Genomic DNA, 56071 nt, shown 5'->3' on the forward strand with positions numbered 1-56071 from the left:
CCCGAGTTGCTTGAGCAGGCGCGTCACGTCGAAGCTGCCGCTTTGGATGTGCAGCCCGAGATAATTGGAATGGATCTGCTCGCGCACGCGCAGCCAGGTGCCCATCAGCGCCACGCCGATCTCGGCGCCGCCGAGCCGCATGATCTGGATATAGGCGGCGAATGACGTCGCGCGGGTCGGGTCGGAATTGGACAGCGCGAGGATGATGATCGGCAACAGCATGAGTGCCTGCCCGATCGACTGCAGGATCACGATGCCGACGAAATCGCCGCGTGCCCAGTCATGGGTCAGTTGCGTTCCCCACAGATTGGCGGCAGCGAACGCCGAAAAACCGAGGACCACAACGGCGCGCGCATCGAAATGCCGAAGCAGGAAGATCGAGAATGGCACCAGCACCACCATGGGCAAGGCGCCGAAGGTCAAGAGCAGAACGCCGCTTTGTTCGGGCCGCATCAGGCCCACAACGCTGAGAAAATTCGGTACAAGCGACGAGTTGGAGAGGCTGGTCAAGGTATACAGCAGGATGACGACCAGCGAGAGCCCGACATTGCGCGAGAACAGCACGTTGACGTGCGCCCAGGGTCGGCGAACCAGCATCTCGTTGATCAGAAAGGCGATGAACAGCGCAGCCCCGGCGAGCAACAGCGCCATCACCGTGCCCGATTCCAGCCAGTCCAGACGATTGCCCTGATCGAGACCGGCATAGATCATCGAGACGGAGGTGCCGAGCAGCAGCATCCCGCCCCAATCAGCGTGCCTCAGCAGGTCGCGGTTAACAGGTTCGCTGGGCGTGCCGAGATAGATCATCAGGCCCATCAGTGGCGCTATCACCACGCCCTGCCAGTACAGCCACTGCCATCCCAGATGGTCGACATAGAAGCCGACCAGCGAGGTGGAGGTGTCGAGCGCGAACCCGACCCTGATCGAATAGATCGAGATCGCCGGCAGCCACCATTTGATCGGCAAATTGCGCAAGATGATCATCAGCGTCGCCGGCACGAAGGTGCCGAGCAGCATGCCATGCACGATGCTGAGCGCGATCAGCGTGAGGTAATCGTGCACGAACGGGATCACCAGCGAGATCAGGGCATAGACCAGGCTCGGAATGCCGAGCACGCGGCGCATCCCGAACACGGTCGCAAGCCACGCCACCGCCGGCGCGACGAATATCTGCGAGCCGATGCCAGCGGTAGAGAGCCAGGCGCCCTCGTCGAAGCCGAGCGAGAACGCGCCGCGCAGATCAGGCAGGCCTACCGACGTCAGCCGGCTGTCGAAGTTCGCCAGAAACGCGCCGAGCAGCACCGCACCGACCGCGAACAGCGGCCGCGGCGCGATCCCGCCGCGCGAAACCGGTCCGCGGTCGAGGTCATTTTCCGCCATCCGTGCCCGCCTGGCCGGTATTGATATGGGTGACGACGGACATCCCGGGCAGCAGGCGCTCCAGCAGCGGCTGGTTCTTGTCCAACTGAATCCGGACCGGGACGCGCTGAACCACCTTGGTGAAATTGCCGGTGGCATTGTCCGGCGGCAGCAACGCGAATTGCGAACCGCTCGCCGGCGCAATCCGCTCGACGCGACCGCGCAGTTTTTCGTTCGGGAAACTGTCGACGCTGATCTCGACGGGCTGACCGGGTTCGACCTGGGTCAACTGCGTTTCCTTGTAATTGGCGATCACATAGACGTTCGGCAGCGGCACGACGTTGATGAGGTTGGTGCCGATATTGACGTAATCGCCCGGCTGCACCTGCCGCTCGCCGGTGACGCCATCGAACGGCGCCACGATTTTGGTGTAGCCGAGCTTGAGTTTGGCCGCGGCCAGCGTCGCCTTGGCGCCCTCGAGGTCGGCGGCACGCTGCTTCTTGGTGCCCGACAATACTTCGAGCTGATGACGTTGCGCGGCGATGACGGCGCGGCTCGCACGCACCTCGGCCTGCGCCTTGGCAAACGCCGCAGTCGCCTGTTCGAGCTTTTGCCGCGTTCCGGATTCGGTCTGCGACAACGACTGCTGGCGCTCCTGTTCCTGACGCGCCTCGACCTCCTGGGCGGCCGCGGATACGAGCTGAGCTTCGGCCTGTGCAATTGTCGCGTATTGCAGTTCGACCTGATTGCTCAGATTGTCGAGGGCTGCCTGCGCGGCGGCGACGCTGGCCTCGGCCTGTGCGACCTGAGCCGCGTAATCGGCCGGATCGATCTGCACCAGCAAATCGCCAGCCTTGACGCGCTGGAAATCCTTCACTGCGACCGTAATCACCTCGCCGGCGACCCGGCTGCTCAACCGCGTGAGCTCGGCACGAACATAGGCATCGTTGGTGGTCTGGATCGTGGCGCTGCCAACCCAGGCATCCCAGCGCACCGTCGCCAGCGCGATAAAGACCAACGCCGTCAGCACCGCAAACAATGGAATCGTGAAGCGGCCCCAGAAGCCGCTTACCGCCGGCGACGGCTTCGGAGCTAGCGCGAGCGGCGGAGATGGGGTCCGATTTGCGGGTGGCGGACTCGTTTGATCCTGCTGACTCACAGCGACGCCCTCAATTACGTTCCCGAGAGCCGGATTAAGACCCTCAGGACATGACAACGATCATGCCTCAGACCGTCTTCTCCGGCCACCGGCAAAGATCGTTGATCAGGCATACCTCGCAGCGCGGCTTGCGGGCGAGACATGTGTAGCGCCCGTGCAGGATCAGCCAGTGATGGGCGTGCAGCATGAATTCCGACGGGATCACCTTCTCCAGCCCGAGCTCGACCTCAAGCACGTTGTTGCCGGGCGCCAGCCCGGTGCGGTTGCCGACGCGGAACACATGCGTATCCACTGCCATGGTGTGCTCGCCATAGGCCATGTTGAGCACGACATTGGCGGTCTTGCGCCCGGCGCCGGGCAGCGTCTCGATCTCGGCCCGGGTGCGCGGCACCTCACCGCCGAATTCGGCGATCAGTTTTTCCGAGAGCGCGATGACGTTCTTCGCCTTGTTGCGATAGAGCCCGATGGTCTTGATGTACTCGCGCACTTTCTCTTCTCCGAGCTCTAGCATCCGCTCGGGCGTATCGGCCACCGCAAACAGCGCGCGCGTCGCCTTGTTGACGCCGGCGTCGGTAGCCTGCGCCGACAGCACGACCGCCACCAGCAGCGTATAGGGATTGAGATGTTCGAGTTCGCCCTTCGGCTCCGGATTGGCTTTGCGAAATCGGCTGAAGGCCTCGTGGATCTCGGCCGGCGTCCAGGGTTTCGGCTTGGCTGACTGCTTCGCCACACGCTTCGGCACCGCCTTGGCGGCCTTCTTTGCCACTTTCTTCGGCACCGACGGAACGCTCGATTTTTTTGCGCTGATAGAGCGGGTGATTTTGGCCATGATCGGGATATACTGATACGCGATGACCGCAGGCAACGACTTTGATCCCCCGCTTGACCCGCCGACGCTGTTTTCGGCGCGGGTGACGCCGCATCGCTCGCTCAACCGCACCGGCTTTTTGGTGCTGATGACGTTCATCGGCATCGTCAGCTTTGTCGCCGGCGTCGCGTTCTGCCTGATGGGCGCGTGGCCGGTGTTGGGGTTTTTCGGCCTCGATGTACTGGTGATCTACTGGGCGTTCCGGATCAATTTCCGCAGCGCTGACGCCACCGAGGATATCGTGGTGACGCCATCGGAATTACGCGTGCGACGGGTCAGCCATCGCGGCCGTCTGATCGAATGGTCGTTCAATCCGCTCTGGGTCCAGCTCGAACAGACCGGCGACCCCGAATTCGGCATCGAGCGGCTTTATCTGGTCTCCCGCGGCCGCCGGGTTTCGGTCGGCTATTTCCTCGGACCAGACGAAAAAGCTAGCTTTGCCAAAGCCTTACTGGCTGCGTTGCAGACCGCCAAGCGCGGTATCACATACAATCCGGTCGCGTAGGTAGTTGTCAGAAATCGGGTGGTTTGAGCCGCGCATGAGCCCTAAATCAGACCCCATGATGATATCAGCCATACATGACCAACGCTTGGCCAGGCCAGGCCACCAGAGCGCCGCGCTCCGCGACTACGACTCCGTGCGCCGCGCCATCGCCTTCATCTCCGAGCACTGGCGCACGCAGCCGACCATCGAGCTGATGGCGGACGCTGCCGCCGTGACGCCGGATGAGCTGCACCATCTGTTCCGCCGCTGGGCCGGGCTGACGCCAAAGGCATTTATGCAGGCGCTCACCCTGGACCATGCGAAGGGCTTGCTGCGCGATTCCGCCAGCGTGCTCGATGCTGCGCTCGATTCAGGGCTCTCGGGCCCGGGCCGGCTGCATGACCTCTTCGTCACCCATGAAGCGATGTCGCCGGGCGAATGGAAGAATGGCGGCGCCGGCATGACGCTGCGCTACGGATTCCACGCTTGCCCATTCGGCACCGCGATCGTGATCGCGAGCGACCGCGGACTGGCGGGGCTTGCCTTCGCCGATCCCGGCGAGGAACCGACGGCGTTTGCCGATATGAAGCGGCGCTGGCCCAACGCGACCTATGTCGAGGACCACGACGGCACCACTGACCTCGCGCAACGCATCTTCGATACGCGGCTGTGGCGGCCGGACCAGCCGCTCCGCGTGGTCCTGATCGGCACCGATTTCGAGGTGCGGGTGTGGGAGACGCTGCTGAAAATTCCGATGGGCCGCGCGGTCTGCTATTCCGACATCGCGAACAAGATCAAGAACCCGAAAGCCTCGCGCGCCGTCGGCGCCGCGGTCGGAAGAAATCCGGTGTCGTTCGTGGTGCCCTGCCACCGCGCGCTCGGCAAGGGCGGCGCGCTGACCGGCTATCACTGGGGCATCACGCGCAAGCAGGCGATGCTGGGCTGGGAAGCGGGACAGGTGGGATTGCATTGACTTCGTAGAGTGGGCAAAGCGAAGCGTGCCCACCATTCAGTCGTCGTCGGGATAGATGGTGGGCACGGCGCTAACGCGCCTTTGCCCACCCTACACGCCCGAACTCAAGCCGCCAGATCGACCTTCGTCGCCACCGTCGAATCCGCATTGAGCCGGTAGATCACCGGCACGCCGGTTGCGAGTTCGCGTTTCAAAATCTGCTCGGGCGTGAGCTTCTCCAGCACCATGATCAGCGCGCGCAGCGAATTGCCGTGGGCGGCGATCAGCGTGCGCTGTCCGCGCAGCACGCCGGGCAAAATCTCCTGCACGTAATACGGCAGCGCGCGCGCCAGCGTGTCCTTCAGGCTTTCGCCACCGGGCGGCGGCACGTCGTAGGAGCGGCGCCAGACCAGCACCTGGTCCTCGCCCCATTTCTTGCGGGCGTCATCCTTGTTGAGCCCGGAGAGGTCGCCGTAATCGCGTTCGTTGAGCGCGAGGTCCTTCGTCGTCGGCAGTCCGGTCTGCCCGATCTCGGCGAGCATCAGTTTCAGCGTATGCTGGGCGCGCGTCAGGTCCGAGGTAAAGGCAACGTCGAACGTCAACCCTTGCGCCTTCAGTTTGCGGCCGGCCTCCTTGGCCTCAGTAATGCCCTGTTCGGTGAGGTCAGGGTCCTTCCAGCCGGTGAACAGGTTTTTCAGATTCCATTCGCTCTGCCCGTGACGCACGAGCACAAGAAGACGTTCGCTCATTGGGTGGATTTTCCGTTGTTCGATTTCTAGAAGTCGGCAAGCCCGAGCACGTCGGTCATCGTATAGAAGCCCGGCTTCCTGCCGTGCGCCCACAGCGCGGCTTTCACCGCACCTTGCGCGAACATCGTCCGGTCTTCCGCACGATGGGTCAGTTCGATGCGCTCCATGGAGCCGGCGAAGATCACGCTGTGATCGCCAACGACGGTACCGCCGCGCAACGCGGCAAAGCCGATATCGCCCGGCCGGCGCGCGCCGGTATGTCCGTCGCGGCCTCGTGCGGAACGCGCGTGCAGGTCGACGCCGCGGCCGGCGGCAGCGGCCTCGCCGAGCAGGAAGGCGGTGCCCGACGGTGCGTCGATCTTGGCCTTGTGGTGCATTTCGACGATTTCGATGTCGAAGCTTTCGTCCAGCGACTGCGCGACGCGCTTGACCAGCGCAGCGAGCAGATTGATGCCGAGGCTCATATTGCCTGACTGCACCACCACCGCGCGCTCGGTAACACTCTTGATCACGGCCATGTCTGATGCCGACAGGCCCGTGGTTCCGACGATGTGCACGAGCCCGCGCTGGGCGGCAATCGCAACATTGGCAATGGTCGCCGCAGGGACGGTGAAATCCAGAATGCCATCGGCATGGGCCGACAGCGTCCACAGGTCGGCCGAGAGTTTGACGCCGTTCTCCGGCAGGCCGGCGAGCACGCCGGCATCCTTGCCCAAAAGTTCCGAGCCCGGCGCTTCCAGCGCGCCGGTCAACACCGCGCCCGGCGTCTCCGAAATGACGCGCACCAGCGCGCGGCCCATCCGGCCGCCGGCCCCCGCAACGATCAATCGCATATCGGCCATGGTTTCACCTCTTTACGCCCTATAGCGGGACGAGGCCGTTCCGGCAACCAATCAGGCGGCCATCTGAGGCTTCCGAGCGGCCATGCGGACCGGGCCCCGGACGAGCGAGGGGGCAAGCAGGACAGCGATCCTGTCCCGGACATTTCGATCCGACGATGATCCTATTGTCGGCGCCCTGCCCGCCGGATCGAACGAGATGCCCCGGAGACCGGCCGCCCCTCGCTGCTAGAGGGTGAGTTCCATGTCTTTCTTCAGGACGACCCGGCCGTCGCGCTCGACAATATACGTGGCCTTGTAGGTGCCACGATCCCAGCCGGTCGCCGGACGCTTTCTGCCGGTAAACAGCATGAACTGCGCCTTGTTCGTCTGAAGTTGTGGGCCTCGATTTTCGGCGATGACGTTCCCGAGCGGGTCCTTGATCGCAAGTTGTTGTGCGTCGCCCGTCTTCAGGCCGATAACACGAATAAATGCGACAATCGCCGCTGCGCCGGCGGACGGCACTTCCTTGTCCGCGCTTCCATCCTCGATGGATTCCATTGTCACCGGGCCGCTCGCGAAGCCGGCGTTTAGAACGGCTCGCTCCTGATAGGCGAGTTGCGCGTGAAGCGCGGGGTGCCATAGCGGTTCGCCACTACCGCATGAGCCGGCGGCAGCGCCATAGGCGAAAGGATCGACGACCGCCCCATTGTGCCTGACCGTGAAATGCAGATGAGGATATTCGGTCAGTCCTGAAAGACCTACGCGGCCAAGCGGCTGCCCGCCCTTGACCACGTCGCCGGGCTTCACCGCCAAGCTGCCGCTGGCCATATGGCAATACTGGGTTTCCCAGTGCTCCGCATGTTCGATCACAACGCCATTGCCGCATTCAACATCGCGAACGGCTTCGCGCGCCGATTTGCCAAAGGCGCCGTCCGGCGCATCGCCTCGTGTGCGAAGAACACGGCCACTCGCGGAAGCGAGCACTTCCACGCCTGCTCTTTGCGACGCCAGTGACGGCAAGCGAAAGTCAGTCCCGTTATGGCCGTCATACGTCAGGGTGCCGCACTTGAAGTCTCGCGCTGACGCTGACGGATCGGCATCAATATAATTCTGGATGTAGCAGGTGCGGCCAGGTTCGCAGGCGATTGGCATCCCCAATTGAATGCTCTGGGCGATCACCTCGGAAGAAAGGCCAGAGGAAAGGCCAAGTGTCGCCGCCAAGGCAAAAGTCCGAGAAAAAGCCGCTCGGCGCATAGATTCCCGAGCCATCGTAAGTGGCTTGAGCATCAGTCCAGCGGCCGCCTGCCGGCCGTGCAAAGGTCAACCTCACTGTCGCCGTTCAACCGGCAATCCGAGGACGCTGCGCCGACGGCCTTGTCGCGTGTCCCGGCGCCGAACGGCGATTGCGTGAGATGATAGAGCAGAAAGAACTCTGCCTGCCGATTGATCCCCAGTTTAAGCATGATGCGCTTGGTGTAGGTTCTGACAGTTGCCTCGGTCAACCGCAGGTCGGCACCGATGTCCCGTGGACTTTGGAACTGAAGAATCCGGGCAATGATCCGCTCTTCGGCCCAGTTCAGGCCGAAGGCCGAGGCAATACGGTGCGCCCCCAGCACTTCATCGAATTGCGGCACGATGACCAACGCTTTTTGCGCGTCGCAATGCGTTGGTGCGGCGCCGATCTTGGCGAAGGCAAACTGCTGGCGTTCCGTCGAGAGAGGCACCGTTGTGTTCAGCCAGACCTGACCGGGCCGCGGGGCCAACGCCTCCCGGATTGCCTCCTTCAAATTCTCGGTTACCAGTCCGCTGGACCCTGCGAGCCTGCCGCCATCCACCCTGATAAGGTCGCCCTTTGCCAGCAGCGCCCGTCCACCCTGATTGACCTCATGAACATGCAGGTCTTCGTCAACAACGAGGGCGGGAAAAGCCAGCTTTTCCAGCCATGTTTCTGCGTCTGGATGCCGATCCGGTGACCGCTGAGCAAGGGAATGCGCGGTTTCCCAAACCGTGCGCACCGCGCGCGCGAGACAGGGGATTTCGGCCCGAGCGAGCGCGGTCTGCCGCCATCCCGCGACAAACACTATGGTTGACCTGTCGCGAGAGGAAAACCTCCCTATGACGGAATGACTATTTGTTCCTGGCTCGGAGCCGATCAACTTCCGCACAAAAGCGGTGCGCGCGTTGACGGGTTCGAGAAGAGAGCAATCGGCGCCAGCGCCCTTGCGGGCAATTCGCGCGACGGTCGTGGAGCATGACGGATCGATTGTGGCGTGTCCGATCCGGAACTCTTCAATCTCCGACCCGCCCGCGCACGACATGACCGCGACGTAGCAACTCTTGCAATCGAAAAGCTCGGCAACAGCCTTGCCAAAGTATTCCATCGCACTTTGGTTTCGACCTTGCTCCGCAGCCTGTCCTATATACGGCTCGTCGGCGTCCTGAAAAGGCTCGCCGCGCTCAGCGTGATTGACGCGAAATCGACTCTGCCTGAAAGGTAATGCTTTGCTGCTCTCATGCATGGGCGCCTCCCGCAATACTGGTGCAGCCGGACTCATGCCGGCGGCCTAGTGCTCCCTAAACGCGCGGTCGATGCGTAGTTCCATCGGCTGCAGCAGATACTGCGCGAAAGTTCGTTCTCCCGTTTCAACAAATATTTCAACGGGCATTCCGGGCAGTAATGACGAAAGATACGAGGATGTCGGCGCGTTGATATCGAGTTCCACTTCCGCCATGTAAGAGGTAACGCCACTCTTGGCGTCGGTCAGCGCGTCTGCCGCCACGGCCACGACTTTTCCAGCGAGCATGGGCCGACGACGAATATTCAGCGCGTGAACACGCACGCGCGCGGTCTGTCCGGCATGAACTTCTTCCCGATCCATTGGCTTCAATGACGCTTCGATGACAAGTCGATCTTCCGTCGGAACTATTTCCAGGAGGGTTTCGCGGGGTGCAAGCACGGCGCTGAGATCCCTGCTGTTGAGGCCGACGATCTTCCCGCTCTCTGGGGCGCGCAATTCAGACCGGCCAAGCTGATCGCGCAACGCGGCAATTCGATGTCGAAGATCGCCAATGGCCTCGCTCGTCGCATGCTGCTGCTTGGCGGTTTCCTGATTCTGATTGAAGCCGAGCTGCCGACGCCTGTCCTCCAGCTCCGCCATTTTGCCTCTCATCTCCGCCACCGATGCCGAGTTGCGGGCAATCTGTCCGCTGGCCTCCGCTTCGGCTCGTTTCAAGGCCAGCACGCGTGGCTTTCGGGCGAGGCCCTTTGCCAGAAGGTAGCTCGTATCAGCTATCTCTTCTTGCAATAACTTGAGTTGTTGCTCGACACCTTTGGTGTTGCTTTCGAGGCCTCGGATCGAGTCCGTCAATTGCAGCATCTGCTGATCGATCATCTTACGCTCGTTCTCGATCGCGGCCAGCCGTGCTGCAAACTCGGCCTCCTGTGTCTGCATGGCAATTCGAGCCGACGCATGACTCACGTTCTGCTTCAGTTCGTCGGGGAACAAGATCGATTCGGCGCGGGTCTGTTCCGCCGCCAGCCGCGCCTCCATCGCGAGAGCCGCAAAATATTTAGTCTCGAGCGAGCCGAGGGTTGCTTCGATCTGCGTGGTGTCGAGCCGCGCGATGAGCTGGCCGGTCTCGACCTGATCGTTTTCCCTGATGTGAATTGACTTTATTATCCCTCCCTCGAGATGCTGGACTGCCTTGCGCTTCGAATGAACCTTTATGACGCCTGGCGCCACAACGGCGCCGCGAAGCGGAACCGTCGTGGCCCACACGCCGAAGCCGCAAAATTGCAGAATGAGCAGCACACATCCCCATCCGATGATCCGCCCTATATCGGATCGCGGTCGTTCCTTGCGGGAAACGACGGCTGGATAATCCGGCCCCTGAGTCATCGAGGAGTTCCCCTCACGGTCAGTTTCTGAGGTTCCGCTTGACGCCGGATTACGTGCGGCTTCGACACGGATGAAGTGACAGGCAGGCGAAGAACTTCAGCAGGCGGCCCGAAGGCGAGCTGCGCGCCATCCCTCAAGAGGAGCACTGCATCGGCGATGGTCAATAGTCGGGGCCGGTGGGTGACAATCACCAGCGTCGCGCCGCGCGCTTTCGCCAGCTCAATGGCGGAGCACAGTGCTTTCTCGCCGTCCGGGTCGAGATTGGAATTCGGCTCATCCAGCAGGATCAATTTGCGATTGCCAAAGAACGCGCGGGCAAGACCAATACGCTGGCGCTGACCACCAGAAAGCTTGTTACCGTCGCGTCCTATCTCGGTCTGGTAGCCGGCCGGCAGAGACAGGATCATCTCATGCGCCTGCGCGAGCGTGGCCGCGGCCACGATGTCCTCGTCCCGCGCTTGGTCGTCAAACCCGGCGATGGCTTCGGCCACGGTGCCGCCCAGCAGCTGCACTTCCTGAGGAAGATAGCCAACAAACTGCCCAAGCTGCTCGGGGTCCCAGTCATGCAGGGCTGCGCTGTCCAGCCGGATCGTGCCGCCGCTCGGTCGTTCCAGCCCAGCCATCAGACGCAGCAAGGTCGATTTTCCAGCGCCAGTCGGGCCGATGACGACAACAATCTCGGAAGGCTGGCACTCAAACGTGACGCCGGCGAGGATCGGACGCTGCGCCGTGGCCATCCGATAGGTCACCCGCTTCACTTCGATCCTCCCGGAGGGCGACGGCAGCAGCGTACGCCTCTCTCGAACAAGCATCGGGGCTGCGGCTGCCTGAACCTGCTTCCAGGCCTCGTGCGCGGATGCAAGAGCGCGCCATGCCGAGATCAGGCCCTCCATCGGTTGCAGTGTGCGGGCGATCAGGATCGAGCTCGCAATCAGACTGCCCGCCAGCACTTCGTTCTGAAGCACGAGCCAGGCACCTGCGGCGATTGCGGCAACCTGCAATATCGTTCTGACCATGCGCGCCACCGCGCCGATGGCATAGACCCGCTCGCTGGCTCGAACCACAGGCGACAAGGCCTGGTCGTTGAGGTCCATGAATTCGCGAATCGCACCTCTGGTCCAGCCCATCGCGCGCACCAGGGCGGAATGCCGGACAATTCCGTCAAGAGTAGCCTGGGTTTTCTGTGCGGCCTGGTACGCCTGTGCGATTTCGGCGCGGGCAATCCAGCGGCTCGCGATGCCCATGGCGAGCAGGATTGCCGTTCCGATCAGCGCGATCACGCCGTACCAGGGATGCAGAAAGAAGAGGATGAGAATGAATGCTGGAAGAAAGGGAGCGTCGAGCAGCGCTACAACCGTTGTGCTGGACAGGAACGTCCTCAACTCGCGCACCCTGGCAAGATCGTGCGTCCTGCCGTCGCCGCGGTTGGTGGCATCAACGATCGTGCTTTCGAGCACAATGGGAGCGAGATGCCGCTCGAATCTGACGGCGAAGCGACTGAGCAGCCGACTGCGCAGGGTGTCGAACGCCGCGCCGAAGACAAGGGCGGTTGCAGCGATGATAGTAAGGCCGACAAGCGTTTCGACGCTGCCGCTGCTGATCACTCGATCGAACACTTCAATGGAATAGAGGGGCAGGACCAGAAGCAGCACGTTGATGGACACGCTAAAGGCGGCGATCCACGCCAACGCGGATCGTCCCGGAATCAATCCAAGCAGCGACCTTTGAGCAGACGCTGAGGTTTCACAACGATTACGCGAATACATGAGTGGCCGGCACTATCACTAACTGAGTATTGCAGAAGGCCGGAGCGGGGCGGCCCGGCAGCCGCCCCGCTGAATTGGATGTTAGACGACCTCGATAGCCGCATAACCTGCGGCAGTGTTGATGTCGTCGATCGACGCGAATTCCGTTCCGGCGCCACCCGTAACGCCGTCGAGCGTGATGGTGCCGAAGCCGAAGTCGAGCGTCGTGTTGGCGCCGTCGTCGACCACCACGATGGTGGTCGGATCGAACGCCGGATCGGCATCGACGTTGACTTCATCGCCGTCAGCAAAGCTCAGGTCGGTGACTTCATCGTCGCCGAAGTTGGTGGCAGTGTTGTCGCCGAAATTGTGCGTGTCGGTGCCTGCACCGCCTGTCTGCATATCGTCGCCGAGACCGCCGTTAAGTACGTCGGCACCGTTGCCGCCGTCCAACTCATCGTCGCCCGCGTTACCGTTCAGGACGTCGTTGCCTGCGTCGCCGGCGAGGGTATCGTCTCCGTCCCCGCCATTGAGCAAATCGACACCGGCACCGCCCGCCAGCGTATCATCTCCGGCATCGCCTTCCAGCAGATCGTCGCCTGCGCCACCGCTAAGTTCGTCCGCACCGGCGCCGCCGGACATCGCGTCGTTGCCGTCACCACCGTCCATGGTGTCATCGCCGGCGTTGCCGAACATGATGTCGTCACCGACGCCGCCGTTCAGGATGTCGTCATCTGCGCCGCCATTGAGCGTGTCGTTGCCGGCTTCCCCGTTCAGCGTGTCGTTGCCGACACCGCCGTTCAGGATATCGTCATCCGCGCCGCCGTTGAGCGTGTCGTTGCCGAGACCGCCATTCAGCGTGTCGATTCCTGCATCGCCGTTCAGGGTATCATCGCCAACGTTGCCGTTGAGCGTGTCATCGCCGTCGCCGCCGTTCAATGTGTCATCGCCGGCATTCCCATTCAGCGTATCATTGCCGGCTTCACCAGAGAGGGTATCGACGCCCGCGCCGCCGTTTATGGTATCATCACCAGCTCCGCCGAGGATGGTGTCGTCACCGGCGTCACCATCGAGCACATCGTTATCGGCTCCGCCGTCGATACTGTCGTCGCCCGCGTTACCGTGGATCGTGTCGACGCCGGCGTTCCCTGACAGCAAATCATCTCCCGCGCCGCCGTTGATTTCGTCGTCGCCATCGCCGCCGGCGATCGTATCGATGCCGGCATTGCCGTTCAGGATGTCGTTGTCGGCGCCGCCATCGATATCGTCGTCACCTGCGCCGCCATTGACAAGGTCGGCACCAGCCAGACCGGTTATGGTGTCATCGCCTTGCAGACCGTTGATCTCGTCGGGATCTGGCGTGCCAACTAATACATCATTGCCTGCTGTTCCATCGATAAGTGCCATGAACCTACTCCTTTACGCATAGCCGTCCGCCAGGCGGGTCGGCTTGCGGCCCGTCATGCACGTCGGATTTGTGTTTGTACTTGACCCGATCCCGTCACGATCGATGTGGGCTCCACGATCGATGTTGGGGTACGATGGAAGCAACCTTGGATTAAGGCTATGCGGCATCGCAATCCCCATTTGGGGACAAAAGAAATGCGCGTTAGCAAACACATGGCCCGCAGGCCACGCGTTCACTGCGGAAATTGACGTCAGCTATTTGCTTTTTTCGATTAGCGCCAACTGGCAAGCACCGCCGGAAACATTCGCACATATTTCTTGATGCGATGAGATCTCCGTATGTCGGCTACCCGACAGCGAGGCTTCAACCAGCGCTCATGGCTGCGGGCTGTCATAGCCTTCGATGACGATGAGATCGGCGATTGAGTGCGGCTGGCGCACCTTGATGTTGGCCTGGTATTCCGGCGAATTGTAGCAGGCCAGCGCGGCCTCGTAGCTGTCGAATTCGATCACGACGTTGCGCGAGCGGCTTTGACCCTCTACCGCGGTGAACTTGCCGCCGCGCACGATGAAGCGGCCGCCGAATTTTTGGAAGATGGCCGGATTGGCCGCCATGTAGGGCTTGTAGCCCTCCTCATTGCTGACATCGACGCGACCGATCCAGTATCCCTTCGCCATCTCACTCTCCCGTTTCTTGATTCACTGGTTTGACTATGCCAACGCCTGCTTGATCTCCGCCTGAATGGCATCCGCCGCCGCCTTCGGGTCGGCGGCTTCGGTCACCGGCCGCCCGACCACCAGATAGTCCGCGCCGGCTGCGATCGCCCGCGCCGGCGTCATGATGCGCTTCTGGTCGCCGGTCGCGGTTCCCGCCGGGCGGATGCCTGGTGTAACCAGGTTCATCTGGTGGCCGACGATCTTGCGTAAGCTGGCCGCCTCCTCCGGCGAGCTGACGAGGCCGTCGACGCCGAGCACCTTCGCTTGCTGCGCGCGCGCTTCGACCAGGTCGGAGACGTTGAGCCGATAGCCCGCGGCATGCAGGTCGCCGTCGTCATACGAGGTCAGCACGGTGACGGCGAGAATTTTCAAGCCCGATCCGACGCGCGCCTCGACCGCCGCCTTCATGGTCTGCGGATAGGCGTGCACGGTGAGGAAAGTCGCGCCGAGTTTTGCCACGCTCTCGACGCCGCGCGCCACCGTGTTGCCGATGTCGTGCAGCTTGAGATCGAGAAAGACTTTCTTGCCTGATTTCGCCAATTGCTGCGCCAGCGGCAATCCGCCGGCATAGCCGAGTTGATAGCCGATCTTGTAAAAACTCACGCTGTCGCCGAGCCGCGCAATCATCGCTTCCGCCTCGGTCACCCCGGGCAAATCGAGCGCGACGATCAAGCGGTCTTTCGGCGCGATAACGGCTGGCTGCATGTCACCTCACATCATGCGTTGGGAAATGTCGATCAACTGCCGCACCAGCGCTTTCAGCGCATCGCTGTCGGCGGCATTCTTCAGGCGTTCCATCTCGTCATAAGCATCGTCGGCAAACGGCAGCGCGAGCTGGTTCGGGATCACCTGGGCATGGCAGGCCGACAGGATCAGCCGCAGCGCGGCCAGCGCACGGGCGCCGCCGAGCCGCCCGCCGGAGGCAGACGCGATCGCAAACACCCGCTCGCGAAACACCTGCCCGCGGGTCTCGTGCACGTCCTGCACCCGGCTCACCCAGTCGATGGTATTTTTCAGCAGCGCCGGCACCGAGGAATTGTACTCCGGCGTCACGATCAGCACGCCATGGTGAGCCGCCATCATCCGCTTCAGATTGACCGCGTGCTTCGGTACGCCCGATTTGGCCTGCAGGTCGCCGTCATAGATCGGCAGCGGAAAGTCTGACAGCGAGATGCGGGTGATTTCGGCGCCCTCCCGCGCCAGCGCATGCGCGGCAACGGCGGCCAGCTTCGCATTGAGCGAGCCTGATCGGAGCGATCCCGGGATCACGAGGATTTTCAGTGCGGACATATTTGAATTCGTATTCGGGGCAACCCTGCCAACGCGAATACGTAGCAGGTATCAGCCCTTGCGATAAACCCAGACCCGCGCGGGCGGAAGGTTCATCCAGATCCGCTCGGAGGCTTCTGTGGACACGCCCGGCAGCGATTTCGGGATCGGCGGCGCGACCGAATAGGTGAACTGCACGAACGGAGCGCCGGGCGCGAGCGCCATGAAGGCGTCGCGGATCAGTTTCAGGCGCGTCAGCATCGGTTTGGTCACGAGCGGCAGGCCGGAAACCACGGCGGAGGCCGGCGCATCCAGCACCTCGTCCAGCGAGGCGCGCAACGCATAGGCGTCGCCCTGCACCACCTTGGCCTGCGGATAACGGTCGCGCAGCAGCGCGCAGAAGCCGGGATTGTATTCGACCAGCACCAGCCGCTTCTGGTCGACGCCATGTTCGATCAGCGCATTGGTGATCGCGCCGGTGCCAGGGCCCAGTTCGATCACCGGTCCTTTGGACTCGACGTCGACATATTGCGCCATGGTCCGGGCGAGCAGCTTGCTCGACGGCATCACCGCGCCCATGTGCAGCGGCTTTTCGATCCATGAACGAAGGAAGCGAACCTCATCGTCGAGACGGAGAGGCTTCTTCAACGCACGCACGGACGATTGCAAAGGCATGTCGCTACCAGGCGGGACCCGCTAACGAGCGGGAATGTCAGAAAACGGTCATAAACACGTATAGGTCGACGGCGATATGGTCAAGCCAAACGGTAACGTGTCAGCCGCGCCAAAGTGCCCACGATCCCGCGATAAGACCCTGTGCAAGCTGAATGAATCATGACTGCGGTGCGAGAACTGCGCTTCGCGCAGCCGCGCGTGCGCGCAGGCTCAGGAGCCCGCGCGGTTGCCGAAGAAGTCCTTGACCTTGGTGAAGAAGCCCGCCGCTTCCGGCTGGGTGGCGCCGGACGACAATTTTTCGAACTCCGCGAGCAGTTCCTGCTGCTTCTTGGTCAGATTCTGCGGCGTTTCGACCATGACCTGGACATACATGTCGCCGGTCTGGCGCGAGCGGAGCACCGGCATGCCCTTTGATGCAATGCGGAAGCGGCGGCCGGATTGCGTCCCGGCCGGCACTTTCACCCTGGTCTTGCCCTTGTCGATGGTCGGGACCTCGAATTCGCCGCCGAGCGCAGCTGCGACCATCGAGATCGGAACCCGGCAATGCAGATCGGCGCCGTCGCGCTGGAAGAATTCGTGGGTGGCCAGCGACAGGAAAATATAGAGATCGCCGGGCGGCCCGCCGCGGACGCCGGCCTCGCCTTCGCCGGCCAGACGGATGCGGGTGCCGTCCTCGACGCCCTGGGGGATGTTGACCGACAGCGTGCGGTCGCGCGTCACGCGTCCCGAGCCAGAGCAATTCGGGCAGGCGTCCTCGATCATCTGGCCGCGGCCCTGACAGCCCGGGCAGGTCCGCTCCAGTGTGAAGAAGCCCTGCGCCTGGCGCACGCGGCCGGCGCCGCCGCACATCGAACAGGTCTTCGGCTTGGTGCCGGCCTTGGCACCGGTGCCCGAGCAGGATTCGCAGGTGACCGAGACCGGAATCTCGATCTGCGCGGTCTTGCCGAAGTAGGCTTCCTCCAGCGTGATTTCCATGTTGTAGCGCAGGTCGGCGCCGCGCTCGCGTCCACCGCTGCGCCGCTGCCCGGCCATACCGAACAGGTCTTCGAAAATATCGGAGAATGACGAGGCGAAGCCGGCGCCGAAACCGGGGCCGCCGCCGCCCATGCCCTGCTCGAACGCGGCATGGCCGTAGCGGTCATAGGCGGCGCGCTTGTCGCCGTCCTTGAGGACTTCGTAGGCTTCGTTGATTTCCTTGAACTTCACCTCGCTGGTGGCGTCGCCCGGATTCTTGTCCGGATGCCATTTCATCGCGAGCTTGCGGAACGCCGCCTTGAGCTTCGACTCGTCCGCGTTCCGATCGACTTCCAGGGTTTCGTAATAGCAGCGCTTGGTGGACATCAGTCAGACCCGCCCGAACTTCACGCCGAAGGCACACCCAAAGATGCCGCCTTCAGCTTAAAGAAAAATGACCCCCACCCATCGAACGCCAGCCGCGCGCTCTTTTGGATGAGGGTCATGATCGAAAGCCCGCTTATGCCGACTTCTTGTTGTTCTTGTCGTCGTCGACCTCGGTGAACTCCGCGTCGACCACGTCATCCTTGGCCGCATCCTTCTTGGCGTCGGCTTCGGCCTGCTGCTTGTACATGGCCTCGCCGAGCTTCATCGAAGTCTGCGCCAGCGTGTTGGTCTTGGCCTTGATCGCCTCGGCGTCGTCGCCCTTCAGCGCTTCCTTCAAATCGCTGACGGCGTCCTCGATGGCGCGGCGCTCGCTTTCCTCGACCTTCGAACCGTGCTCGGCCAGCGCCTTCTCGGTGGAGTGCACCAGCGCATCGGCATGGTTCTTGGCGTCGACCGCCTCGCGGCGCTTCTTGTCCTCGGCCGCATTGGCCTCGGCGTCCTTGACCATCTTCTGGATGTCGGCTTCCGACAGGCCACCGGACGCCTGGATCCGGATCTGCTGCTCCTTGCCGGTCGCCTTGTCCCTGGCCGATACGTTGACGATGCCGTTGGCGTCGATGTCGAACGTCACCTCGATCTGCGGCATGCCGCGCGGCGACGGCGGAATGCCCATCAGGTCGAACTGCCCGAGCACCTTGTTGTCGGCCGCCATTTCGCGCTCGCCCTGGAAGACGCGGATGGTGACGGCGTTCTGGTTATCCTCGGCGGTCGAGAACACCTGGCTCTTCTTGGTCGGGATCGTGGTGTTGCGGTCAATGATGCGGGTGAACACGCCGCCCAGCGTCTCGATGCCGAGCGAAAGCGGGGTAACGTCGAGCAGCAGCACGTCCTTGACGTCGCCCTGCAGCACGCCGGCCTGGATCGCCGCACCGATGGCGACGACTTCATCCGGGTTGACGCCCTTGTGCGGCTCCTTGCCGAACAACTGCTTCACGACTTCCTGCACTTTGGGCATGCGGGTCATGCCGCCGACCAGCACCACTTCGCCGATTTCGGCCGCCGTGAGGCCCGCATCCTTCAGCGCCTTGCGGCAGGGCTCGATGGTCTTCTGGACGAGATCATCGACCAGGGCCTCGAACTTGGCGCGCGTCAGCTTCATCGTCAGATGCTTCGGCCCGGTCTGGTCGGCCGTGATGAAGGGCAGGTTGATTTCGGTCTGCGTGGTCGAGGACAATTCGATCTTGGCCTTTTCCGCGGCCTCTTTCAGGCGCTGCAAGGCAAGCTTGTCGTTGCGCAGGTTGATGCCCTGCTCCTTCTGGAACTCGTCGGCGAGATAGCTGACGAGGCGCATGTCGAAGTCTTCACCGCCGAGGAAGGTATCGCCGTTGGTGGACTTCACCTCGAACACGCCGTCGCCGATTTCCAGAATCGAGACGTCGAAGGTGCCGCCGCCGAGGTCGTAGACCGCGATAGTGCCGGATTTCGATTTGTCGAGACCGTAGGCGAGCGCAGCCGCCGTCGGCTCGTTGATGATGCGCAGCACTTCGAGGCCGGCGATCTTGCCGGCGTCCTTGGTGGCCTGACGCTGCGCGTCGTTGAAATAGGCTGGAACGGTGATGACCGCCTGCTCGACCTTCTGGCCGAGATGGGCTTCCGCGGTCTCTTTCATCTTCTGCAGGATGAAGGCGGAGACCTGCGAGGGCGAATAGGTCTTGCCGTCGGCCTCCACCCAGGCGTCGCCGTTCGATGCCTTGACGATCTTGTACGGGACGAGCTTCTTGTCCTTCTCGACCATCGGGTCGTCGTAGCGGCGGCCGATCAGGCGCTTCACTGCGAAGAACGTTCGCTCGGGATTGGTCACCGCCTGACGCTTGGCGGGCTGGCCGACGAGGCGCTCGCCGTCATCGGTGACGGCAACGATCGAAGGCGTCGTGCGCATGCCTTCCGCGTTCTCGATGACTTTTGCAGTCTTGCCATCCATTACGGCGACGCACGAATTCGTGGTGCCGAGATCGATCCCAATGACCTTTCCCATGGTCCTCATATCCTTCTTGTTGCGGCAGGTTGGCTGGGCCCTGGACGGCGCACCTAACCGAACCCCCCAACGATCAATTACTCGCGATATTGCGACGGTGAGCCTCATATAGGAGGGGGGGTCGACCCTGCAAGGACCGAACGCAAGCTTAGGGCCTGAAAAGGCTGATGTTTGAAAGATTGTGTCAGCCCGGGGCGGGGCGGGCCGGCGCCTCAGGAGGTGTTAAGAAATCGGCAAGGCCGCTCGACCAAGGCCGCTTCGCTGCGCGCACTACTGACGCGGTGCGCAGCGAAGCGGCATCTTCCCGCCCGCGGGGGCCCGGCCGACCGCGTCAGGGGACGCGGTATTTGGCCGCTGGAAGCGCCTCAAAAAGAGCTCGGATACCGGGCAAAATCCTGCAAAAAGGCCGACATATCGGAATGTAACGATGGAACGGACCCCTACCCTGCCCTGTTGCAGGGACATCAAAACCGCTAGAAGCGGGCCGACTGGAACGACCCCTGTCGTGACCGCAAGACTCCAAAATTCCACTAGAGATTCCTAGCTGCATCGTCGGCCCCACTGAACGGCCCCATGCAAACCCGGTAGATCCTCCATGAAGCTACTTCGATATTTCGCTGCGATTGCCCTGACCGTTGCCGCCAACTCTACCGTATTCTCTTCCGCGTTCGCCGCCGACCCGGTCTTCCCGCCGGGCGCCAGGGTGGGCATGACGCCACTGGTCGGCCTCAACAAGGCGAGAGCGTTCATCGGCTTCGAGACCGAGGACCACGGCGTCAAGGTGCTGGTCACGGACCTTCCCGCCGAGGCCTATGGCGAGGTCGCCAATGCCTTCAAGGCCAACCCGGGCGGCGCCGGCGGCATCAAGCCGGAGAGCATCGAGACTGCGGCGGGGCTCGCCTACTACACCGTCGAAAACGGTAAGGAAAACGCCAAGGACGGCGCCGGCAATGTGCGCCGCTATTCGATGATCCTGCCCGGCCCTACCTTCTCCGGCTATGTCGCCGTGCAGGTGCCGGAGAACGCCTCCAAGATCTATACCGACGACGCCATCCGCCAGATGTTTGCTTCCGCCGTGATCCGCAACGAGGTTCCGGTCGAGGAGCAGCTCGGAATGATGCCGTTCAAGATGAGCGAGCTCTCGAGCTTCAAGAACATCCGCACGCTGGCGCCGGGCGCAGCTCTCATTCTCTCCGACGGCGACGAAAAGACCGGCTTCGAAGTCGCGCCCTTCATGATCATCGGCCTGATCGGCTCGACGGCGGCGTCCCCCGATGATCGCGGCCGCTTCGCCCAGCAGATTGCGACCACCATTCCAGGCGTGCGCGACGGCAGGATCACGATGTCGGAGCCGGTCCGCATCGATGGCCAGCCCGGCTACGAGACGCGGATCGACGCCACCAGCGGCAAGGATAATACGCCTGTTACCATCGTGCAGTGGGTGCGGTTCGGCTCCCAGAGCTCGATGCGCATCATCGGCTCTTCGCCGCGCAACGACTGGACCAAGGCCTTTCCGCGCTTCCGCGCGGTGCGCGACGGAATCCATCCGCGAACCTGATCCGGAAATTTGCAAGCGCGCCGAAACTTCGGGCTTTCGTTTGTACACACATGGAACTAGCCTTCTCCCCGGTCGGGTTCATAACCGGGGAGACGCACCATGTTTACTCGCAGGCTGGTTCTGACAGGTCTCGGCGCGACGTCGGTCGCTGCCCTCGTTCCATCGGCGCTTTGGGCGGCGCCGATCAAGCCCGACGAAGCATCCGCGCTGCTCGTCATCGACGTGCAAAACTGCTTCCTGCCGGGCGGCAGCCTCGCGGTCAAAGACGGCGAGCAGGTCGTGCCCATCATCAACCGCATCGCCAAGGGTTTTGCCAATGTGGTGATGACGCAGGACTGGCACACCGCGGGCCACGTCTCGTTCGCCTCCACCCATTCCGGCAAGAAGCCGTTCGAAACCGTTAATCTCCCCTACGGCAAGCAGGTGCTGTGGCCCGATCATTGCGTGCAGGGCACCGAGGGGGCGTCGCTGTCGAAGGACCTCGCGATCCCGCATGCCGGGCTCGTCATCCGCAAGGGTTTCAACAAGAACGTCGACAGCTATTCGGCCTTCACCGAGGCTGACGGCAAGACCACGACGGGGCTCGCCGCTTACCTGAAGGCGCGCAGGGTGAAGCGGGTGTTCCTCGCCGGCCTCGCCACCGACTTCTGCGTGGCATGGAGCGCGCTCGACGCGCGCAAGGCGGGTTTTGAAACCTATGTAATCGAAGACGCCTGCCGCGGCATCGACACCCAGGGCTCGCTCGCAAAGGCCTGGGCCGACATGACCAAGGCCGGCGTCAAGCGCATCAAGTCGGACGATATCGCGGCTTAGCCGCATCACCTCGCGGAGATCGGGAATGTCCGATCTGGCGGCTCCCTTCGCGTTCGAACTGGCCCGTCGGGCGCCGTCACAGCGCACGGCGGGCCTGATCTCGGCCATGACCGGTTACCGTGAAACGGCGCGTGGCCGGTTTTTCCAGCGCGAAGCCGCGGGGCTGGTGGTCCCGCTCATCATCAGCTTCGGCACGCCCTTCCTGATCGCGCTCGACCGCGAGCCCAACGCCGCCGACCGGCAGCCGAGCTTTGCCGCCGGGCTTCATGCCGGCCCGGTCTTTATCGAATCCGATGGCGGCGCCGACTGCGTGCAGGTGGATTTCACACCGCTCGGCGCCTATCGCTTTTTTGGCGGCACTGTCGTCGATCTGGCCGCGCGCATGGTCGACATGGGCGACGTGCTGGGCCGCGAAGGCCGGGCGCTGCACGAACGGCTCGGGGCCGTATCCGGTTGGCAGAGCCGCTTTGATCTGGTCGAGGATTTCGTGGCGGGTCGCGCCAACCATTTGCCCTCACCCGAGATCGAGTTCGCCTATCGCCGGCTGGCGCGCAGCGCGGGTGGCGTGCGGATCACCGCACTCGCCAAGGAGATCGGCTGGAGCCGCAGACATCTGGTCGACCGCTTTCGCTCCGAACTCGGTCTCGCGCCGAAGCCAATCGCGCGCATGATGCGCTTCCATCACGCCTGCCGGCTCGCGCGGGGTGGAGGCTGCAGCGGCTGGGCCGGGATTGCGGCTGAAAGCGGCTACGCCGACCAGGCGCATCTCGCCCGCGAATTTTCAACGCTTGCCGGCGAAACCCCGACAGCCTGGGCCCGGCGGCTGGCGCTGATCGACGGCCGCCTGCTGCGCCCGCTGGACGGGCTCGACGCCTGACGGTTCCGGTAACAAATCTTCAAGCCAGCGCTGTCGCGCTTCGCGCATATTGGCGCAGCCGAAGCAAGCAAGGAGATTTTTCGTGACCGAGCCAAGCAAGATCGAAGCGCCGCGCATCTATCCGACGATGCGCTGTCGCGATGCCGAAGCCATGATCCGCTGGCTGAAGGATGTAATCGGCTTCACCGAGTACGTCGTCTACCGAAAGGACGGCGCGGTCCAACATGCCGAGCTTGCCTACGGCTCCTCGCTGCTGATGCTCGGCCAAAGCCGCGATGACGAATACGGCAAACTTGTCGGTGATATCGGCGGTCGCCGCACCGACGCGCTCTACATCGCCGTCGACGATCCCGACGCCCTGCACGCCAGGGTCAAGGCATCAGGCGCCAGCGTCGAAATGGAATTGCACGACACCGACTATGGCAGCCGGGACTTCGCCTGCCGGGACCCGGAAGGCAATCTCTGGAGTTTTGGCACCTACTGGCCGAAAACCAGTGAGAAACCGCTGTAGGCTCGGGGCCGGCTCAGTTCGTGACGTCGGCCGCCGGCGCGGCCTTGGCGCCGCCCTTGGATACGGCGACCAGCGCCGGGCGCAGCACGCGCTCGCCGATCATGAAGCCGGCCTGCACGACCTGGACCACGGTCCCGGACGGGACGGACGGGTCAGGCACTTCGTACATCGCCTGCTGGAAGTTGGGGTCGAACTTCTCGCCCGACGGATCGAACTTCTTGACGCCGTTCTTCTCCAGCGTGTTGAGCAGCGAACGCTCGGTCAGCTCGACGCCCTCGATGAAGGCCTTGATGCCGGGATCGGCGGTTTCCCTGGCCTCGGGCGGGATCGCGTCGAGCGCGCGCTGCAGATTGTCGGCAATATCGAGAATGTCGCGCGCAAAGCCGGTGATGCCGTACATCTTGGAATCGGCCACCTCGCGCCGCGTGCGCTGGCGCAGGTTTTCCATTTCCGCCAGCGTGCGCAGCATCTTGTCGCGCGCCTCGGCCAGTTCCTTGGTCAGTGCCTCATTCGATCCCTCCTCGGGATCGTCGGGCATGATGTAGGGTTTTGAGACCACGGGCTCGCCGGTCTGGGCCTGCTTCAGCTCGTCGTCACTCGGCCGGTTCGGATCGGTCATAAGACTGCCTTCTCAAAAAACGCATCTGGTTCGATGGGGATTTGCTAGGCCGGATATCGTGCTTTAGGGGCCGAAAATCAAGCACAACCCGCCGGGATAGAGGCCCTATTCGGGCGGATTAGCCACCCAACATCCGGCTGACGATCCGGGCGGCGTAGTCCACGGTCGGAATCACCCTTGCATAGTTCAGCCGCGTCGGCCCGATCACGCCGAGAACGCCGACGATGCGGCCCGCGGCATCGCCATAGGGGGCGATGATGGTGGAGGAACCGGACAGCGAGAACAGCTTGTTCTCCGATCCGATGAAAATCCTGACGCCTTCGGCGCGCTCGGCCCGGCCCAACAGATCGATCACGCCGCGCTTGGTTTCGAGATCGTCGAACAGCGACTTGACGCGTTCGAGATCCTCCAGCGCGTGCAGGTCTTCCAGCAAATTGGCATGGCCGCGCACGATCAATTGCCGGTCGTCGTTGTCGCCGCCGGACCAGCTTGCGATGCCGGCCGCGATCACCTTCTGCGTCAATTGGTCGAGTTCGGCGCGGCTCTGCGTCAGCGCGGTTTCGAGCTCGAGCCGCGCTTCGGCGAGCGTGCGGCCGCGAATCCGCGCATTGAGGAAATTGGTCGCCTCCGTCAGCGCCGAGGAGGGAACGCCGGGCGGCAGCGTCAGCACGCGGTTTTCGACCTGGCCGTCTTCGCCGACCAGCACCACCAGCGCACGCTCCGGCTCGAGCCGGACGAACTCGATGTGTTTTAGCCGCGAATTGGATTTGGCGGTCAGCACCACGGCCGCGGCCCGCGTCAGGCCGGACAACCGCGTCAACGCTTCACCCAGCGCCGCCTCGACCGATTGCGCGCGCCCGACGGACGCAAGCTGGCTCTGGATCGATTCCCGCTCGGGTTCGGTGAGGTCACCGACCTGCATCAGCGCGTCGACGAAGAAGCGCAGGCCGAGTTCGGTCGGCAGCCGCCCTGCCGAGGTATGCGGCGCATAGATTAGCCCGAGCGCTTCGAGGTCCGACATGACGTTGCGGACGGAAGCCGGCGACAGCGGCACCGCGATCAGGCGAGAAATGTTGCGCGAGCCGACGGGATCGCCGGTGGCGAGATAACTCTCGACGATTTGACGAAAAATGTCGCGCGAACGCTCGTTGAGCTGGGCAAGCCCGGCATGCGGTGCGATCAGGCCAATCGGATCGTGGTGGGCCACGGCGTAACTCCTTGGACCCCTAATTTGTCGCTCCAGCGGGCCAATGACAAGCATCCCTTTCCCCGCCAAAGCGGCCAAAAGCCCTTGCCGCTGCCCACGCCCCCACCTACAAGCACCGCGAACCAGTTTTCGCTCGATTTCGAAAGGATTTCCCATGCGGCCAAGCCGCCGTGCGCCCGATCAGCTGCGCCCCGTGTCGCTGGAACGCGGCGTGGTCAAATATGCCGAAGGTTCCTGCATGGTGAAATTCGGCGACACCCATGTGCTGGTCACCGCCACCCTGGAAGAACGGCTGCCGCCGTGGCTGAAGGGCCAGGGCCGCGGCTGGGTCACCGCCGAATATGGCATGCTGCCGCGCGCCACGCTGGAGCGCACCCGCCGCGAGGCCGCCGCCGGCAAGCAGGGCGGCCGCACCGTCGAAATCCAGCGGCTGATCGGCCGCAGCTTGCGCGCAGCTGTCGACCTCGAAGCTCTGGGCGAGCGCCAGATCACGGTCGATTGCGACGTGATCCAGGCCGATGGCGGCACCCGCACCGCCTCGATCACCGGCGCCTGGGTGGCGCTGGCCGACTGCATCGCGTGGATGAAGAGCCGCAACATGCTGAAAACGAACGTTCTGCGCGACAATGTCGCCGCGATCTCCTGCGGCATCTATCAGGGCACACCGGTATTGGACCTCGATTATGCCGAGGACTCCGAGGCCGAGACCGACGCCAATTTCGTCATGACCGGCGACGGCCGCATCATCGAGGTGCAGGGCACCGCCGAGAAGACGCCGTTCTCGCAGGACGAGTTCCTGGCGCTGATGGAACTGGCGCGCAAGGGTGTCGCGCGTCTGGTGGACTTGCAGAAGCTGGCCGTCGCGTAGTCTGATCGCACATGCACCGTCGAATCACAGGCCGGCTCGTGATCGCGACCCACAATCCCGGCAAGCTCGCCGAGATGCGGGAACTGCTGGCGCCACATGGCGTCGAGGCCGTTTCCGCGGGCGAGCTGGGCCTTGGCGAGCCCGAGGAAACCGGCCAGACGTTTCGGGCGAATGCGGCGATCAAGGCGATCGCGGCGGCGCAGGCTTCCCAGCTTCCGGCCTTTGCCGATGATTCCGGCCTCGTCGTCGATGCGCTGGACGGCGCGCCCGGCATTTACTCGGCGCGCTGGGCCGGCGAGGGCAAGGATTTCATGGCGGCGATGAGCCGGATCGAACGCCTGCTGCAGGAACGTGGCGCGACCACGCCCGAGAAGCGAAAGGCGCATTTCGTTTCGGCGCTGTGTGTCGCCTGGCCCGATGGCCATCTTGAGGAGGTCGAAGCCCGCGCCGATGGAACTCTGGTTTGGCCGCCGCGCGGCGCCGCCGGTTTCGGCTATGATCCGGCATTCCTGCCCGATGGGCACGTCAGGACCTTTGGCGAGATGACCTCGATCGAGAAACACGGCCTGCCGCCGCTCGGCCTCGGCTTGTCGCACCGGGCGCGCGCCTTCGTCAAACTGGCGGAGATCTGCCTTGGCTAGCGCCGAACGCCACTACCCGAAGCGGACCGCCTTCGGCGTCTACGTGCACTGGCCATTTTGCCTGTCGAAGTGCCCGTATTGCGATTTCAACAGCCACGTCCGCCACGCGCCGATCGACGAGGAAAGATTTTCCCGTGCGTTTGCGCGCGAGATCGAAACCACAGCGGCGCGCGCACCTGATCGAACCGTCACCTCGATCTTTCTCGGCGGCGGCACGCCCTCGCTGATGCAGCCGAAAACCGTGGGCTCCATTCTGGATTCGATCGGCAAGTATTGGCGCGTCGCCGGCAATGTCGAGGTGACGCTGGAGGCCAATCCCACCAGCGTGGAGGCAACACGGTTTCGCGGCTATCGAGCAGCCGGCGTCAACCGCGTCTCGCTCGGCGTGCAGGCGCTCGACGATGCTTCGCTGAAGGCGCTCGGACGATTGCACAGCGCGCGCGAAGCGCTGGACGCGGTCGCGATCGCACGCAGCGCGTTCGACCGTTACTCGTTCGACCTGATCTACGCGCGCCCCGACCAGACGCCGCAGATGTGGGCGGATGAACTCAAGCTCGCGATCTCGGAAGCCGCCGAACATCTCTCGCTCTACCAGCTCACGATCGAGGAAGGCACGCCGTTCTTCGGCCTGCATGCGGCCGGCAAATTGAAGACCCCGGACGAGGCGGTTGCCCGCGCGCTCTACGATGTGACGCAGGAAGTCTGCGCGCATCATGGCTTGCCGGCCTACGAGATTTCCAATCACGCCCGCGCAGGCGCGGCATGCCAGCACAATCTCGTCTATTGGCGCGGTGACGAATATGCCGGCATCGGTCCGGGCGCCCATGGGCGGCTGGACATCGACGGCGCGAGACATGCGACCGCAACCGAGAAGCGCCCCGAGGCCTGGCTGATGCGCGTCGAGGCCAACGGCCATGGCGTCGTGACCGACGATTCGCTCAACAGCGAAGAGCGCGCCGATGAGTTTCTGCTGATGGGATTGCGACTCGCCGAGGGCATCGACCCCAAACGCTATGCGACGCTGTCAGGTCGCGCGCTCGATCCGAACCGGATCGCCATATTGCGCGACGAAGGTGCGATCACTGTCGAAGCCGATGGACGCTTGCGCGTGACCAAGGACGGATTCCCCGTGCTCGACGCCGTCGTGGCGGATCTTGCCGCGTAGCAAATCACCCGTAGCCCGGATGAAGCGCAGCGCAATCCGGGACAAGTGTATCTGCTTGCCAGACCGTTCCCGGGATACGCTTCGCTCCACCCGGGCTACGCGCCTTGCTTCCGCCGCGACCAGCGTTTCGCATCAGAATTGCGGTGATGGCATTTGACCGACCTGGATGGCGGAGATGTGCATCGGCTCAGGGAATTTTGTGCGCTGAAGATCATCTAGCCGGCCTTCGTGACCAAGAAGGCGGTGGAGCTAAAGTGAGTTCGAAGTCATCGAATCACTTTTGGCCACGAGGAGGCGAAGATGATGTACAGCGGAATTGATCTGCATTCCAACAACAGCGTTGTCGCTGTTATCGACGATGGTGATCGGGTTGTTGCGCAGAAGCGCCTGCCCAACGACACCGGGAAGATCACGGGCTTTCTGGCCCGGTGGCAAGACGAATTGGCCGGCGTGGTGGTCGAGTCGACCTACAACTGGTATTGGCTGGTCGACGGATTGCAGGACGCCGGCCTCCACGTGCACCTCGCCAACACGGCGGCGATCAAGCAGTACGAAGGACTGAAGCACAGCGGCGACGAGACCGATGCGCAGCACCTTGCGCACCTGCTGCGACTGGGCATCCTGCCGACCGGTACGATCTTGCCGAGGGAGCACCGAGTAGTGCGTGACCTGGCGCGCAAGCGCATGCAGCTGGTGCAGTCATGCACGACACATGTCCTCGCGGTCGAGAACATCATGGCCCGGCAGTTCGGCGGGCGGATGACTAGCAATCAGATCAAGCGGCTGACCGACGACACGATCGACAGCCTGCCCCTGGCGGCGGATGTAGGCTTGGCAATCAAGGCCAACGTTGCTGTTATCGCGACACTGCAGTCACAGATCGAGCTTCTGGAGAAGCGCCTGCAAGAACGCGTCAAGCCGCGTCCGCAATATGCCTTGTTGACCACCGTGCCGGGCATCGGCCAGACGCTTGCCACGGTCATTGCTCTGGAAACCGGCCCGATCGATCGGTTCGCCGAGGTCGGCAACTTTGCGTCATACGCGCGCTGCGTCGACAGCGTGCACACCAGCAATCGCAAGAAGAAGGGCGAAGGCAACGTCAAGAACGGCAACAAATATCTCGCCTGGGCATTCGTCGAGGCGGCGAATTTTGCCAGGCGTTTTTGCCCCGAGGCCAAGCGTTTCCATGAGCGCAAAAAGGCCAAGACCAACAACATTGTTGCCACCAAGGCGTTGGCACACAAGCTGGCGCGCGCCTGCTACCACATCCTGAAGGAGGGCAAGCCGTTCGATGTAACGCGCTGCTTTGCCTGAAGGACGACGACGATCCGGAGAGCCACGTACGGTGACTGGGGCTGCAACCAGCTGCACTGAATTGGACGCCGGATCGCCGTCACCAGTTGCGGTGACAGCGGATCGCCCGCACCGTAAGCCATCCGGAGATTGGCGCCGGCCTGCCGGCAACCACAGTTCTGCGAAACTCTTTTGGATACGGGACGGTACCAACGTTCTTCTGGGGCGGCTATGCCGCCAGGGCGCAGGCCTCACTCGGGCCGATGCTTGATCCCGATGGGTGTCTGGCGCGATCCGCAATGCGGACGTAGCCATCAACCGAAGAAACGGGCGCGGTACGAGCACAGTAGCTGAAAGCGACCAATCAAAGATGTTGGCAGCTGCCGCTGCCAAAAAAAATTGCTCTGCATCTTGACGAGCGGCCGGCTAATGGGTGTCACTGTAATCGCAGCCAGTTCAATGCAATGGCGGGGTCTTTGGTGGCTGCACATGCATCCTGAATGGAACCGTGGCTCGCGCTCACGCGTTACCGCCCAACACAGTGAAGCAGTGGGCCTTGCATGGGTGCTAACACGGAAACGACGAGGCGCGAAACGCTTGCGGAGGGCATAGGGGCGCTTGTGCTCGCCTTCGCGACTTCGCCGGCAGAGGCCGACGAAAATGCCGTCGTTCCCTCCACCTATCGCGCGTCGGATGAGGCTCTTGCCGACACTTCTGATCAGGCGCTGGTCAAGCGACTGCCGGGATTTTCGAATGACGATGCGGACGTGAACGGCATTCGGCTCCACTTCGTCCAGGGAGGCTCTGGGCAACCGCTTTTCCTTCTCGGCGGCGGGGGCCAAACTTGGTGGCAATTTCACAAGATCATGCCCGACCTCGCGAAGCACTTCCGCGTGATCGTCGTGGACATTCGTGGCCAAGGCTCGTCCGGCAAACCCGCGACAGGATACGACAAGAAGACCATGGCGGACGATATTCGCTCGCTCGCTCAGCATCTCGGTTACAAGCGCATTTATATCGCGGGTCATGACATCGGGGCGATGGTCGCCTACAGTTTTGCGGCAAACTATCCGGATGAAACGCAGCGCGTAGCGCTGCTGGACGTACCGCACCCATTCGAAGGCTTTCAGCAGATCTCCATTCTTCCTCCGCCTGGCGCATACGATCTATCGAACCCGAATCATCCGCCCCACCCTTGGTGGTTCGCCCTCAACCAAGTCTCGGATCTGCCGGAGAAATTGCTGCAAGGGCGCATGAATATTCTTTTGAACTGGATGTTCGACTACCTCGCCAGGGACAAGACGGCCATTTCGCCGTTCGATCGCGCTGTATACATCGCGGCTTACGAAGCTCCGGGGGCCATCAGCGCCAACACACGCTGGTATCAGACCTTCGGACAGGACATCGAGGACTTGAAGCACTATGGCAAGCTGAAGACGCCCGTGCTCGGTCTCGGCGGGATAAGCTACTCGTTTTTGGCGGAATTCCTGTCGAAATACGCCGAGAGCGCTACATTGATCGAGTTGAAAAATACTGGTCACTGGGTGGCAGAGGAACGACCGGGAGAAACAACCGCCGCGCTTGTGAAGTTCTTCCAGTAATTGCATGAGGATGAAAAAGCATGGCCTCGAAGCCCGCGCCGGCCCTTAATTTCAGCTCATGACACATCACGTCAACCTCGGCATTGCTCGGCGTGATCGCTGTCGAAGAACAACCGGACCAACCCCGCGAAATTCGGATGAGGGTTCGGAAGTTCAGATCGTCGCATGCGAATATTCGCGCCGGAGATTACGCCCCAAAGCTCTTCGGCGATCCCGCAACCGGAGAGCTGCCGCCGCTGGCGACCTTCATCACGGCAAGGCCGCGCTCATTGCTGCCGTCGGAGCGGAATCGGAACAGGCCGTCGATGCCGGCAAAGCCCGACGGGTTGGTCAGCGTTTCCGGCGCAAAACGCTGGCTGCCCTGCTTCGATAGCGCGGCGACGAGGGCGACCGCGTCATAGGCCAGCGTTGCGGTACGCACGGGATCGGCGCCGTATTTGGCGCGGTAGCGGCCGGAGAAGGCGCGGAAGCCCGACGGATCCGGCGCGGCATAGAGCCCGCCCTGCAGTGGAGCGCTCGCATAGACGCGCGGATTGTCCCATAGCCCGGTGCCGAGCAACTGGATGTTGCGCAAATTCACACCCGCCGCGATCAAGGCATCCGCCGTCGCCACGACGGATTCGCCGTCGTCGGCGATGAACAGCGCATCCGCCGAGCCGAGCGACTGCGCCACCGTCCGCGCCGCCGCGGAACGATCGGAGGCGTACTTCTCGAAGGCGACGATGCGTCCCTTGCGGCCGACCGCCTGCTTGAAGGCTGCTTCCACCACATTGCCGTAGGCGTTGTCGGGCAAGAGCGCCGCGAAAGATTTCTTTCCGATGCTGGCGGAATAATCGACGATCCGGTTGACGTCGGATTCGGGCAGGAAACTGAGCAGATAGACACCGCGTCCGGCCACGCTCGAGTCGGTCGAGAACGCGATCACCGAAACGCCCTTCGCACGCGTCAGTTGCGCGGTCGCCGGCACCGAGGCCGCAAACAGCGGACCCAGAATGATTTCCGCGCCCTCGCCGAGCGCCTGCTGGGTGACCTGCTGGGCGCCTTGCGGAAGGCCGCCGTCATCCTTGATCAGAAGCTGGATGTTCGGATTCTGGAATTCCGCCAGCGCCATCTCGGCCGCGTTCTTCATCGATTGCGCGGCGACGCCGGCATTGCCGGCGGCCGAGAGCGGCAGGATCAGGCCGACCTTGACCTGCCCGGTGCCGACCGCAAGCGGCTGTTGTTGCGGGCCTGGGGGACCCTCGGGCTGGGACGGGCCGAACGGGTTGGAAATCTGACTGCCGGAGCAGGCGCCGAGCAACGGCGCGCCGAGAATAAGGCCGACCGCCGTTCGCCGGGTCGGTCCTGACAGCCGAGCATCCGGGGATCCAGGCTTGGGATTGAGCGGGCCTACCATCTTGTCTCTTCTCTTGACCGACCGCCGTCGGCCAGGATTCCGGCTTTCTGGGCCGAGGCACCTGAACCGCTACTGAACCCACACGCGGGATTCTGCAATATTGTCGAGGATTAGTTAACCAAAACAAAAGGATTACGGCCCCGCCGCGACATTGCACGTGGCGGGGAACTTCCGCCTTGCCTCCCTCCCGTCGGATATGGCGCTGGCACCAAGACCCCTTTAGATTGTTATTATGCGCGCAAAGCCCAGTTCAAACTACGGGTCTGACACCGAACCGGGTTCGGCCAACAGAACATTTTTGATTGGCGGCCATATCCTGAATGCCCCGAAGCCGGTTCCCGGTCTCTATCTGGTGGCAACCCCGATCGGCAATCTCGGCGACATTACCTTGCGCGCGCTGGAGACATTGGCCGGCGTCGACATCATCGCCTGCGAGGATACCCGCATCACCCGCCGCCTGACCGAGCGCTATGCGATCTCGGCCGACCTCAAGCCGTATCATGAGCACAACGCGGCGATGGCGAGACCGAAAATCCTGGAAAAGCTGGCGCAGGGCGCCTCGATCGCGCTGGTATCGGATGCCGGCACACCCTTGATATCGGACCCCGGCTTCAAGCTGGTGCGCGAGGTCTGTGCCGCCGGCCATGCCGTGATCGCAGTGCCGGGCGCGTCCTCGGTGCTGACGGCGCTTGCGGTCGCCGCACTGCCGACCGATCGATTCTTCTTCGAGGGATTTTTGCCCGCCAAGGAGATCGCGCGGCGGACGCGGCTCACGGAGCTTGCCCGGATCGACGCTACGCTCGTGATGTTCGAATCCGGCAACCGCGTGCAGGACACGCTCGCCGATCTTTCTGACATCATGGGCGGGCGCGACGCCGCGATCTGCCGCGAACTCACCAAACTGCACGAGGAGATCAAGCGTGCGCCGATTGCGGAGTTGGCGAAGGCCGCGGATCAACTGGAAACTCGCGGCGAGTTCGTCCTCGTGGTCGGCCCGCCGCGCGCCGATGAAGGGATCATGACGCAGCACGATCTCGACAACCTTCTGCGATCTTCGCTTTCGCGCGACAGCGTCAAGGACAGCGTGGCGCACGCGGTCGAGCTTTCCGGGCGGCCGCGCCGCGAGGTCTATGCCCGCGCGCTGGAGCTTGCCAAGGAAGCTGACAAGGAAACCAGAGGCGACGATGGCGAAGACTGACGGTGCGTCGCCGCCAGATGCCGCGACAAAGCTCGCCGCCCCCGAGCGGGTCGCGGCCTTCCGCACCGGGCTTTCAGCCGAAAGCCGCGCCGCCGCCTTTCTCATGGCCAAAGGCTACCGCATTTTGGCAAAGCGCTTCCGCACCCCCTATGGCGAGATCGACCTGGTGGCGAGGAAGCGCAATCTGGTCGCCTTCATCGAGGTCAAGGCGAGGGCCACCCTCGACGACGCCGCCTACGCGGTGACGCCGCGCCAGCAGGGGCGCATCATCGATGCCGCGCAAGGCTGGCTGATGGCGCATCCCGAGCATGCCGAATTTGAGCTGCGATTTGACGCCATCCTGATTGCGCCGCGGCGCCTGCCACGCCATCTGTTAGCGGCATTCGACGCCAGCGCTTAGTAAGAACCCCTCCAGAGACCCGGACCCAACCAATGAAACTGAATGTCGCCGTCCAGATGGACCCCATCGCGCGTATCAACATCCGCGGCGATTCGACCTTCGCGCTGCTCCTGGAAGCGCAAAAGCGCGGCCACAGCATTTCCTATTTCACCCCGGACAAGCTTTCGCTGCGCGGCGAGGAGCTGGTGGCGCCGGTGCAAAAGCTCACCGTGCGCGACGAACTCGGTGACCATTTTACCCTCGGCGAACCCAAACGCGAGCCGATGACCCATTTCGACGTCATCCTGTTGCGGCAGGAGCCGCCGTTCGACATCGCCTACATCACCTCGACCCATTTGCTGGAACGAATCCATCCCAAGACGCTGGTCGTCAACGATCCGGCCAGCGTGCGCAACGCGCCGGAAAAGATGTTCGTGCTGAACTTTCCGCAGCTGATGCCGCCGACGCTGATCTCGCGCGACCTCGACGAAATCAATTCGTTCCGCGACGAGCACGGCGCTGTTGTCATGAAGCCGCTGCACGGTCATGGCGGCGCCGCGGTATTTCGCGTCATGCCGCAGGACATGAATTTTGGTTCGCTGTTCGACATGTTCTCGGTCACCTTCCGCGAGCCCTGGGTGATCCAGCGCTTCCTGCCCGAGGTGAAGCACGGCGACAAGCGCATCATCCTGGTCGACGGTGAATTCGCCGGAGCCGTCAACCGCGTGCCGGCCCCCGATGACCTGCGCTCCAATATGGTCCGCGGCGGCGCCGCGCAGGCCACCGAACTCTCGGAGCGCGAACGCGAAATCTGCGCAACCCTCGGCCCCGCGCTGCGCGAGCGAGGATTGTTGTTCGTTGGCATCGACGTGATCGACGGCAATCTCACCGAGATCAACGTCACCTGCCCCACCGGCATCCGCGCGATTGCCAAGCTCGGCGGGCCGGACATCGCGGCAAGGATTTGGGATACCATTGAGGCGAAGCGCGGCGGGAAATAATGTCTCCTCGCGCCCCATCGTGCACATGAAGGGGGCGGCGCTGGCGCGCCATTGGGAGGCTTCGGACGCAAACGATTTCGAGGTCGAGCATGAAATCTACCGCGAGTATGCCGTGCTTGATTATCCGCAATCGGGCGAGCGGATCCGCGGTCGGCACAACATTCAGGAGAGCCGCTTCGTCCAGCCGAACAAGAAGCGGTTTGCGGTCCGGCGAATGATCGGCAGCGGCGATTTCTGGGTCACTGAATTCGTACTGACTTATGACGGCATACCGTCTTACGCGGTGAGTATCATGGAGTTCCGCGAAGGACTGGTGGCCAACGAAACGCAGTATTTAGCCGATCGGTTTGGCCCTGCGCCCTCGCGTGCGCATCTTGTCGAGCGAGTTGCATGAATTGCGTGCGCCTGCTGCCGGCTAATGGAACCGAAGAGAAAAGCCGCCGCGTCGCCGACAGTGGCCCGCCGGATTCCAGAATGCCACATGTTATCCTGTATTCTTCCGTCACTCGGCCATTCTCTCCATCATACGGCCATTCTTTGGACAAAACTGGAGCGTGGTGGCTGGTCGACCGGCTACCTACGGATGACATTGGACGGAAAGGGAAGCGCCAATGAACTCCACACCTGATCCGACGGAAATTAAACCCCACGATGCCTTGATCGCGAGCGCCGATGAAGGGCTCGCGCACGCCCACGAACAGATCAAGCGCGCGGATGAACAACTCACGCGTCTGACTGAACAGCTTGCAAGAATGGAGCGCGATGACGCGCGTCCGCCTTCGGCCAGACTTAGCCCGAACGAATCTGGCCCGAACGAATCTGGCCCGCACGGACCTGACCCGCACGGACTTGGCCAACAAGGACCTGGCCCGCAACCACCGCCAGGAAGGCCGGCGCTCCTGACGCTCGTCGGCTTGTCCCTGGCGGCGTGCATCACAGTCGCCGCCCTTCTGGCTTTGCTGTTATTCCATGGCGACGGGCCTACGCTGATTGTCGCCCGTTGGGCGCCGCAGCCGGTTTCAACGCCACCATTGCCGCCGGAAGATCCGCCGTCTCCCGCGCAACCCGCTCCATCCACCTTTCAGGTGGCCGCGGCGGAGTCAGCACCAGCGCAAGCACCACCACCACCGCCAGCAACAACCCTGGCGCAGGCCGCACCGCAAGGCGACGCGCCGACGGCACCTGCAGCGCTTCCCGATCAGACGCAGTTGCTGCAAACGATGGCGCGCGACCTCGCGAATCTGGAGCGAAGCATCGAACAGCTCAAGGCGAACCAGCAGCAGATAGCCAACGACAATTCAAAAGCCATTGTGGAGCTCAAGGCGAGCCAGGAAGAGATGAAACGCGCGCTCGCGAAGGTTTCCGAGCAGGGCCCGCCCAGAGCGTCACCGCCGCCGGCGCAGCCGGCTCCGACCTTGCGCAAGCCCGAACGGACACCGCAGGCGAGAACGCGGCCTCGATACCCGAGGGAGTGGATGTACGACGATTGGTAGCCGTCGCTCAGGCGAGCCGCCATTCAGCATGACACCAGCAGAAATCCGGGTCCCGCCGCTTACTGGAACGCAACCTCGGCAAAGCTCCTCAGCTTGCGCGAATGCAGTCGTTCCCGTTCCTGGGACTTGAGCTTTTCCAGCGCTCGAAGGCCGATCTCAAGATGCTGGCCGACGCGGTGGCGGTAGAAGTCTCCGGCCATACCGGCCAATTTGATCTCGCCATGCAGCGGCTTGTCCGATACGCAAAGCAGGGTTCCGTAGGGTACGCGGAAGCGGAACCCATTGGCCGCCACGGCCGCCGATTCCATGTCGAGGGCGATGGCACGCGACTGCGACAAGCGGCGGATGGTCGCGACGTGGTCACCGAGCTCCCAGTTCCGGTTGTCGACGCTGGCTACCGTACCGGTCCTCATCACCCGTTTGAGCTCAAACCCGCTCAGCCCCGTCACTTCGCCGACGGCCTGCTCGAGCGCGACCTGCATCTCGGCCAGCGCCGGAACCGGTACCCACAGCGGCAATTCCTCATCCAGCACGTGATCCTCGCGGACGTATCCGTGAGCCAGGACGTAATCCCCGAGCTTCTGCGTGTTGCGCAGCCCGGCACAATGGCCGAGCATCAACCAGGCATGAGGCCTAAGCACTGCGACATGGTCGGTGATGTTGCGCGCGTTCGACGGACCGGTGCCAATGTTGATCATGGTGATGCCGCCGGTCGCCTGTTGAACCAGATGAAAAGCCGGCATCTGCGGCGCCCGCTCCGGCGGCGCGTGCGTGGGATTTTGGACGTCGACGCCCGCTCTGGCCGTGATGACGTTACCCGGCTCGACGAAGGCATCCGCCACCGGATCGCCGGCCGCCATGCGCTCGCGGCAGATGCGCGCGAAGGCGTCGACGTAGAATTGGTAATTGGTAAAGATCACGAAGTTCTGGAAGTGCTCCGGGTCCGTTCCGGTATAGTGATAGAGCCGGTGCAGGGAATAATCCACGCGCGCAGCACGGAACATCGCGAGCGGCTGTCGCGGGCCGGCAGGCAGCGTGCCGTTGACGATCGCGTCGTCGATGGTGGCGAGATCCGGCGTGTCGAACAGATCGCGCAGCGGCCGGTCGCGCGTAGGCACGCTCGCTGCGATATTGATGTCGCGTCGATAGGCAAAGTGAATCGCGATCGGTTCGTCGGACTCGCCGATCTCGACCGGCACACCGTGGTTCTGCACGAGAAGCCCGATCTGCTCGGTGAAATACCCGCGAAAAAGATCCGGCCGCGTCACCGACGTCTCGTAGATGCCTGGGCCCGAGACAAAGCCATAAGAGAGGCGCGAATCGAGGCGGGCGTGAGTTCCTGTGGTGATCCTGACAAAGGGATAGACGGCACGTACGCGTCTGGCGAGCGGTTCGCCGCGGATATAGGCTTCAAAAGCGGCGCGCAGGAAGCTGACATTTCGTTCGTAGATTTCAGTGAGACGGTCGACCGCTGCGGCCGCGTCGGTGAAGGCTTCGGTGGCGATCCGCTGTGGCGACAGGATGGTGTCTGGCATCGGCCTGACCTCGTGGGTTGCCGATACATATAATCCCGCCGGGCAACGGAAGGAAATGGCCCACCGACCGGAATGATTTGGGATGCGATTCGTTGTTTCGCGCGCAAGGAAGCGCGACGCAACGTAACGCCGCGCCGTCATCGCATTTTTACATCCCTGTCGTGCCTACTCATCCCACTTGCCAATTTCGGGAAGCGGGCGCAGCCTGTAGCCACGGACGAAGCTGTCCGGGCACGTACTGCAATTCATAAAAAATCAGTGGAGGAAGACGCATGACGACGAATCTTTCGCGACGGTCTTTGCTTGCGCTCGGCGCAGGACTCGGTGTGGGCCTCAGTGCATCGACCATGCTCGGCGACAGCGCGCTGGCGAAGGCGCCAAAACTCGGCACGCAGACGCCCTACTGGCACCGCTTCATCCTCGGCGACGCCGAAGTGACCGTGGTCTCCGACGGACCGCTGCCGCTCGGCGATCCCTCCGGCACCTTCACCGGCGTGCCGAAGGAGGAAGTGAAGAAGATGCTCGCCGACAACTTCCTCAACCCCGACAATGTCGTGCTGGAGCAGAACTCGCCGATCGTGAACACCGGCGACAAGCTGATCCTGTTCGACACCGGCATGGGCACCTCGAAGGCGTTCGGCCCGACCACCGGCCAGCAGCAGAAGAGCATGGCGGCAGCCGGCATCAAGGCCTCCGACATCGACGCCGTGGTGTGCTCGCACGCGCATATCGACCACATCGGCGGCCTCGTCGGCGCCGACGACAAGCCGCTATTCCCGAATGCGCAGGTCTACATCGCCCAGAGCGATTTCGATTTCTGGACCGATGAAGGCAAGCTCGGCAGCCCGCTGAAGGACTTCATCCTCCACGCCCGCAAGAACCTGATGCCGGTGCGCGACCGCATCGTGTTCATCAAGGACAACCAGGAATTCTTGCCCGGCGTCACCGCGCTCTCGGCCCCCGGCCACACCGTGGGCCACACCATCTTCATGGTGAGCTCAAAGGGCAAATCCTTCTGCTTCCTCGGCGACCTCTCGCACCACGCCGTGCTGCTGTTGGAGAAGCCGCGGATGGAATTCTCCTACGACAGCGATCCGAAGCAAGCGGCAGCCTCGCGCGTTAAGATGCTGGACATGCTCGCCGCCCAGAAGATCCCGGTGATGTCCTATCACTTCGCCTGGCCGGGCTACGGCCACGTTGCCAAGAACGGCGACGGCTTCCGGTATTATCCCGAGCCGATGAACATGCAGCTCTGAAGCAACGCCTATACTCCGGGGCGGCCGGTTTGGCCCGCCCCGGAAGCCGCCTTGCAGCGCTAGGGACCGACCTCCGTCTGGCGTAAGTCTTGGTCAGCGAATCATGCCGTAACGCCCCTGGAGAGCGGAGGTAATTATCGAACGGGCATATCTTAGGAACAATCGCGGACCACCGAAATTGGTCTTTCCTGAACGAAGATAAAGCTCGCGTCTCGACAGCTTGGCAGCCGGTATGGAGGCCCAGCAAATGACCAAAGACTTCGTGGCTATTGGCGCTGGCATGCTCGTCGTGGGGCTGGGAGTGTGGAGCTTGTGGGGTCACCCGCAGAACGCGAGGCCTGCGGAGACCCAGGAGGCACGCATTCTCGCCGATGATCCGGGGCTGAAGCTTGCGTCGGAGCAGAACCCGTACATGCGAACGGAGCGCTAGGCTGGAGCGAGGCGACGGTGCCTCAGCGATCCGGCGGCCGGTCTGTTGGTGCAGGACGCGTTTGCGCGCCTTTGCGCCTATGTTCCCTTAATGTTCTTGACTTTCCCCAAGGTTCCCCGCTACCTTCGATTGTGGAACAAGGGGCAGGCATGGTTGCGCGGGTTTCTACCGTAGCGTTTGAGGGGATCGAGGCCCGGGCAGTCGACGTGCAGGTGCAGGTCGCGCCCGGCTTGCCGGCGTTTGCGATCGTGGGTCTTCCGGACAAGGCGGTGTCGGAGGCGCGGGAACGGGTGCGCTCGGCGCTGATCGCCTCGGGGCTGGCGCTGCCGGCGCGGCGGATCATCGTCAACCTCGCGCCGGCCGACCTGCCGAAGGAAGGCAGCCATTACGATCTGCCGATCGCGCTCGGCCTGATGGCCGCGATCGGCGCGATCCCGCCGGATGCACTCAACGGCTTTACCGTACTCGGCGAGCTCGGGCTCGATGGCTCGATCGCCCCCGTCGCCGGTGTATTGCCGGCCGCGATCGGGGCGAATGCGCGCGAGGAAGGCTTGATCTGTCCAGCGGCGTGCGGCACGGAGGCCGCCTGGGCGAGCCCCGATATCCAGATCATCGCGGCAAAATCGCTGATCCAGATCGCCAACCATTTTAAAGGCACGCAGGTGCTGTCGCGCCCGCAGCCGAAAGTGCACGAGCCGGAGGCGACGCATCTCGATTTGCGCGACATCAAGGGCCAGGAAAGCGCCAAACGCGCGCTGGAGATCGCGGCAGCCGGCGGGCATCATCTGCTGATGATCGGCTCGCCCGGCGCCGGCAAATCGATGCTGGCGGCGCGGCTGCCGTCGATCCTGCCGCCGCTGTCGCCATCCGAACTGCTGGAAGTGTCGATGATCGCCTCCGTCGCCGGCGAAATCCGCGACGGCGCGCTGACCGCGCGGCGGCCGTTTCGCGCGCCCCATCATTCCGCCAGCATGGCGGCGCTCACCGGCGGCGGCATGCGCGCCAAGCCCGGCGAGATTTCGCTTTCGCATCAGGGCGTGCTGTTCCTCGATGAATTGCCGGAATTCGACGCGCGCGTATTGGACTCGCTGCGCCAGCCGCTGGAGAACGGCGAAGTCTCAGTGTCCCGCGCCAATCACCGCGTCACCTACCCTGCGCGCTTCATGCTGGTCGCGGCGATGAACCCGTGCCGCTGCGGCCATGCCTATGAACCCGGCTATTCCTGCAGGCGCGCCCCGGTCGAGCGCTGCACCGCAGATTACCAGATGCGGATCTCCGGTCCGCTGATGGACCGCATCGACCTGCGCATCGAGGTGCCGGCGGTGACCGCCGCTGACCTGATCCTGCCGCCGCCTTCCGAAGGCTCCGCGGAAGTCGCCGCCCGCGTGGCGGCCGCCCGCGACCTCCAGCTCGCGCGCTATGCGGCGGCCGGCCTGCCGCATATCCGCACCAACGCCGAAGCGCCGGCTTCGCTGCTGGAAACGATTGCGCAGCCGGATGCGCAGGGGCAAAAGCTTTTGCGCGACGCCGCCGAGACTATGAAGCTCACCGCCCGCGGCTATCACCGCGTGCTGCGCGTCGCCCGCACGCTCGCCGATCTCGACGGCGCGGAAAAGATCGGCCGGATTCATTTGGCGGAGGCGTTGTCCTATCGCGCACTGGCCGAGGATTTGAGACGGGCGGCTTAAGCGCTGCGCGCTCAGCCGAAATTTGCAAGGCGCATCAAGGTGATTTGGGTCGTCCAGCCCTTCGCGCAAAAATATTCTGCTTCCGCCGCAGGCCAAATCAGCCGCATAACTCCGCCGTCTCACCCGATTGAGGGGCGTTGGCCATCGTCACGAACGCGCGGTGAGATGCGATGGACGCGAGAGCTGCGACTGACGTGTGCGGCTTGAGCGTACGGCGAAGTCGTGTGGTTCGGGCGCCGCGGTGCTGGCGCTAAGTCCAAGAGAAGCGAAGCTTCTCGGGGGCGACGGAGGCAAAAGAGCCGTTCTCCGGGAAGAGCACGAAGTAAGCCGTAAAGCCATTGCGCAGGGAAGGCCGGAATGCTCCCGCTGCCCTGTATGCTCGTGTGCAGTTTTGTTTGCGCAAATCGCACGCGAGACCGCGGGTGCAGCAAGCACCCGGTCTTCTCTGCGCCCTCTGATTTCGAAGAGGGCAAACGAAGATGCAAACCTCGGACGCAATGCGCCGCGAGATCGCGAAACTGTATCCCACCGTCATTGCGAGCGAAGCAATCCATGCCCCGGCACAAAGAAAGAATGGATTGCTTCGCTTCGCTCGCAATGACGCGGATAGGCCGCAGCGTCCTGGATACTCCGTCTTCGCGGGGCATGACGGCCTCCCTTGTAGCTGCAACCTCGGCTCGCTCCGCCCCACTCGCACTGAGGATGCCGAACCAACAAAAAACAACCAGCGTCAACACCGCGGTAACTAGTTTCCTTTACCCTCCGCCAACCATAAGCCCCTGTCGCGGGCGTATGGTGAGCGGGTAGCGTGTCATGTTGCGTTTGAATATCCTGGCCTCGGTTGTTCCGCTGGCGCTTGCCGCCCTGTTCGCGCGCGGCGAGTTTTTGGCAGGACCCAGGGCCTGCATCGAGATAGCGGGTACGTCCGTCCAGATCGCCGCTCTCTCCTGGCAGGCGCACCACAACGTCGCCTTCACCGAAGACCCCTCCCATGCGACGGTGCGGGTCCAGATCTCCGACGACGCGGAAACGGCTGACTTCACCGTGATCGACGACATCGATACGGCCGAAGCCGGCGCCTGCGAGAGCAACGCCCCGCCGCGGCTGGTCGCGATCTCCCGCAATCCCTCGCCCTCCGATCCCGTCATCTATCTTTCGCGGGATGGCCCGGCCGACTACCGGATCTTCGTGTCCTCGAAGAGCCTTTCGCTGCTCGATGCCGCAGCCCTGATCGTCGGCGCCCGCAGCGAGCGCCGCCGCGTCGAAGCGGCGTTACTTTAAGGTTTCATTTACCCTGTTCTCATCGCGGCCGTTGCGCGCTGGGAGCCTCAAGCACTTTGCAACGTCGGCAACGCATCGTATGCCCAGAGGGGCGGCGAAGCAGGCCGGTTCAGTTCAGGCAGCAATCTCAGGGTCATTGGCGATGGGACGGACTTTCCGGATCAAACTTCGCTTTCGCCGTTTCGGTCGCCGGCATCCCTGGCTGACCTTCACGCTGCGCTCCTTCATGATCTTCTCGATCGTGTTCGGCGCCGCCTATGGATTCATTACCGGAAGCAAGACGGAAAATTCCGGCTATGACCCGCATGCCTTTGCGATCGGCGTTGCTTTCCTGTTTGCTCTCGCCTGCGTCGCGCTCGCCACTTTCAGCGTCCGGCTCCGCCTGATGCGCAAGAAGATGCGCAAGGTCGCCCTGCACAATGAAGCGCTGGCCGACCGGAACTGGGAATTGCAGGAAGCCGAGCAGCGCGCCCGCCGCTTGTTCGAATCGCAGGGCGATCTGATCGTGCTGCGCGACGCCGAGGGCAGCATCACCTATGCCAACGATGCCTATTGCGAACTCGCGCAAATGCCGTGCGACGCGCTGATCGGCAGCCGTTTTGCGCTTGAAGTTCTCGAACAGGGCGACATCGCGCTCGAACCGAACGGCACTCGCGTTCACGACCAGCAGATATCAGGTCCGCTCGGCCCGCGCTGGATCGCATGGCGCGAAGGCCTCGTCCGCAACGACGCCGGGGGGCCGGCGGAAATGCAAAGCGTCGGCCGCGACGTCACCGATCGCACCGAAAGCGAGCGCGCGCTGGCCGAGGCCCGCGACCAGGCCGATGCGGCAAGCCGCGCCAAGTCGCGCTTCCTCGCGATGGCGAGCCATGAGATCCGCACGCCGCTCAACGGCATCATCGGCATGAGCGGGCTGTTGATGGACACGCCGCTGACGCCGGAACAGGCGACCTATGTCAAGGCGGTGAAGACTTCCGGCGACGCGCTGCTCTCGCTGATCGAGGAGCTGTTGGATTACTCCAAGATCGAGGCCGGCAAGATTGATCTCGAACATCGTCCGTTCGCGCTGTCGGGCATGATCGAGGACATCACCGAATTGCTGGCGCCGCGCGCGGAGGCCAAGAAAATCGAGATCGCCGCCTATGTCGACGAGCGGCTGCCGATGCACGTGATCGGCGACGCGGCGCGGTTGCGGCAGGTGCTGCTCAATCTCGCCGGCAACGCCATCAAGTTCACCTCGACCGGCGGCGTCGCTCTGATCGTCGAGCCAGGCATCTGGCCCAATGAAATCAGTTTTCTGGTGCGCGACACCGGCATCGGCATCGCGCCAGAGGCGCGCGAGCGGATCTTCCGCGAGTTCGAACAGGCCGACGACAAGATCGCCCGCAGCTATGGCGGCACCGGGCTTGGCCTGAGCATCTCCGACCGCATCGTCAAGCGCATGGGCGGCCGCATCACGCTGGAGAGCCAGCCGGGCGCCGGCGCGACATTCGAAGTGTCCATCCCGCTCGCCGCCGCCGACGGCGAACAAATCTCCTTCGCGGCGCCCGATCTCTCCGGCCAGTCGATCATGCTGGTCTCGCCACAGAGCATCGAGGCCTCGCTGACTGCGCGGCGGCTGCAGCGCTGGGGCGGACAGACCTGCATGCTTTCCGACGCCGATGTCGCCGAGGCCCTGCTGCCCGAGCGGCCCTGGCACGCCGTGCTGATCGATCACGCGCTGGGGCTGGCCGATATCGAACGGCTCGGCGAAGCCGCGCGCCTGCATGCCACGCAGCGTATCGTGATGTTCACGCCGGCGACGCGGCAGGAATTGCAGCCATCCGCCACCTCCGCCCTCACCGGCTATCTGGTCAAGCCGTTGCGCGCGGCTTCGCTCGCGGCGCGCCTGACGACCGCGCCGGAGGTGGCCGCGCCGAGCCTGGAGCCGGCCATCGACACGATCGAGTCATCAGCCGCGCCGTCAGCCAAGGGCCTGTCGATCCTGGTCGCCGAGGACAATCAGATCAATGCGCTGTTGATCCGCTCGCTGCTCGGCCGGCTCGGCCATCACGCCGTGATCACCAGCAACGGCGCCGAGGCGCTGGAATCCTGGCTGTCGGCGAAAGCCGCTGGGACCCCCTACGATCTGGTCCTGATGGACATCCAGATGCCGCAGCTCAACGGCATCGAAACCACCAAGCGGATTCGCACCCTAGAGGCCGGCGAGCCGGGAGGCCGGACGCCGATCCTCGCACTCACCGCCAACACGCTGGTGGAAGACCGCTATGCCTGCTTCGAAGCCGGCATGGACGGATTTTTGATCAAGCCGCTCGACCGCGAGAAACTCGCCGAGGCGCTCTCCGGCCTCATCGCGTCCCGGCACATCGCGGCGTGAGGTGACAGCGAAGAATTTGTAGGGTGGGCAAAGCGGAGCGTGCCCGCCATCTAGCGCGAGGTTGTGATGGTGGGCACGGCGCAAACGCGCCTTTGCCCACCCTGCGAAACCGACGCTTATGTCACAGCCGCCGTAGCGCCACCGTCTCGACCAGATGATCGGCGCGCTTTTTCAGGATCAGCGTCGCGCGCGGCCGGGTCGGCAGAATATTGTCCTCGAGATTGGCGAGGTTGGTGCGTTCCCAGATCGCGATCGCGGTCGCCGTGGCCTCCTCGTCCGACAAGACTGCGTAGCGATGGAAGTACGATTTGGGATCGTGGAACGCGGTATCCCTGAGTGCGAGGAAGCGCCGCACATACCATTCGCGCAGCACCGGCTCCTCGGCATCGATATAGACCGAGAAATCGAAGAAGTCGGACACCACCGGCACCGCCTTGCCATCACGCGGCAGGCGGCCGGTCTGCAGCACGTTGACGCCTTCGACAATCAGGATGTCCGGGCGGTCGACTTCTATCCACTGGTTCGGCACGATGTCGTAGACCAGATGCGAATAGACCGGCGCGCGCACTGGCCGGCGGCCGGCCTTGATGTCGGAGAGGAACGACAGCAGCATCGGCAGGTCGTAGCTCTCGGGAAAGCCTTTTTTCTGCATCAGCCCCTGCCGCTCGAGCACGGCATTGGGAAACAGAAAACCGTCTGTCGTCACCAGGTCGACCTTGGGCCGCGGCGACCAGCGCGCCAACAGCGCCTGCAGCACGCGCGCGGTGGTCGATTTGCCGACCGCGACCGACCCGGCGACGCCGATGATATAGGGTACCTTGCGGTCGCGGATGCCGAGGAACTGGCGCTGCGCCTGGTAGAGACGATGGGTGGCGTCGACATAGATCGACAACAGGCGCGACAGCGGCAGGTAGATGTCCTCCACCTCCTGCATGTCGAGGCGATCGTGCATCGAGCGCAGCCGCTCGAATTCGCCCGGCTCCAGCGTCATCGGCGTATCGTCGCGCAAGCGCGCCCACTGCTCGCGGGTGAAGATACGGTAGGGGTTGTATTGCTGGTCGGGGGTGCGGATATCCATGAACTGCCCTCTCGGTCAGTCGCGCTTGCGCGACGCCTTTTCCTCGAGCCCGGACATCGACGTCCGCTGCGCCAGCGCGGCCTCGACCTCATCGAGCTTGACGCCGCGCGCCTTCAAAAGCACCAGCAGGTGAAACAGCAGGTCGGCGCTTTCGGCGATCAGGTGGTCCCGATCATTCTCGACCGCCGCGATCACGGTCTCGACCGCTTCCTCGCCCAGCTTCTTGGCGCAATGCTCCGCGCCCTTGTCGAGCAATTTGCGGGTGTAGGACGCCTCTCCTCCCGATGCGGCCCGTGCATCGATGGTGGCGGCCAGATCATGGATCGTGAAACGCGACATCAACCGAACTCAACACTTGCGCCCGGCCGAAGGCCGCGACGCCGTCCCGATCAGGGACTTAGCACTTTTGTGACGGGGAGTCGTCAGGGATCGAGCCGCATCGGCAGGCCGGCGCGCACCATGTGCTCCTTGGCTTGGCGTATGGTAAATTCACCGAAGTGGAATATCGAGGCCGCCAGCACCGCGGTGGCGTGGCCCTGGCGGATGCCGTCGACCAGATGGTCGAGATTGCCGACGCCGCCGGAGGCGATGACCGGTACAGGGACACTGTCGGCGATGGCCTGCGTCAGCGGCAGGTCGAACCCCTGCCTTGTGCCGTCGCGGTCCATTGACGTCAGCAGGATTTCGCCGGCGCCGAGCGATACCACTTCCTGCGCGTATTCGACGGCGTCGATCCCGGTGGAGTTGCGCCCGCCATGGGTGAAGATCTCCCAGCGCTCACCGCCGCCGCCGCGCTTGACCCGCTTGGCGTCGATCGCGACCACGATGCACTGCTCGCCGAATTTTTCGGCCGCCTGCTTGACGAATTCACGGTTGGAGACCGCGGCGGAATTGATCGAGACCTTGTCGGCTCCGTACCGCAGCAGCGTCTTGATGTCGTCGATGGTGCGGACCCCGCCGCCGACCGTCAGCGGCATGAAGCAGGCCTCCGCCGTGCGGCGGACGACATCCAGCATGGTGCCGCGGTTTTCATGGGTCGCGGTAATGTCGAGGAAGCACAATTCGTCGGCCCCGGCCGCGTCATACGCAATCGCCGCTTCCACCGGATCGCCGGCGTCGCGCAGGTCGACGAAATTGACGCCCTTGACCACCCTTCCATCTTTCACATCGAGACAGGGGATCACGCGGACCTTGAACATGGCGATACTCCTAAGCCGCGGCGCGTGCGTTGCGGATCAGCGTCAACGCCGCAGTCGGATCGAGCCGGCCGTCATAGAGCGCGCGGCCAGCAATCGCACCCGCAAGCTTCTTGGCACGTGGCTCAAGCAAGGCTTTCACGTCATCGATCGAAGCGAAACCGCCCGACGCGATGACGGGAATCGATATCCGCTCCGCAAGGGCAATCGTCGCATCGAGGTTTAGGCCCTTCAAAAGGCCGTCGCGCGCGATGTCGGTGAAGATGATGGCGGCGACGCCGGCATCCTCAAAACGCTGTGCGATTTCGAGCGCGGTCACCTGCGAGGTCTCGGCCCAGCCTTCGACGGCGACCTTGCCGTCGCGCGCATCGAGGCCAACAGCGACGCGGCCGGGAAATTTCCTCGCGGCGCTCTTCACGAGCTCGGGATCGCGCACCGCGGCCGTGCCGATGATGACGCGGGCAATTCCCTTGTCCAGCCAGGCTTCCACGGTCTTGAGATCGCGAATGCCGCCGCCGAGCTGCACCGGCATGGTGACGGCCTTGAGCATCGCCTCCACCGCCAGTGCATTCATCGGCTTGCCGGCAAAGGCGCCGTCGAGATCGACGACGTGCAGATATTCGAATCCCTGCTCGGCAAAGGACCGCGCCTGCGCCGCGGGATCGAGGTTGAACACGGTCGCGCGCGCCATGTCGCCCTGCTCGAGGCGCACGCACTGGCCGCTTTTCAGGTCGACGGCGGGAAAGAGAATCACGGCTTCCACTTCAGGAAATTCGAGATCAGGGCCAGGCCGAAGCGCTGGCTCTTCTCGGGGTGAAACTGCGTGCCGATCGCGGTGTCCTTGCCGACGATTGCGGTCACCGGCCCGCCGTAATCGGCGCGCGCCAGCACATCGGCCTCGTTGGAGGCATTGAGATGATAGGAGTGCACGAAATAGGCGTGGCGTCCCTTCGGTCCGAGCGGCAGCCGCTCCAGCACCGGGTGTTCACGGATCATATCGAGCGTGTTCCATCCCATGTGCGGGATCTTCAAATTTTCCTCGCGCGGCGCAATCTTCTCGACATCGCCCGCGATCCAGTTGAAGCCCTCGGTGACGACGTGCTCCTTGCCGCGCGTGGCCATCAGCTGCATGCCGACGCAGATGCCGAAGAACGGCCGCGCCTTGACGCGCACAGCCTCGGTCATCGCTTCCAGCATGCCGTCCACGGCGTCGAGGCCCCGGCGGCAATCGGCGAAGGCGCCGACGCCGGGCAGCACGATGCGGTCGGCGCGATACACGGCCTCGGGATCGCGCGTCACCACGACCTTCTGCGGCTCTTCCATGCTCCGCGAGGCCCGCTCGAAGGCTTTTGCCGCCGAGTGGAGATTACCCGAGCCGTAGTCGATGATCGCAACGCTCATCGCGGCCCTCCCGGTTCCGGAAACAGACCGATGATCCCGCCTTGCGGCAATGGCGGCGGTTTGGAGAACGGCTGGCCCGGAATGTTGCGGGTTGGCGGCGGCGCGCCGCGGTCGACCGCCCATTGGTCGTTGGTCAGGCCACGCTGCCGGGCCGTCCAGCGCTCGAAGAACCGGCGTTCGGCCGTTTCCTCGTCGTCAGCGACCACGATATCGAGCTGGCGCCATTTGCGCCGCGACAGGGTCCAGCGTCTTAAGGTCGCCGCTTCGAATCCCATCAGGATCGCAATCAGGACGACGACCATGAAGATCGTGCCGCGGCTGGCGCCCAGCGCCGACATCCCGAACTGGACGGCGATCATCAGAACGATCCAGCCGATCAGCGCCAGCCACAGCCGGTGCCACAACAGCCAGATCACACTCGCAACCGCGGCCCAGAAATGGAAGCCGTCGCGGACAAAGACGAACTTGTCGGTCGCCGCGAGATCGGCGCCGTTGGCTACGGGAGCATGCACTGTGTAGACCGGCATCGAACCTCTCCGCCGCGAACGAAAAACGCGAACAAGAAATCAGCCGCCGAGCTGACCCTTGGTGGAAGGTACTTCGCCGGCCGCGCTTGGATCGATCGCGACCGCGGCACGAAGCGCCCTCGCCAGACCCTTGAAGCAGGATTCGGCGATATGATGGCTGTTCTCGCCATATAAGGTCTCGACGTGCAAAGTCACGCCGGCGTTGACGGTGAAGGCGTTGAACCATTCGCGCACCAGCTCGGTATCGAATTGACCGACCTTGTCGCGCGGAAAATCGACCTTGAACACCAGCACCGGCCGGCCCGAAATGTCGATCACGACGCGCGACAGCGTCTCGTCCATCGGCATGTGGATCGAGGCGTAGCGGGTGATGCCGGCCATGGTGCCGAGCGCCTGTTTCACGGCCTGGCCCAGCGCGATGCCGACGTCCTCGGTGGTGTGGTGGTGGTCGACATGGAGGTCGCCATCGGCCTTCACGGTGATGTCGATGCGGGAATGCCGGGCCAGCAGGTCGAGCATATGGTCGAAAAAGCCGATGCCGGTCGATACCTTGGACACGCCCGTGCCATCGAGGTTTACCGCGACCTCGATGTCGGTTTCCTTGGTCTTGCGCTTGATGGACGCTATGCGCATGAAAACTGCTTCCCTTTGGCCACCTGGAGGCCGAAAACGCGGCCCTTTTAACAGGCGGATGTCGCCTTCGCTACTGCGGGATGACGCTTTTGGAGGCTGAACTTCGGCCTATGGTGACCGGAATCCCGGCCGCGATTGTAACCCTCCCCGCCAGCCCCTAAATCTGACGGGAACGAGGGCAATTCATGCAAGCATCTGAAAACAGCCTGCCGATCTGGCACGGCACCACGATTTTGACGGTCCGCAAGGGCGGCAAGGTGGTGATCGGCGGTGACGGCCAGGTCTCGATCGGCCAGACCGTCATCAAGTCGAACGCCAAAAAGGTCCGCAAACTGGGCAAGGGCGACGTGATCGGTGGCTTTGCCGGGGCGACCGCCGACGCTTTCACCCTGTTCGAGCGGCTGGAAAGCAAGCTTGAGCAGTATCCCGGGCAATTGACCCGCGCGGCGGTCGAACTTGCCAAGGACTGGCGGACCGACCGCTATCTGCGCCGGCTGGAAGCCATGATGATCGTCGCCGACAAGGACGTCTCGCTGGTCCTGACCGGCACCGGCGACGTGCTGGAGCCGGAAGCGGGCGTGATGGCGATCGGTTCGGGCGGCAATTATGCGCTCGCCGCGGCGCGTGCGCTGGTTGATACCGACAAGGACGCCGAGAGCATCGTGCGCCGCGCGCTCGATATCGCCGCCGACATCTGCGTCTACACCAACCGCAACGTCACGATCGAAACGCTCTGAGGGGAGCCCCCGGTCATGGCGTCGGACTATGTCTTCCGCCCGATGACGACAAATGATCTGCCGCTGGTTCGGCGCTGGCTGGCGGAGCCGCATGTCGTGCAATGGTGGGGAGATCCATCGGAACAGTATGAGCTGGTCAGCGGCGATCTCGATGAACCCGCGATGGATCAATTCATCGTCTCGGCAGGAAACAGCGATTTCGCCTATCTGCAGTGCTACGACCTAACCGCGTGGAATTCTGGGTTTGGCGTACATCCGCGCGGCACAAGCGGTATCGACCAGTTCATCGGCGAGCCCGGCATGATTGAACGCGGCCACGGTTCGGCGTTCATTCGCGCCTTCGTCGACGAGCGCTTGAGGAATGGTGCGCCGCGCATTGTCACCGATCCCGATCCGGCCAACACCCGGGCCGTTCGCGCCTACGAGAAAGCGGGCTTTGAAAAAGCGGGTATGGTCGATACACCTGATGGCCCCGCTCTATTGATGGTCCGCAACGCATGACCTCCACCAGCAGTATCGACAAAGCCCCGGTCATCCGCGCGCTTTCGACGTGGCATTGGGCGTTGATCGCAGCCGGCATCCTCGCAGCTCAAGCCGCGATCCTGTACGGGATGGGCCGTCTGCCGATCTGCGCCTGCGGCTATGTAAAACTCTGGCACGGCGTGGTGCAGAGTTCGGAGAATTCGCAGCACATCGCCGACTGGTACACGCTGTCGCACATCCTGCATGGCATCCTGTTCTACGGCGCAACCTTCCTCGCCTTCCCTCGCCTCGCCTGGCAGGGCCGCCTGATCCTTGCCATGCTGGTGGAAGGCGGCTGGGAACTGGTCGAAAATTCCGACTGGATCATCAACCGCTACCGCGCCGGCACGATCTCGCTGGATTATTTCGGCGATACCATTGTCAATTCGATCTCCGATTCACTTGCGATGATCGGCGGCTTCCTTTTGGCAAAAAGGCTTCCGGTCGCCATCACGGTGGCGGTGGCGCTGTTGTTCGAACTCGTAATGACGCTCCACATTCGCGACAATCTGACGCTCAACATCATCATGCTGATTCACCCCTTCGAGGCGATCAAGGTTTGGCAAGGCGGACCGCCGATTATCTAGAGACGATTGTGTCGGCTGCTTGCGACAGGCCTGATCCGGCTTACTTAACTCCAGAGGTCCAGTGTCGATGATTGCAAGCGAGATTTTGGCGAAAGGCGTTGAGCGCGGAATTATCACGGCCGAACAGGCCGAACGCCTGCGCGCGTTGGAAAATGCCGGCGAGCCGCCGGAATTGCCTGTCTCGCCCGACGACGAACAGCTTCGCTTCATCAGCGGCTTCAGCGACATCTTTGTCACCATTGGCCTTGCCATGTTCATTGGGGCGGTCGGCTATTTTGCCCTGTCATCCAGTGGGCCGGTTGGTATGTGGATAGCAGTCGCCGTTACAGCCTGGCTACTCGCCGAATTCTTCACCCGGCAGCGGCGCATGGCGTTACCAAGCATCGTTCTCCTGATCGTATTTGCCTGGGCCGCTTTCGCCGCCAGCGCCGTCTTTCTCGGGGCGGACGCTGGGCTATACAGCCGCCCGCTATCTGCATCGGGGCTTTTCGGACTTGGTGGGTTCGAGCCAGCGACGTTGGCGAGCGCCGCATTTATGACCGTGCTGCTGACGGCACTGCACTACTGGCGCTTTCGGGTGCCCATAACTATCGCGGCGGGGTGCGGCGCGTTGCTGCTCACAGTCATAGGACTAGCTTATGGGCTTTTTCCGCAGCTACCGCACGGCGCGTACAGCGCCCTGACTTTCGTTTGCGGCCTCGCTATTTTTGGCTTGGCCATGCGGTTTGACATGACGGATCCGGAACGGCTAACACGCCGAACCGATATTGCCTTCTGGCTACATCTGCTTGCTGCGCCGCTCATCGTACACTCGTTAATTGGTGGCGTGTTCGACGTGGGCGCGAAACTCGAACCCAAACCTGCTGTTGCCGTAGTGGCCGTGTTTCTGGCACTTAGCCTTGTCGCGGTCCTGATCGACCGCCGCGCTCTGCTGGTATCCGGTCTCGTCTATGCAGGAGGCGCCTTCTGGACTCTGATCCGCCAGGCGGGCCTTTCCGACATAACGACCCCGCTCACAATCCTGACCCTCGGCGCTTTCGTGCTGTTGCTCAGCGCCGGATGGAAGCCACTTCGGGCCGGGATATTGAAATTGGCACCATCGACGCTCGCGCGTCGCCTCCCGCAACCAACCCTATCCGTGTAAGAATGTACGTATGACCGACTTTTCTCCCCGTGAAATCGTCTCCGAACTCGACCGCTTCATTGTCGGCCAGGCCGACGCCAAGCGCGCGGTATCGATCGCGCTGCGTAACCGCTGGCGGCGGCTGCAGCTCACCGGCAGCTTGCGCGAAGAGGTGCTGCCGAAAAACATCCTGATGATCGGGCCGACCGGCGTCGGCAAGACCGAGATCGCGCGGCGGCTGGCGAAGCTGGCCAACGCGCCCTTCATCAAGGTCGAGGCCACCAAGTTCACCGAGGTCGGCTATGTCGGCCGCGACGTCGAGCAGATCATCCGCGACCTCGTCGAGGTCGCGATCGTGCAGGTCCGCGAGCGCAAGCGCAAGGACGTGCAGGCCCGCGCGCAGCAAGCCGCCGAAGAACGCGTGCTAGATGCGCTGGTCGGACCGGCGTCGAGCCCCGGCACCCGCGATTCCTTCCGCAGGAAGCTGCGCGCCGGCGAGCTCAACGACAAGGAAATCGAGATCGAGACGCAATCCTCCGGCGGCATGCCGATGTTCGAGATCCCGGGAATGCCGGGCGCGCAGATGGGCGCGATTTCGATCGGCGATATCTTCGGAAAGATGGGCGGGCGAACCAAGACCCGCCGCCTGACGGTCGAAAGCTCGCACGAGATTCTCGTCAACGAGGAATCCGACAAATTGCTGGACAGCGATCAGCTGGTACTGGAAGCCATCAACGCGGTCGAGAACAACGGCATCGTGTTTCTCGACGAGATCGACAAGATCTGCGTGCGCGACGGCCGTACTGGCGGCGACGTTTCGCGCGAGGGCGTGCAGCGCGACCTGTTGCCGCTGATCGAAGGCACCACGGTCTCGACCAAGCACGGCGCGGTCAAGACCGACCACATCCTGTTCATCGCCTCCGGCGCGTTCCATATCTCAAAGCCCTCGGACCTGTTGCCGGAACTGCAGGGGCGGCTACCGATCCGCGTCGAGCTGGAAGCGCTGACACGCGACGACATGCGCCGCATCCTGACCGAGCCGGAGGCCTCGCTGATCAAGCAATATGTCGCGCTGCTGCAGACCGAAGGCGTCACGCTCGACATCACCGACAGCGCCATCGACGCGCTGGCGGATATCGCGGTCGCCGTCAATTCGACGGTGGAGAATATCGGCGCGCGGCGGCTGCAGACGGTGATGGAGCGGGTGCTCGATGAGATTTCATTCGCCGCGCCGGACCGGCATGGCGAGACCATCAAGGTCGACGCCGATTACGTGCAGAAGCACGTCGGCGACCTCGCCAAGAACGCCGATTTGAGCCGGTTTATTTTGTAGGCATTTCGTGGCCCGGATGGAGCGCAGCGCAAATCCGGGGCCTTGCGCACGTGGATTCACCGTTCCCGGATTGCGCTGCGCTCCATCCGGGCTACGCGCTCACAACCACAAATCTTCATTGTGCGCTCTCGCTGGGGCCGCTATCCCGTCTGTGACGCCGGCCTGTGGTTATGGGTCCCGGCTCGCGCTATCGCTTGGCCGGGACGACGATGAACCTGAATTTGCGGCTATGGGAAAACCCCTGGCGCTTGATGCTTGCCGTCAATGGCGCCGTGCTGGTCGGGGTGTTCTGGCACAAGATCGCGCTGCCGCCTTACGTCCCCTACCTCCATCTGCTGGTCGATTATCATTTCGGCTTCACCAAGCGCGCCCTGATCGGCGCGATCGTCTCGCTGTTCACGGCCAAGGTGCCGGTGTGGCTGGTGTTTGTGCTCAGCGGCACGGTGTGGCTGGTGACGGCAGGGCTGTTCGTACAGTTATTCCGCCGAACGTTTGGTTTTGATCAAAAGCATTTGCCGCTGTTCATGTTCATGGCGGGCTCGCCGTTTTTCCTGAAGAATTTTATGCACACGCTCGGGCACTTCGACATCTACGGATGCCTGCTTGCGATCTGTCTGCTGCTGGTTCCGGCACGTTCGCTTGCCTATGTGTTGCTTGCCGCGGCGTTTTCGATCATGCTTGTTCTGATCCATCACATTCATCTGCTGATGTATGTACCGACGATCGCCGCCATCGTGGCGTTGCGTCATTACCTCGTGCAGGGCGTGAGCCGACAGAACGCCGCTGTTGGCATGGCATCGCTCGCGGCCATAGGCCTGCTCTTCATCGCCGCGCAATTCTACGGCACGATGGCGGTACCGGAGGCGGAGTTCGTCGCCTATCTGCAGAGCCGGATGGCCGACCCATCGCAAACCAAGCTGCTGAGCTTTGGCTATATCTGGTACCAGCCACTCTCGAAGGAAGTTCTGGATACCTGGCAGCGGCTGCCGCACAACCTCCTCGGCATTCCCGTATTTGCGCTCCTGATCTGGCTGCACACGCCGCTCTGTCGATATTTCGTCAATCTGATCGCAGCGTTATCAATAGAAGCACATCGCTGGATCGTCACGGCCGCAATCGTCGTCGTCAGCCTCGGCTATCTCATCATGTTCGCGATGATCTTCGATTACTCGAGGTGGATTTCGAACTGGGCGGTGTGCCTGTTCCTGATCCTGCACGCGGTGAAGACGCTGCCTTCAAAAGAAGTGCCGCCGATACCGGGCGATGACCGGAAGACAATGGTGTTCGGCTGGATCGTGACCCTGATTCCGCGAGTCGGGATCGTGCGGCCGTTCTGACAGGTCTAAGTTCTCGATCTCCGCACCCTGACGTACAAGGCGCCCTCGCCGCCATGGCCGATATGGGCTTCCTCGAAGCCGACCACCAGCGAGCGGAATTCCGGCAGGTCGAGCCATAGCGGCACCTGGCGGCGGAGCACGCCGCGCTCGGATTCGGCGCCGATCTTGCCCTTGCCGGTGATGATGAGCACGAAGGTCAGCCCGTCATGATGGGCGCGCTGCAGGAAGCCGAACAGCGCGCGATGCGCCCTCGTCTGCGTCATGCCATGCAGGTCGAGCCGGGCGTCGATCTCCTTCCGCCCGCGCGACAGATGCGACCGTTCGCGGCGGCCGATCGGCGCCAATGGCGGCGGTTCCGGCTTTGAAGGAGCAACGATTCGTGCCGGGGCGACGTGCCTCGGCGAAGCGGCGGGTTTCGGCGCGACTTTGCTATCGGCTTCGGTCGAGGCGGCCGGCGGCTTCGAAGGGCGGTGCCGTTTGCGCAACGGCTTGACCTGCTTGGCGACGCTCTCCCACAGCGCGCGGTCCTCTTCGCTCAGTCCGCGCTTGCGTCGCGGCGGCTCCGGCAATTCGGGAATCAAACTCGACGGCCGGCGCTTCATCGATGATGGCGATATCGGCGCAAATGACGCTGATGCGGCTTTACGGAGGCCGCTTCAAGCTTCGGCCGCGGCTCGGGCAGCGGCACCGGCTTTGTCACGGCAGCCTGCACGGCCGGGATTTGCGAAGGCGCCGCTGCCGGTGTCGGCGGTGCTGCCTGAGCCGCGGGCCTGGCGGTGGTCGCCGCGGTCACCTCGGGCGGCTTCGCAGCGTTCTTCTGGTCCTTCGGCGGATCGGTTTGCGGGAACAATTTAGCGATCGTCTCCGACGGCCGCTGGTCGGGCACCGGCATCTTGCGGCCGCGCGCCACCGGATCGAGGCTCTTCGGCA

At 63.2% G+C, this 56071-nt stretch carries 56 protein-coding genes (2 of these 56 cut by a window edge); 27 read left to right on the forward strand and 29 right to left on the reverse strand.

Annotated features, from left to right (window positions below):
* The 3 genes from V1294_RS03255 to nth all read right to left on the reverse strand — a co-directional run.
* Positions 1-1380: the 5' portion of an MFS transporter gene (locus V1294_RS03255; protein WP_334495121.1), read on the reverse strand. The gene continues 249 nt to the left of window position 1, outside the view; only the first 1380 of its 1629 coding nucleotides appear in the window; the start codon lies at positions 1378-1380; its stop codon lies off the left edge, out of view.
* Positions 1367-2518, reverse strand: a complete 1152-nt coding sequence (locus V1294_RS03260) for an HlyD family secretion protein (protein ID WP_334495123.1) — start codon at positions 2516-2518, stop codon at positions 1367-1369. The genes V1294_RS03255 and V1294_RS03260 overlap by 14 nt, the downstream gene beginning before the upstream one ends.
* A gap of 67 nt (positions 2519-2585) precedes the next feature.
* Positions 2586-3347, reverse strand: coding sequence for an endonuclease III (gene nth, locus V1294_RS03265; RefSeq protein ID WP_334504474.1), 762 nt, complete (start codon positions 3345-3347; stop codon positions 2586-2588).
* 22 nt (positions 3348-3369) lie between these two features.
* Between nth and V1294_RS03270 the strand changes: the two genes are divergently transcribed.
* Together V1294_RS03270 and V1294_RS03275 are read left to right on the forward strand one after the other, a co-directional pair.
* A complete protein-coding gene (locus tag V1294_RS03270) occupies positions 3370-3891 on the forward strand; it encodes a DUF2244 domain-containing protein (protein ID WP_334487580.1) in 522 nt (173 codons plus the stop codon).
* A gap of 55 nt (positions 3892-3946) precedes the next feature.
* Complete coding sequence (locus V1294_RS03275) at positions 3947-4843, forward strand: bifunctional helix-turn-helix domain-containing protein/methylated-DNA--[protein]-cysteine S-methyltransferase (RefSeq protein WP_334490105.1); 897 nt, start codon at positions 3947-3949, stop codon at positions 4841-4843.
* 104 nt (positions 4844-4947) lie between these two features.
* Here V1294_RS03275 and V1294_RS03280 read toward each other — a convergent pair whose 3' ends face one another.
* From V1294_RS03280 to dnaK, 13 genes are all read right to left on the reverse strand, one after another.
* Positions 4948-5571, reverse strand: a complete 624-nt coding sequence (locus V1294_RS03280; RefSeq protein WP_334487583.1) for a 2,3-bisphosphoglycerate-dependent phosphoglycerate mutase — start codon at positions 5569-5571, stop codon at positions 4948-4950.
* A gap of 26 nt (positions 5572-5597) precedes the next feature.
* Positions 5598-6413, reverse strand: a complete 816-nt coding sequence (dapB, locus tag V1294_RS03285; RefSeq protein ID WP_334495124.1) for a 4-hydroxy-tetrahydrodipicolinate reductase — start codon at positions 6411-6413, stop codon at positions 5598-5600.
* A 225-nt stretch (positions 6414-6638) separates the two neighbouring features.
* Positions 6639-7613: a M23 family metallopeptidase gene (locus tag V1294_RS03290; protein WP_334495126.1), complete on the reverse strand. Its 975-nt coding sequence runs from the start codon at positions 7611-7613 to the stop codon at positions 6639-6641.
* 65 nt (positions 7614-7678) lie between these two features.
* Positions 7679-8911, reverse strand: a complete 1233-nt coding sequence (locus tag V1294_RS03295; protein ID WP_334495128.1) for a helix-turn-helix transcriptional regulator — start codon at positions 8909-8911, stop codon at positions 7679-7681.
* A gap of 45 nt (positions 8912-8956) precedes the next feature.
* Positions 8957-10204, reverse strand: coding sequence for an HlyD family type I secretion periplasmic adaptor subunit (locus V1294_RS03300; protein WP_334495130.1), 1248 nt, complete (start codon positions 10202-10204; stop codon positions 8957-8959).
* Between the two features lie 83 nt (positions 10205-10287).
* A complete protein-coding gene (locus tag V1294_RS03305; RefSeq protein ID WP_334495132.1) occupies positions 10288-11979 on the reverse strand; it encodes a type I secretion system permease/ATPase in 1692 nt (563 codons plus the stop codon).
* A 159-nt stretch (positions 11980-12138) separates the two neighbouring features.
* The gene (locus V1294_RS03310; RefSeq protein WP_334495134.1) at positions 12139-13443 is read right to left on the reverse strand and encodes a calcium-binding protein; all 1305 of its coding nucleotides are present in this window, start codon (positions 13441-13443) and stop codon (positions 12139-12141) included.
* A 375-nt stretch (positions 13444-13818) separates the two neighbouring features.
* Positions 13819-14121, reverse strand: coding sequence for a DUF1330 domain-containing protein (locus tag V1294_RS03315; RefSeq protein ID WP_334487601.1), 303 nt, complete (start codon positions 14119-14121; stop codon positions 13819-13821).
* Positions 14122-14154: 33 nt separating this feature from the next.
* Positions 14155-14865, reverse strand: coding sequence for an orotidine-5'-phosphate decarboxylase (gene pyrF, locus V1294_RS03320; protein WP_334487604.1), 711 nt, complete (start codon positions 14863-14865; stop codon positions 14155-14157).
* Positions 14866-14871: 6 nt separating this feature from the next.
* Positions 14872-15450, reverse strand: a complete 579-nt coding sequence (locus V1294_RS03325; RefSeq protein WP_334495135.1) for an NADPH-dependent FMN reductase — start codon at positions 15448-15450, stop codon at positions 14872-14874.
* A gap of 51 nt (positions 15451-15501) precedes the next feature.
* Positions 15502-16104, reverse strand: a complete 603-nt coding sequence (locus V1294_RS03330; protein ID WP_334495137.1) for a class I SAM-dependent methyltransferase — start codon at positions 16102-16104, stop codon at positions 15502-15504.
* A gap of 210 nt (positions 16105-16314) precedes the next feature.
* The gene (dnaJ, locus tag V1294_RS03335; protein WP_334487614.1) at positions 16315-17445 is read right to left on the reverse strand and encodes a molecular chaperone DnaJ; all 1131 of its coding nucleotides are present in this window, start codon (positions 17443-17445) and stop codon (positions 16315-16317) included.
* A 133-nt stretch (positions 17446-17578) separates the two neighbouring features.
* Positions 17579-19480 (reverse strand): molecular chaperone DnaK, encoded by a 1902-nt coding sequence (gene dnaK / locus V1294_RS03340; RefSeq protein WP_108520022.1) that lies wholly within the window; start codon positions 19478-19480, stop codon positions 17579-17581.
* Between the two features lie 595 nt (positions 19481-20075).
* Between dnaK and V1294_RS03345 the strand changes: the two genes are divergently transcribed.
* From V1294_RS03345 to V1294_RS03360, 4 genes are all read left to right on the forward strand, one after another.
* Positions 20076-21038: a hypothetical protein gene (locus V1294_RS03345; RefSeq protein WP_334487619.1), complete on the forward strand. Its 963-nt coding sequence runs from the start codon at positions 20076-20078 to the stop codon at positions 21036-21038.
* Positions 21039-21137: 99 nt separating this feature from the next.
* The gene (gene pncA / locus V1294_RS03350; protein ID WP_334487621.1) at positions 21138-21851 is read left to right on the forward strand and encodes a bifunctional nicotinamidase/pyrazinamidase; all 714 of its coding nucleotides are present in this window, start codon (positions 21138-21140) and stop codon (positions 21849-21851) included.
* Positions 21852-21876: 25 nt separating this feature from the next.
* Complete coding sequence (locus tag V1294_RS03355; protein WP_334495139.1) at positions 21877-22728, forward strand: helix-turn-helix domain-containing protein; 852 nt, start codon at positions 21877-21879, stop codon at positions 22726-22728.
* Between the two features lie 82 nt (positions 22729-22810).
* Positions 22811-23239: a VOC family protein gene (locus tag V1294_RS03360; RefSeq protein ID WP_334495141.1), complete on the forward strand. Its 429-nt coding sequence runs from the start codon at positions 22811-22813 to the stop codon at positions 23237-23239.
* Between the two features lie 13 nt (positions 23240-23252).
* Here V1294_RS03360 and grpE read toward each other — a convergent pair whose 3' ends face one another.
* Positions 23253-23858 carry a nucleotide exchange factor GrpE gene (gene grpE / locus V1294_RS03365; RefSeq protein ID WP_334495143.1) on the reverse strand — a complete coding sequence of 202 codons (606 nt, stop codon included), beginning with the start codon at positions 23856-23858 and terminating at the stop codon, positions 23253-23255.
* A 118-nt stretch (positions 23859-23976) separates the two neighbouring features.
* Entirely contained in the window at positions 23977-25065 is a 1089-nt protein-coding gene (hrcA, locus tag V1294_RS03370) for a heat-inducible transcriptional repressor HrcA (RefSeq protein WP_334487625.1), read from the reverse strand.
* A gap of 154 nt (positions 25066-25219) precedes the next feature.
* Here hrcA and rph point away from each other — a divergent pair, with 154 nt between their 5' ends.
* The 5 genes from rph (at position 25220) to V1294_RS03395 (ending at position 30633) form a co-directional block, all read left to right on the forward strand.
* Positions 25220-25933 (forward strand): ribonuclease PH, encoded by a 714-nt coding sequence (gene rph / locus V1294_RS03375; protein ID WP_317254784.1) that lies wholly within the window; start codon positions 25220-25222, stop codon positions 25931-25933.
* Positions 25934-25944: 11 nt separating this feature from the next.
* Positions 25945-26574, forward strand: a complete 630-nt coding sequence (gene rdgB / locus V1294_RS03380) for an RdgB/HAM1 family non-canonical purine NTP pyrophosphatase (protein ID WP_334495148.1) — start codon at positions 25945-25947, stop codon at positions 26572-26574.
* Positions 26567-27739 carry a radical SAM family heme chaperone HemW gene (hemW, locus tag V1294_RS03385; RefSeq protein ID WP_334495150.1) on the forward strand — a complete coding sequence of 391 codons (1173 nt, stop codon included), beginning with the start codon at positions 26567-26569 and terminating at the stop codon, positions 27737-27739. The genes rdgB and hemW overlap by 8 nt, the downstream gene beginning before the upstream one ends.
* A gap of 303 nt (positions 27740-28042) precedes the next feature.
* On the forward strand, positions 28043-29053 hold the full coding sequence (locus tag V1294_RS03390) for an IS110 family transposase (protein ID WP_334495152.1): 1011 nt from the start codon (positions 28043-28045) through the stop codon (positions 29051-29053).
* Positions 29054-29592: 539 nt separating this feature from the next.
* Positions 29593-30633 (forward strand): alpha/beta fold hydrolase, encoded by a 1041-nt coding sequence (locus V1294_RS03395; RefSeq protein WP_334487636.1) that lies wholly within the window; start codon positions 29593-29595, stop codon positions 30631-30633.
* Positions 30634-30820: 187 nt separating this feature from the next.
* Here V1294_RS03395 and V1294_RS03400 read toward each other — a convergent pair whose 3' ends face one another.
* Positions 30821-32029 carry a penicillin-binding protein activator gene (locus V1294_RS03400; RefSeq protein ID WP_334495154.1) on the reverse strand — a complete coding sequence of 403 codons (1209 nt, stop codon included), beginning with the start codon at positions 32027-32029 and terminating at the stop codon, positions 30821-30823.
* Positions 32030-32261: 232 nt separating this feature from the next.
* Here V1294_RS03400 and rsmI point away from each other — a divergent pair, with 232 nt between their 5' ends.
* The 5 genes from rsmI to V1294_RS03425 all read left to right on the forward strand — a co-directional run bounded on the left by rsmI (position 32262) and on the right by V1294_RS03425 (position 36100).
* The gene (gene rsmI / locus V1294_RS03405; RefSeq protein ID WP_334495156.1) at positions 32262-33227 is read left to right on the forward strand and encodes a 16S rRNA (cytidine(1402)-2'-O)-methyltransferase; all 966 of its coding nucleotides are present in this window, start codon (positions 32262-32264) and stop codon (positions 33225-33227) included.
* Positions 33214-33627 (forward strand): YraN family protein, encoded by a 414-nt coding sequence (locus V1294_RS03410; RefSeq protein ID WP_334495158.1) that lies wholly within the window; start codon positions 33214-33216, stop codon positions 33625-33627. The genes rsmI and V1294_RS03410 overlap by 14 nt, the downstream gene beginning before the upstream one ends.
* Before the next feature lie 32 nt (positions 33628-33659).
* Positions 33660-34607 carry a glutathione synthase gene (gene gshB / locus V1294_RS03415; RefSeq protein ID WP_334495160.1) on the forward strand — a complete coding sequence of 316 codons (948 nt, stop codon included), beginning with the start codon at positions 33660-33662 and terminating at the stop codon, positions 34605-34607.
* Positions 34608-34632: 25 nt separating this feature from the next.
* Positions 34633-35001: a nuclear transport factor 2 family protein gene (locus V1294_RS03420; protein WP_334495162.1), complete on the forward strand. Its 369-nt coding sequence runs from the start codon at positions 34633-34635 to the stop codon at positions 34999-35001.
* 217 nt (positions 35002-35218) lie between these two features.
* Complete coding sequence (locus tag V1294_RS03425) at positions 35219-36100, forward strand: hypothetical protein (RefSeq protein ID WP_334495164.1); 882 nt, start codon at positions 35219-35221, stop codon at positions 36098-36100.
* A 59-nt stretch (positions 36101-36159) separates the two neighbouring features.
* Here V1294_RS03425 and V1294_RS03430 read toward each other — a convergent pair whose 3' ends face one another.
* Entirely contained in the window at positions 36160-37635 is a 1476-nt protein-coding gene (locus tag V1294_RS03430) for an AMP nucleosidase (RefSeq protein ID WP_334487651.1), read from the reverse strand.
* A gap of 272 nt (positions 37636-37907) precedes the next feature.
* Here V1294_RS03430 and V1294_RS03435 point away from each other — a divergent pair, with 272 nt between their 5' ends.
* The 5 genes from V1294_RS03435 to V1294_RS03455 all read left to right on the forward strand — a co-directional run bounded on the left by V1294_RS03435 (position 37908) and on the right by V1294_RS03455 (position 44667).
* Positions 37908-38891, forward strand: coding sequence for an MBL fold metallo-hydrolase (locus tag V1294_RS03435; RefSeq protein ID WP_334487653.1), 984 nt, complete (start codon positions 37908-37910; stop codon positions 38889-38891).
* A gap of 247 nt (positions 38892-39138) precedes the next feature.
* Positions 39139-39321 carry a hypothetical protein gene (locus tag V1294_RS03440; RefSeq protein ID WP_334495166.1) on the forward strand — a complete coding sequence of 61 codons (183 nt, stop codon included), beginning with the start codon at positions 39139-39141 and terminating at the stop codon, positions 39319-39321.
* 149 nt (positions 39322-39470) lie between these two features.
* Entirely contained in the window at positions 39471-41009 is a 1539-nt protein-coding gene (locus tag V1294_RS03445; RefSeq protein ID WP_334495168.1) for a YifB family Mg chelatase-like AAA ATPase, read from the forward strand.
* A gap of 813 nt (positions 41010-41822) precedes the next feature.
* On the forward strand, positions 41823-42290 hold the full coding sequence (locus tag V1294_RS03450) for a hypothetical protein (RefSeq protein WP_334495170.1): 468 nt from the start codon (positions 41823-41825) through the stop codon (positions 42288-42290).
* Between the two features lie 142 nt (positions 42291-42432).
* Positions 42433-44667, forward strand: a complete 2235-nt coding sequence (locus V1294_RS03455) for a PAS domain-containing hybrid sensor histidine kinase/response regulator (protein ID WP_334487664.1) — start codon at positions 42433-42435, stop codon at positions 44665-44667.
* Positions 44668-44788: 121 nt separating this feature from the next.
* Here V1294_RS03455 and coaA read toward each other — a convergent pair whose 3' ends face one another.
* The 7 genes from coaA to hisB all read right to left on the reverse strand — a co-directional run bounded on the left by coaA (position 44789) and on the right by hisB (position 49502).
* Complete coding sequence (gene coaA, locus V1294_RS03460) at positions 44789-45745, reverse strand: type I pantothenate kinase (protein ID WP_334487667.1); 957 nt, start codon at positions 45743-45745, stop codon at positions 44789-44791.
* Between the two features lie 15 nt (positions 45746-45760).
* Positions 45761-46084, reverse strand: coding sequence for a phosphoribosyl-ATP diphosphatase (locus V1294_RS03465; RefSeq protein WP_214488182.1), 324 nt, complete (start codon positions 46082-46084; stop codon positions 45761-45763).
* Between the two features lie 83 nt (positions 46085-46167).
* On the reverse strand, positions 46168-46944 hold the full coding sequence (gene hisF, locus V1294_RS03470; RefSeq protein ID WP_334495172.1) for an imidazole glycerol phosphate synthase subunit HisF: 777 nt from the start codon (positions 46942-46944) through the stop codon (positions 46168-46170).
* A 10-nt stretch (positions 46945-46954) separates the two neighbouring features.
* Positions 46955-47704 carry a 1-(5-phosphoribosyl)-5-[(5-phosphoribosylamino)methylideneamino]imidazole-4-carboxamide isomerase gene (gene hisA, locus V1294_RS03475; protein ID WP_334495173.1) on the reverse strand — a complete coding sequence of 250 codons (750 nt, stop codon included), beginning with the start codon at positions 47702-47704 and terminating at the stop codon, positions 46955-46957.
* The gene (gene hisH / locus V1294_RS03480) at positions 47692-48342 is read right to left on the reverse strand and encodes an imidazole glycerol phosphate synthase subunit HisH (RefSeq protein ID WP_334495174.1); all 651 of its coding nucleotides are present in this window, start codon (positions 48340-48342) and stop codon (positions 47692-47694) included. Before hisH ends, hisA begins: the two co-directional genes overlap by 13 nt.
* The gene (locus tag V1294_RS03485; protein WP_334495176.1) at positions 48339-48869 is read right to left on the reverse strand and encodes a DUF2628 domain-containing protein; all 531 of its coding nucleotides are present in this window, start codon (positions 48867-48869) and stop codon (positions 48339-48341) included. The genes hisH and V1294_RS03485 overlap by 4 nt, the downstream gene beginning before the upstream one ends.
* A 39-nt stretch (positions 48870-48908) precedes the next feature.
* Positions 48909-49502, reverse strand: coding sequence for an imidazoleglycerol-phosphate dehydratase HisB (gene hisB, locus V1294_RS03490; protein WP_334495178.1), 594 nt, complete (start codon positions 49500-49502; stop codon positions 48909-48911).
* A 185-nt stretch (positions 49503-49687) separates the two neighbouring features.
* Here hisB and hslV point away from each other — a divergent pair, with 185 nt between their 5' ends.
* The 6 genes from hslV to V1294_RS03520 all read left to right on the forward strand — a co-directional run bounded on the left by hslV (position 49688) and on the right by V1294_RS03520 (position 55141).
* Positions 49688-50239, forward strand: coding sequence for an ATP-dependent protease subunit HslV (gene hslV, locus V1294_RS03495; protein ID WP_334487680.1), 552 nt, complete (start codon positions 49688-49690; stop codon positions 50237-50239).
* A gap of 15 nt (positions 50240-50254) precedes the next feature.
* Positions 50255-50740, forward strand: a complete 486-nt coding sequence (locus tag V1294_RS03500; protein WP_334495181.1) for a GNAT family N-acetyltransferase — start codon at positions 50255-50257, stop codon at positions 50738-50740.
* Positions 50737-51348, forward strand: a complete 612-nt coding sequence (locus V1294_RS03505; protein WP_334495183.1) for a DUF2585 domain-containing protein — start codon at positions 50737-50739, stop codon at positions 51346-51348. Before V1294_RS03500 ends, V1294_RS03505 begins: the two co-directional genes overlap by 4 nt.
* 67 nt (positions 51349-51415) lie before the next feature.
* A complete protein-coding gene (locus V1294_RS03510; RefSeq protein ID WP_334504477.1) occupies positions 51416-52492 on the forward strand; it encodes a hypothetical protein in 1077 nt (358 codons plus the stop codon).
* Positions 52493-52502: 10 nt separating this feature from the next.
* Entirely contained in the window at positions 52503-53804 is a 1302-nt protein-coding gene (hslU, locus tag V1294_RS03515; protein WP_334495185.1) for an ATP-dependent protease ATPase subunit HslU, read from the forward strand.
* 215 nt (positions 53805-54019) lie between these two features.
* Positions 54020-55141: a hypothetical protein gene (locus V1294_RS03520; protein WP_334504479.1), complete on the forward strand. Its 1122-nt coding sequence runs from the start codon at positions 54020-54022 to the stop codon at positions 55139-55141.
* 5 nt (positions 55142-55146) lie between these two features.
* On the opposite strand, the gene V1294_RS03525 is transcribed toward V1294_RS03520, so the two are convergent.
* Complete coding sequence (locus tag V1294_RS03525; protein WP_334495187.1) at positions 55147-55743, reverse strand: Smr/MutS family protein; 597 nt, start codon at positions 55741-55743, stop codon at positions 55147-55149.
* On the reverse strand, positions 55740-56071 hold the 3' end of the coding sequence (gene mltA, locus V1294_RS03530) for a murein transglycosylase A (RefSeq protein WP_442895315.1). The gene runs 1312 nt beyond the window's last position; 332 of the gene's 1644 nt are visible here — the last part of the coding sequence; its start codon lies off the right edge, out of view — the gene reads right to left on this strand; its stop codon occupies positions 55740-55742. The genes V1294_RS03525 and mltA overlap by 4 nt, the downstream gene beginning before the upstream one ends.

Source organism: Bradyrhizobium sp. AZCC 1678, from assembly GCF_036924765.1.
GTDB classification, from domain to species: domain Bacteria; phylum Pseudomonadota; class Alphaproteobacteria; order Rhizobiales; family Xanthobacteraceae; genus Bradyrhizobium; species Bradyrhizobium algeriense.

Excerpts from the sequence above, each read along its gene's own strand:
- V1294_RS03450 (WP_334495170.1), top strand. The coding sequence starts at position 41,823 with ATGTTGCGTTTGAATATCCTGGCCTCGGTTGTTCCGCTGGCGCTTGCC.
- V1294_RS03295 (WP_334495128.1), bottom strand. The coding sequence starts at position 8,911 with ATGCATGAGAGCAGCAAAGCATTACCTTTCAGGCAGAGTCGATTTCGC.
- V1294_RS03275 (WP_334490105.1), top strand. The coding sequence starts at position 3,947 with ATGATGATATCAGCCATACATGACCAACGCTTGGCCAGGCCAGGCCAC.
- rsmI (WP_334495156.1), top strand. The coding sequence starts at position 32,262 with ATGCGCGCAAAGCCCAGTTCAAACTACGGGTCTGACACCGAACCGGGT.
- V1294_RS03485 (WP_334495176.1), bottom strand. The coding sequence starts at position 48,869 with ATGCCGGTCTACACAGTGCATGCTCCCGTAGCCAACGGCGCCGATCTC.
- V1294_RS03500 (WP_334495181.1), top strand. The coding sequence starts at position 50,255 with ATGGCGTCGGACTATGTCTTCCGCCCGATGACGACAAATGATCTGCCG.
- dapB (WP_334495124.1), bottom strand. The coding sequence starts at position 6,413 with ATGGCCGATATGCGATTGATCGTTGCGGGGGCCGGCGGCCGGATGGGC.
- rdgB (WP_334495148.1), top strand. The coding sequence starts at position 25,945 with ATGCACCGTCGAATCACAGGCCGGCTCGTGATCGCGACCCACAATCCC.
- V1294_RS03355 (WP_334495139.1), top strand. The coding sequence starts at position 21,877 with ATGTCCGATCTGGCGGCTCCCTTCGCGTTCGAACTGGCCCGTCGGGCG.
- hisF (WP_334495172.1), bottom strand. The coding sequence starts at position 46,944 with ATGTTCAAGGTCCGCGTGATCCCCTGTCTCGATGTGAAAGATGGAAGG.
- hisH (WP_334495174.1), bottom strand. The coding sequence starts at position 48,342 with ATGAGCGTTGCGATCATCGACTACGGCTCGGGTAATCTCCACTCGGCG.
- V1294_RS03440 (WP_334495166.1), top strand. The coding sequence starts at position 39,139 with ATGACCAAAGACTTCGTGGCTATTGGCGCTGGCATGCTCGTCGTGGGG.
- V1294_RS03410 (WP_334495158.1), top strand. The coding sequence starts at position 33,214 with ATGGCGAAGACTGACGGTGCGTCGCCGCCAGATGCCGCGACAAAGCTC.
- V1294_RS03435 (WP_334487653.1), top strand. The coding sequence starts at position 37,908 with ATGACGACGAATCTTTCGCGACGGTCTTTGCTTGCGCTCGGCGCAGGA.
- V1294_RS03420 (WP_334495162.1), top strand. The coding sequence starts at position 34,633 with ATGAAGGGGGCGGCGCTGGCGCGCCATTGGGAGGCTTCGGACGCAAAC.
- V1294_RS03455 (WP_334487664.1), top strand. The coding sequence starts at position 42,433 with ATGGGACGGACTTTCCGGATCAAACTTCGCTTTCGCCGTTTCGGTCGC.
- pncA (WP_334487621.1), top strand. The coding sequence starts at position 21,138 with ATGTTTACTCGCAGGCTGGTTCTGACAGGTCTCGGCGCGACGTCGGTC.
- V1294_RS03525 (WP_334495187.1), bottom strand. The coding sequence starts at position 55,743 with ATGAAGCGCCGGCCGTCGAGTTTGATTCCCGAATTGCCGGAGCCGCCG.
- hslV (WP_334487680.1), top strand. The coding sequence starts at position 49,688 with ATGCAAGCATCTGAAAACAGCCTGCCGATCTGGCACGGCACCACGATT.
- V1294_RS03345 (WP_334487619.1), top strand. The coding sequence starts at position 20,076 with ATGAAGCTACTTCGATATTTCGCTGCGATTGCCCTGACCGTTGCCGCC.
- V1294_RS03395 (WP_334487636.1), top strand. The coding sequence starts at position 29,593 with ATGGGTGCTAACACGGAAACGACGAGGCGCGAAACGCTTGCGGAGGGC.
- pyrF (WP_334487604.1), bottom strand. The coding sequence starts at position 14,865 with ATGCAGCCAGCCGTTATCGCGCCGAAAGACCGCTTGATCGTCGCGCTC.
- V1294_RS03510 (WP_334504477.1), top strand. The coding sequence starts at position 51,416 with ATGATTGCAAGCGAGATTTTGGCGAAAGGCGTTGAGCGCGGAATTATC.
- V1294_RS03310 (WP_334495134.1), bottom strand. The coding sequence starts at position 13,443 with ATGGCACTTATCGATGGAACAGCAGGCAATGATGTATTAGTTGGCACG.
- V1294_RS03390 (WP_334495152.1), top strand. The coding sequence starts at position 28,043 with ATGTACAGCGGAATTGATCTGCATTCCAACAACAGCGTTGTCGCTGTT.
- V1294_RS03330 (WP_334495137.1), bottom strand. The coding sequence starts at position 16,104 with ATGCCTTTGCAATCGTCCGTGCGTGCGTTGAAGAAGCCTCTCCGTCTC.
- V1294_RS03445 (WP_334495168.1), top strand. The coding sequence starts at position 39,471 with ATGGTTGCGCGGGTTTCTACCGTAGCGTTTGAGGGGATCGAGGCCCGG.
- V1294_RS03425 (WP_334495164.1), top strand. The coding sequence starts at position 35,219 with ATGAACTCCACACCTGATCCGACGGAAATTAAACCCCACGATGCCTTG.
- dnaJ (WP_334487614.1), bottom strand. The coding sequence starts at position 17,445 with ATGTCCACCAAGCGCTGCTATTACGAAACCCTGGAAGTCGATCGGAAC.
- hslU (WP_334495185.1), top strand. The coding sequence starts at position 52,503 with ATGACCGACTTTTCTCCCCGTGAAATCGTCTCCGAACTCGACCGCTTC.
- V1294_RS03270 (WP_334487580.1), top strand. The coding sequence starts at position 3,370 with ATGACCGCAGGCAACGACTTTGATCCCCCGCTTGACCCGCCGACGCTG.
- V1294_RS03280 (WP_334487583.1), bottom strand. The coding sequence starts at position 5,571 with ATGAGCGAACGTCTTCTTGTGCTCGTGCGTCACGGGCAGAGCGAATGG.
- nth (WP_334504474.1), bottom strand. The coding sequence starts at position 3,347 with ATGGCCAAAATCACCCGCTCTATCAGCGCAAAAAAATCGAGCGTTCCG.
- rph (WP_317254784.1), top strand. The coding sequence starts at position 25,220 with ATGCGGCCAAGCCGCCGTGCGCCCGATCAGCTGCGCCCCGTGTCGCTG.
- V1294_RS03315 (WP_334487601.1), bottom strand. The coding sequence starts at position 14,121 with ATGGCGAAGGGATACTGGATCGGTCGCGTCGATGTCAGCAATGAGGAG.
- gshB (WP_334495160.1), top strand. The coding sequence starts at position 33,660 with ATGAAACTGAATGTCGCCGTCCAGATGGACCCCATCGCGCGTATCAAC.
- coaA (WP_334487667.1), bottom strand. The coding sequence starts at position 45,745 with ATGGATATCCGCACCCCCGACCAGCAATACAACCCCTACCGTATCTTC.
- dnaK (WP_108520022.1), bottom strand. The coding sequence starts at position 19,480 with ATGGGAAAGGTCATTGGGATCGATCTCGGCACCACGAATTCGTGCGTC.
- hisB (WP_334495178.1), bottom strand. The coding sequence starts at position 49,502 with ATGCGCATAGCGTCCATCAAGCGCAAGACCAAGGAAACCGACATCGAG.
- V1294_RS03325 (WP_334495135.1), bottom strand. The coding sequence starts at position 15,450 with ATGTCCGCACTGAAAATCCTCGTGATCCCGGGATCGCTCCGATCAGGC.
- V1294_RS03505 (WP_334495183.1), top strand. The coding sequence starts at position 50,737 with ATGACCTCCACCAGCAGTATCGACAAAGCCCCGGTCATCCGCGCGCTT.
- V1294_RS03430 (WP_334487651.1), bottom strand. The coding sequence starts at position 37,635 with ATGCCAGACACCATCCTGTCGCCACAGCGGATCGCCACCGAAGCCTTC.
- V1294_RS03400 (WP_334495154.1), bottom strand. The coding sequence starts at position 32,029 with ATGGTAGGCCCGCTCAATCCCAAGCCTGGATCCCCGGATGCTCGGCTG.
- grpE (WP_334495143.1), bottom strand. The coding sequence starts at position 23,858 with ATGACCGATCCGAACCGGCCGAGTGACGACGAGCTGAAGCAGGCCCAG.
- V1294_RS03465 (WP_214488182.1), bottom strand. The coding sequence starts at position 46,084 with ATGTCGCGTTTCACGATCCATGATCTGGCCGCCACCATCGATGCACGG.